Source organism: Ideonella sp. A 288, from assembly GCF_002198735.1.
GTDB lineage: Bacteria > Pseudomonadota > Gammaproteobacteria > Burkholderiales > Burkholderiaceae_C > Pseudaquabacterium.
Map to the genome: position 1 here is coordinate 1 of NZ_MWLO01000107.1, position 44,268 is coordinate 44,268.

A 44,268-nucleotide genomic window follows, 5' to 3' on the forward strand; every position below is an offset into this window, starting at 1 on the left:
GCTGCGGCTGCTGCGCCGGTGCACCAGCACCGTGTACTGGTCGTAGACCTGCACCACCTCGTCGCCGGTCTTGCCCTGCTGGCCGATGCCGCAGACGCGGCAGCCCTTCTCGCGCAGGCGCAGCACCAGCGGCGCGAAGTCCGAGTCGGACGAGGCGATGACCACCACGTCGGGCCGCTCGGCGATGGCCAGGTCGATGGCGTCGACGGCCATCGCGATGTCGGTGGAATTCTTGCCGGCCGAGATGTTGACGATCGGCCGGATCGAATGCGCCTTGAACAGCGCGCGGTGCTGCAGCGCCGCCTCGGCGGTGCAGTAGGCCCGCCGCACATGCACCGCACCGTGCACCTCGCGCACATGCTCCACGGCCTGGGCCATCACGTCGGGCGACAGGTTGTCCGCGTCGATGAGCAGCATCACCTTCTTCACGTCGTTCATGCCAGTCTCCAGGCCAGGGTCTCGCCGCCGCGCAGCGGCTTGAGCTGCGCGTCGCCGAAGGGCACGCTGTCGGGCGGCGTCCAGGCCTCGCGCTTCAGGGTGACCGTGCCGCGGTTGCGCGGCAGGCCGTAGAAGGCGGGGCCGTGCACGCTGGCAAAGCCCTCGAGCTTGTCCAGCGCGCCCGCGGCCTCGAAGGCCTCGGCATACAGCTCGAGCGCGCTCATCGCGGTGAAGCAGCCGGCGCCGCAGACCGAGGCCTCCTTCATCACCGATGCGTGCGGCGCGCTGTCGGTGCCGAGGAAGAACTTCGCGCTGCCCGAGGTGGCCGCGACGACCAGCGCCTGGCGGTGCACCTCGCGCTTGAGCACCGGCAGGCAGTAGTAGTGCGGCCGCAGCCCGCCCTGGAAGAGGGCGTTGCGGTTGTACAGCAGGTGGTGCGCGGTGACGGTGGCCGCGGTGTGTGCGTCGGCCTCGGCCACGTACTGCGCGGCCTCCTTCGTCGTGATGTGCTCGAACACCACCTTCAACTCGGGGAAGTCGCGCCGCAACGGCTGCATCACCTGGTCGATGAAGACCGCCTCGCGGTCGAACAGGTCGACCGCCGGGTCGGTGACCTCGCCATGCACCAGCAGCAGCAGGCCCTCGCGCTGCATGGCCTCGAGCGCCGGGTAGGTCTTGCGCAGGTCGGTGACGCCGGCGTCGCTGTGGGTGGTGGCGCCGGCCGGGTAGAGCTTGAGCGCCACCACGCCGGCCGCCTTGGCGCGGGCGATCTCGTCGGGCGCGGTGTGGTCGGTGAGGTACAGCGTCATCAGCGGCGTGAAATCGGCGCGCGCCGGCAGCGCGTCGAGGATGCGCTGGCGATAGGCCACGGCGGCCGCGGCGGTGGTGACCGGCGGCCGCAGGTTGGGCATGACGATCGCGCGGGCGAACTGCCGCGCGGTGTGCGGCAGCACGGCGGCCATCGCGGCGCCATCGCGCAGGTGCAGGTGCCAGTCGTCGGGGCGGGTGATCGTGAGCGTGGAGACCATGGGGCGATTCTGGCATCCGAGGGGAAAGCCCCCCGCTCCGATCCCGGCGGCCCGCGCTCAGTGTTCCTTGCTCAGTGGTCCAAGCTCAGCGCCCGCCGCTCACGCCAGGCGCTGCCACAGGCGCCGCGCCAGCGACACCAGCGCGCGGTCGCTGCCCGCCGGCCCCAGCAGCGACAGGCCGATCGGCGCCTCACTGGCGCCCGGCCACGGCAGGCTCACCTGCGGCAGCCCGGCCAGGCCCGCCACGCAGGTGATGGCCATGGTGCGCAGCCGCACCGCATCGACCTGCGCGGGGTCGGCGTCGCGCCGGGGCGCCAGGCTGGCCGCCGAGGGCAACAGCGCCACGCCGTCGGCACCCAGCCAGGCGCGCACGCGGCCTCGGATGGCCCGGACCTCGGCGTCGGCGCGCGCCGACGTTTCGGCGTCGATGCCGCTGGCGATGGCAAAGCGCCCGGCGATCGCCGGCCCGAAGGTGGGCCGGTGCCGCGTGATCCAGTCGCCGTGGGCGAGCCAGGCCTCGCGGGCACTGTGGGTCGCGTACACCGTGCGCCAGCGCTCCAGCGCATCGCCGGCCGCCACCTCGCTGCGTTGGGGCGACGTGCCGACCAGGGCCGAAAGGTGGGCCAGGGCCGCCGCCAGCGGCGCCTGGAACGGCGCCTCGGCCAGCTGCCACGCATCGGCAGGGCACAGCAGGTGCACCGGCTGCCAGCCGCTGGGCGGCAGCAGCACGTCGGCGACGCGCTCGAAGACCTCGCCGTCATCGGCCAGCCAGGTGACCGTGTCGTACGACGGGCTCAGCGGCACCAGGCCGGCCCGCGGCAGCAAGTCGTGCGTGGTGCGCAGTCCCCACAGACCGCAGTAGCTGGCCGGCACACGCGTGGAGCCGCCGGTGTCGGTGCCCAGGGCGAAGTCGACCAGCCGCGCCGCCGCCGCGGCCGCCGAGCCGCTGGACGAGCCGCCGGTGACGCGGTCGATGGCACGCCGATTGAGCGGCGCGCCGTGGTGGTGGTTGTCGCCGTGCAGGCTGTAGGCCAGCTCGTCGGTGATCACCTTGCCGGCCAGCGTGGCCCCGGCGTCGAGCAGGGTCTGCACGGTGGGATTCGTGGCCGCGGCCGGGCCATGAGTGGCCTGCCAGGTGGGGTTGCCGGCGCCGGTGACATGGCCGGCGACATCGAACAGGTCCTTGGCCGCGAAGCGCAGGCCGGCCAGCGGGCCGGACGGTGCCCCGGGCACGATGAAGCGGCCATGTGGCACCCAGGCGCCGACGCGGTCGTCGATGTCGAAGGCCGGCGCCTCCGCGCGGGCCACATCGATGGGCGCCGCGCTCATGCGAACCACGCTGGGTGGTCCTGCGCCAGTGCGGCGACATGGTCGCAGATGGCCCCGGGGGTGGTGGCCCACACCTGCCCGCCGTCGCGCGCCGCGGCCACGCGCTGCAGCGCGCGGCGCAGGTGGCGCAGGCGGTAGGGCTGGCCGACGATGTAGGGGTGCAGCGCGATGCCCATCACCAGCGGCTGGGTGCGCGACTGCTCGAGCATCTCGTCGAGCTGGTCGACGATGAGCTGCGCGAAATCCTTGCAGTCCATCTGGCGGGTCACGATCATCGGGATGTCGTTGAGCTCCTGCGGGTAGGGCACGGCCCACAGCGGGGCGCCGCTGCGCGTGCGCATCGGCATCGGCTGGTCGTCGTGGCACCAGTTCAGTGTGTAGCGGTAGCCGGTCTCGGCCAGCAGGTCGGGCGTGACGCGGCTCTCCGAGATCCACGGCGACAGCCAGCCGGCCGGCGCCTGGCCGCCCGCGGCCTGCAGGCGCTCGCGGCAGCCCAGCAGCAGCGCGCGCTCGTCGGCCTCGGCCATGTCGCCCTGGCGCTCGGCGTTGGTGTGGCCGTGACCGACCAGTTCGTCGCCGCGCGCGATGCAGGCGGCCACCAGTTCGGGGGCGTGGTCGCAGAGCACGGTGTTGATGAGCGCGGCGGCCGGCAGGCCCAGCTGATCGAAGAGCTCGAGGCAGCGCCAGGCACCGACCCGGTTGCCGTACTCGCGCCACGCGTGGTTCAGCACGTCGGGCTCGGGCGAGGCCGGGCCGAGGCGCGCGCCCAGGCCCTCGCCGAAGGCGAAGTGCTCGAGGTTGAAGCCCAGGTACACCGCCAGCCCGGCGCCGCCGGGCCAGCGGTAGTCGGGCCGCCGGGTGATGGGCCGGTAGTCGAACCGGCCATGGTCGGGCAGCGCACCGCGGTAGGGCGTGGTCATCGTCGCGCCTTCACAGGGTGGCCAGTCCGGCGCGCACCATCAGCCATTCGGCGCTGTCGTTCCAAACCTCCATGCGGGTGATCAGGCCATGCCGCACCACATAGCGGTCGACGTAGCGGTTGCCTTCGAAGGCCGTGCCGTCGGGCCACTCGCCGTACAGGCTGCCCAGGCTGTAGACCACGGTCTCGTCCTCGGTGCCGCCAGCCACGGTCTCGGTGCGTTCCACACGCTTCTTCACCCAGCGGTAGCGCCCCGCGTTGAAGGCCGCACACTCGGCCGGGTCGCTCATCGCCCGGCCACCGGTGAAGCGGATGCGCAGGTCGGGCGCCACCAGGGTGCGCGCGGCGTCGGGGTCCGGGATCATGAGCAGGCGCAGGTACTCGTCGACCACCGCGGCGGCCTTGCACTCGGGTGGGGCGGCGGTGGCGCGGCGGCTGTCGTCGGGCATCGGGTCTCCTGGGGTCGGCACCGCGCCGGGGCGCCGGCGCATCGTCGACGTGAGCAATCGGCGTGCCGACGTCCGACGCGGGCCGGCCAGGCGGACGCAAGACGGACCACGGCGACCAGCGGCCCGCACACAGTGGTTTCGGCCGAGAACTTTGCGGGCAAACCCTTATCCAGCGCGACGCCTGTTCGGCAGTTCATGTGCCCTGTGCATGACCCCATGCTACGTAGAACCGACAAGCTGCGCATGCTTCTTGCCTCCCTATACTCGCCCACGCTTTGCACCGGCCATCCTGGTGCATCGCGTGCAACAGGCCCCACCCGGCCAGCCTCGATGAACCGATCCACCACCCTGGTTCGTTCGCCGGCAGCGGGCCGAGAGCCATCACAGACCAACCGGAGTTGCTGCTTATGAATCACATCACTGCCAAGGCCCTGCTGACCAGCGTTTGCACCACAGCGGTGCTCGGCCTGGCGGCACTGCCCGCCCAAGCGGGCAAGACCATCGAAGCCATCAAGGCCCGCGGCCAGCTGGTCTGCGGTGTCAACGTCGGTCTGGCGGGCTTCTCCGCCGCCGACAGCCAGGGCAACTGGTCCGGTCTCGACGTCGACGTCTGCAAGGCCATCGCCGCGGCCCTGGTCGGCGACGCCACCAAGGTGAAGTACGTGCCGCTGGGCGCGCAGCAGCGCTTCACCGCACTGCAGTCGGGCGAGATCGACATCCTGTCGCGCAACACCACCTGGACGCTCACCCGCGACGCCTCGCTGGGCATGCACTTCACCAACACCACCTACTACGATGGCCAGGGCTTCATGGTGCCGTCCAAGGGCAAGGTCAAGAGCGCCAAGCAGCTGAAGGGCGCCACCGTCTGCGTGCAGTCGGGCACCACCACCGAGAAGAACCTCACCGACTTCTCGCGCGCCAACAAGCTCGACATCAAGCCCGTGGTGTTCGAGAAGGTCGAGGCCGCCACCGGCGCCTACTTCGCCGGCCGCTGCCAGGCCTACACCACCGACGCGTCGGGCCTGGCCTCGGTGCGCAACAAGGAAGCCAAGAACCCGGCCGACCACCTGATCCTGCCCGAGCTGATCTCGAAGGAGCCGCTCGGCCCGAGCGTGCGCCGCGGCGACGACGAGTTCTATGCCATCGCCAAGTGGGTGATCTTTGCGCTGATCGAGGCCGAGGAGTACGGCATCACGCAGGCCAACGTCGACCAGCAGAAGACCAGCACCGACCCGGTGGTGGGCCGCATCCTGGGCACCGCCGAAGACACCGGCAAGCTGCTCGGCCTGGACAAGGAATGGGCCGCCCGCGCCATCAAGGCCGTGGGCAACTATGGCGAGATCTTCGAGCGCAACGTCGGCCCGAAGTCGCCGCTGGGCCTGCCGCGTGGCGTGAACAACCTCTGGAACAAGGGCGGCATCATGTACGCCCCGCCGGTGCGCTGATCGCACGCCACCCTTCGGCCTGAGCCCGGAGCCGCGCCCTCACCCCGATGGTGCGGCTCCAGACTCCCCTCCCCCTGATTCCTCTGCAGCCGCCACCGTGGCAGGTTGAAGGAGCGAAGCCATGACGGCACGAGCCGCCCCCCCCAAGAGACGCGACTGGTCGCTGCGCAGCCGTGCCGTGCGCGGCGTGCTGTACCAGGTGCTGGCCCTCGGCCTGATCGTGATGGCCGTCTGGTTCCTCGCGCACAACACGCTCGAGAACATGCGCGTGCGCGGCATCCAGAGCGGCTTCGACTTCCTGACCAGCCCGGCCGGCTTCGACATCGGCGAGCTGATGATCCCGTACGAGTCGGTCGACCCGTACTGGCGGGCCTTCCTGGTCGGCATCGTCAACACGCTGCGCGTGGCCATCATCGGCATCGTGCTCACCACGGTGCTGGGCACGCTGCTGGGCATCGGCCGCTTCTCCAACAACGCGCTGGTGCGCGGGCTGTGCTATGCCTACGTCGAGCTGTTCCGCAACATCCCGGTGCTGCTGCAACTGCTGGTGTGGTACCTGCTGCTCACCGAGTGGCTGCCCGATCCGGGCGAGCCGCTGTCGCTGTTCGGCCTGTTCTACCTGAGCAAGGGCGGCCTCAACTACCCGGTGCCGGTGTGGGGCCTGGGCCAGGGGCTGGCGGCCATCGGCATGCTGGTGGGCGCGGGCCTCGCATGGGGCTGGGCCTGGCAGGCGCGCAAGCTGTTCGAGCAGACCGGCCAGGTGCGGCCGGTGCTGCTGCCGGCCATCGCGCTGATCCTGGTCTGTGGCGTCGCCGGCTGGGCCCTCGGCGGCGCGCCAGCGGCCTGGAACATCCCCAAGCCGGCCGATGTGTCGGTGGAGGGCGGCAGCGCGCTGACGCCCGAGTTCATCTCGGTGCTGATGGGGCTGGTGTTCTACACCTCCGCCTTCGTGGCCGAGGTGGTGCGCGCGGGCATCCAGTCGGTGCCCCGCGGGCAGTCCGAGGCCTCGGGCGCGCTGGGCCTGTCCAAGGGCAACCAGATGCGCCTGGTGGTGCTGCCGCAGGCACTGCGCGTGATCATCCCGCCGATCACCAATCAGTACCTCAACCTGACCAAGAATTCGTCGCTGGCGGTGGCCATCGGCTACCCCGACCTGGTGTCCATCTCCAACACCGCGATCAACCAGACCGGGCGCGCGGTGGAGTGCATCGCGATCATCATGCTGGTGTACCTGACCACCTCGCTGGCCACCTCGGGCCTGATGAACTGGTACAACCAGCGCGCGGCGATCAAGGAGCGGTGAGTGGCCACGACCCAATCGACCTTCCAGCCGATCGCTCCGCGACCGGCCCCCATCCGCACCGAGGGCCTGGTGCCCTGGGTGCGCCACAATCTGTTCGGCAACCTGCCCAGCGCCGTCGTCACGCTGGCCCTGCTGGCCCTGGCCTTGTGGGTGCTGCCCGGCCTGGTGAACTGGGGCATCACCAAGGCGGTGTTCGCCGCCAACGCCGACCAGTGCCAGGCCGCTCGCGGCATCGGCGCCTGCTGGGGTGTCGTGAACGAGAAGTTCCGCATCATCATCTTCGGCCGCTACCCCTTCGACCAGCAATGGCGCCCCGAAGTGGCCACGATCGCGCTGGTGGCGCTGCTGGTGGCGAGCTGCGTTCGCAGCTTCTGGAAGCCCTGGCTGGTGCTGCTGTGGGTGGCCGTGCTGGCGCTGTTCTTCGTGCTGATGAAGGGCGGCGTGATGGGCCTGTCGCCGGTCGAGACCGACCGCTGGGGCGGCCTGCCGCTGACCATCATGCTGGCCACGCTGTCGATCGTCTTCGCCTTCCCGCTGTCGGTGGCGGTGGCGCTGGGCCGGCGCAGCAAGATGCCGGCGATCAAGACCATCTGCGTGATCTACGTCGAGCTGATCCGCGGCGTGCCGCTGATCAGCGTGCTGTTCATGGCCAGCTTCATGTTCCCGCTGTTCATGCCGCCGGGCACCAGCATCGACGTGCTGCTGCGCGTGCTGGTGGGCATCACGCTGTTCGCTGCGGCCTACATGGCCGAGATCGTGCGCGGCGGCCTGCAGGCCATCCCCAAGGGCCAGCAGGAAGCGGCCGACACGCTGGGACTCACCTACTGGCAGGCCCAGCGCAAGATCATCCTGCCGCAGGCGCTGGCGCTGGTGGTGCCGGGCGTCATGAACAACTTCATCTCGATCTTCAAGGACACCTCGCTGGTGACCATCGTCAGCCTCTACGAGCTGACCGGCGCGATGGGCCTGGCGCTCAACTCCGACAGCAACTGGCGGCCGTTCAAGATCGAGGCCTACCTGTTCATCGCGGCCATCTACTTTGCGTTCTGCTTCTCGATGTCCCGCTACAGCCTGTGGATCGAGAAGCGGCTGTCGTTGAGCAAAAACCGTTGACCGTCGAAGGAATCGAACACATGTCTGACGCCATCATCACCTTCGACAAGGTCAACAAGTGGTACGGCAACAACTTCCACGTGTTGCGCGACATCGACCTGTCGGTCGCCAAGGGCGAGCGCATCGTCATCTGCGGGCCTTCGGGCTCGGGCAAGTCCACGCTGATCCGCTGCATCAACCGGCTCGAAGAGCATCAACAGGGCACGCTGAAGGTCGACGGCGTCGAGCTCACCGATGACGTGAAGGCCATCGAGGCCATCCGCAAGAACGTCGGCATGGTGTTCCAGCAGTTCAACCTGTTCCCTCACCTCACGGTGCTGGAGAACCTGACGCTGGCGCCGATGTGGGTGGGCAAGATGCCCAAGAAAGACGCCGAGGAGCGCGCGATGCAGCAGCTCAAGCGGGTGCGCATCGCCGAGCAGGCGAGCAAGTACCCGCTGCAGTTGTCGGGCGGCCAGCAGCAGCGCGTGGCCATCGCCCGGGCGCTGTGCCTCACGCCCAAGATCATGCTGTTCGACGAGCCCACCTCGGCACTCGACCCCGAGATGATCAAGGAAGTGCTCGACGTGATGATCGAACTGGCCAACGGCGGCATCACCATGCTGTGCGTCACCCACGAGATGGGCTTCGCCAAGGCGGTGGCCAACCGCGTGATCTTCATGGACCAGGGCCAGATCGTAGAGCAGAACGAGCCGCACGCGTTCTTCGACAACCCGCAGAGCGACCGCACCAAGGACTTCCTGTCGAAGATCCTGGGGCACTGACGGTCCTGCCGTCGGGGTGAGCCTCCCGGCCCGGCGGACCGGCGAGCGACCGGGTCGAGTCGCATCGGGCCGCCTCGCACCCCCGGCGGCCCCGACCGCCGGACGACTTTCGACCGCCGGTTGCGACATGACCATCAGTCATGGCCTCGCTGAAGCCGTCGACCTAAGCTCGCGGCCACGGAGGTACCCCTCATGGCTGCGATGACACCCGACGAGATGAAGGCCTTCCAGGCCCTGTTCCAGGAGGCCGCCCAGACACTGCCCCAACGGGTGCTGGGCGGGCGCCAGCTGGTGTGGAAGCAGGGCGCGTTCGCGTCCGCGATTCAGACGCTGCGCGCCGCGAAGCATGCGCTGGAGGACGAGATCGGCCGCGCCCCGCTGGGCGGCGGCAGCGCGCCGGCCTGGCAGCCTGCGAAGCCCTCGCAGCACGGCCGCAGCGGCGTGGTGATGGGTGCCCACCGCCAGACGAACAAGGGCCCGGGCGGCCTGCTGTCGGACCTGGCGACCGCCGCCAAGCGCCAGGGCGTGCACACCGACGGCCTGGCGCTGCTGATCGAAGGCGCCAAGTCCGGTGTCGAACTGCGCTCGCTCGACCCGAGCAAGGTGCTGCCCACCGGCGACGTCGGCTTCTACCCCGACCTCGAGCCGCAGCAGGAGTTCGCGATCAAGGCCTTCGCCGACATCCTGAAATCCAGCGGTGTGTTCGACGAGGCCATGGTGGGCAGCGCGTCCGAGATGGCCACCGAAATCGCCGGCTGCCTGCCGATCCTGGGCGCGGTGACGAACCTCGGCTCGGGCGTGGTCAACGGCATCAAGGCTGCCAGCCGGGCCTGGGACATCCGCAAGCTCGACAAGATGGCGGTGATCGTGACGCCCGGCAACCCGACCGCGGCCCTCGGCGCGGTGCGCGTGCTGTACGAGCGCAAGCGCACCGAGTTCGCGCTGATCGCCGCGATGGACGGCGCCGCTGGCGGGATGCAGCTCACGGGCCTGTTCGTCGACCTGGGCGCGGCCACTGGGCCGGCGCTGGGCATCGCCAAGGCGGCGCTCAAGCTGGCCCATGCGATCTTCCTGTCGCTGCGCAACTTCCACGACTTCCGCAAGGCCAACAAGGTGCTGCTGGCCAACGGGCCGTTCGACGCCAGCCTCGTCGGCGCCTGCCCCATCCTCGGCTGCTACCTGATCACCGAGGCCGAGGACAGCACGCTGATGGCCTTCCTCGGCGCCGGCACCCTGCCCCCCAACTGGATCGACCTGGTGGCGCAGCGCAAGAACGACATCGAGACCCTGGTGCGCTTGGCCAACCTGTGCCAGCGCGAGGCGCCGTTCGCGCTGCGCGGCTACGAGAACCGCTTCGGCGCGCCGGCGCCCAGGCTGAAGGGTGAGCATTTCCTAGACTTCCGCATGCACAAGGGCGCGCAGCGCGCCGCGCACGAGGCCAACATGATTCTGAAGCGCGACCCGCGCGGCCTGCGCTTCTTCAGCAAGCACCTGCTGTCACGCATCGGCCTCTGACGGTATCTGCGCAGCTGCCGGCGCGTGCCGCCGCCGCACCAGCCGCCCGAGCGCGTGCACCGCGTCGTCGACGAAGGTGAAGACCACCGGGATCACCAGCAGGCTGAGGAAGGTGCTGGTGATCAGTCCGCCGATCACGACGATGGCCATCGGCGCGCGAAAGCTCGGGTCGGCGCCGAAGCCCAGCGCGATCGGCAGCATGCCGGCGCCCATGGCCAGCGTGGTCATCACGATCGGGCGCGCGCGCTTCATGCACGCATCGATCAGCGCGTCCCAGCGCGACAGGCCGTGGTCGCGGCGGGCCATCACCACGTAGTCCACCAGCAGGATCGAGTTCTTGGTGGCGATGCCCATCAGCATGATCATGCCGATCATCGACGGCATCGACAGCGCCGTGCCGGTGAGGTAAAGCGCCAGGAACGCGCCCGGCAACGACAGCACCAGCGCGGCCAGGATGGTGACCGGCTGCACGAAGTCCTTGAACAGCAGCACCAGCACCGCGTAGATGCACAGCACGCCGGCGGCCATCGCCAGGCCGAAGCCGCTGAACAGGTCGGCCATGGCCTCGGCATCGCCGACGGCGGCGCGGCTGACGCCCGGCGGCAGGTTGGCGACGGCCGGCAGCGCCAGCGCGCGCTGCTCCACCTCGCCCAGCGGCACGCCGTTGAGCTCGACCTCGAAGCTGACGTTGCGGCGCCGGTCGAAGCGGTCGAGCTGCGCCGGACCGGACTCGAGGCTCAGCGTGGCGACATTGCCCAGGCGCACCGGACCGCGCGCGCCCGGCACCGGCAGGCGCGCCAGCAGGTCGAGGTCGCCGCGCGCCTCGGCCGGCAGCCGCACCACCATCGGCACCTGGCGTAGCGGCAGGTTGAGCTTGGCCAGCCCGGCGTCGAAGTCGCCGGCGGTGGCGATGCGCAGCGTGTCGGCAATGGCCGCCGAGGTGACGCCCTGGTCGGCCATGCGCGCGTCGTCGGGCCGCACGATCAACTCCGGCCGCTGCAGCCCGGCCGAGGACGTGACGGCGCCGATGCCGGGGATGGTGCGCAGCTCACGCTCCACCTGCACGGCGTGGCTGGCCAGCACGCGGCCGTCGTCGCCCGACAGCATCAGCACGAACTTCTCCGACGAGGCGCCCAGCCCCACGCGCAGACGGGCGCCCGGCACCGCGGTCAGGGCCTCGCGAAGCTGGGCCTCGATGGCCTGCTTGGTCAGGCCCGGCCGGTCGCGTCGATGCGTCATGTTGATGGTGAGCACGGCCTTGCGCACGTCGCCCAGGCCCTTGGCCGCGAAGGGGTCGGCGCCCGAGCTGCCGCCGCCGATGGCGGTGTAGACCATCAGCACGTTGGGGTTGGCCTGGACCACCTGGCGGGCGGCCTCGGCCACGCTGCGCGTCTGCGCCAGCGTCGAGCCCGGCGCCAGCGTCACGTGCACCTGGGTCTGCGACAGGTCGTCCGGCGGGATGAAGCCGGTGGACAGCAGCGGCACCAGCGCGAACGAGCCGACGAAGAAGGCCGCGGTGGCCACCACCGTCCACCACCGGTGGCGCAGGCAGGCCGCCGCCCACCGTCCGTACCACTGCAGCCAGCGCGGCACCACCTCGGCCTGCGGCAGCGCATGCAGCAGGTAGGCGGCCATCATCGGCGTGAGCAGTCGCGCCACCGCCAGCGAGGCGAACACCGCGATCGCCGCCGTCCAGCCGAACTGCACGAAGAAGCGGCCGACGATGCCGCTCATGAAGGCTGTGGGCAGGAACACCGCGATCAGCGTGAAGGTGGTGGCGATGACGGCCATGCCGATCTCGTCGGCCGCCTCCATCGCCGCGACGAAGGGCGTCTTGCCGGCGCGCAGGTGGCGCATGATGTTCTCGATCTCGACGATGGCGTCGTCCACCAGGATGCCCACCACCAGCGACAGCGAGATCAGCGTCACGCCGTTGAGTGTGAAGCCCAGCAGCCACATCGCCGCGAAGGTGGGGATGGCCGACAGCGGCAGCGCTGCCGCCGCCACCAGCGTGGCCCGCCAGTCGCGCAGGAACAGCCACACCACCAGCACCGCCAGCACGGCACCCTCGAGCATCAGCATCATCGAGCCGTCGAAGCCCTCCTTCACCGGGTCGATGAAGTTGAAGGCCTCGGTGACGGTGATGTCCGGATGCCTCAACTTCATCGCGGCGATGGCCTCGCGCACCCCTTGCGCCACGTCCAGCTCGCCGGCGCCGCGGCTTCGGGTGATCTCAAAGGCCACCACTGGCTGGCCGTTGAGCTGCGCCAGCGAGCGCGGCTCGGCCACCGTGTCCATCACCGAGGCCACCTGGTCCAGGCGGATGCGGCGGCCGTCGCCCAGCGCGATCTCGAGGTGGCGCAGCTCGTCGGCCGAGGCCACGGTGCCGATCAGGCGCATCGACTGCTCGGCGCCGCCCACGTCGGCGCGGCCGCCCGAGGCGTCTTGCTGCACCTGGCGCAGCTGGCGCGAGATGTCGGCGGCGCTGGCGTTGAGCGCCAGCAGCCGGGCCGGGTCGAGCTCGATGCGCACCTCGCGCGTGACGCCGCCCACCCGCGTGACCGCGCCCACGCCGCGCACCGCCAGCAGCGCACGCGAGACTTCCTGGTCGACGAACCAGCTCAGGCCTTCGTCGTCCATGCGCGACGAGGCCACGGTGTACGTGAGGATCGGCGAGCCGGCCAGGTCGGACCGGTCGACCACCGGGTCGCGCAGGTCGCCCGGCAGGTCGCTGCGCACGCGCGAGACGGCCGAACGCACGTCGTCCATCGCCTCCTGCACCGGCTTCTCGAGCTGGAACTCGGCGGTGATCAGCACCATGCCGTCGGTGATGGTGGTGTACAGGTGCTTGAGGCCCTGCACGGTGGCGATCGAGTTCTCGATCTTGCGCGCCACCTCGGTCTCGAGCTGGCCCGGCGCAGCGCCCGGCAGCGAGGCCGTGACGATGACCATCGGCAGGTCGACGTCGGGGAAGTTCTGCACCTTCATCGCGCGGAAGGCCAGCAGGCCCGCCAGCGTGAGCAGCATGAACAGCAGGATCGCCGGGATCGGGTTGCGGATCGACCAGGCGGAGACGTTCATGGCGCCGCCTTGCCCGCGGCGACGACCTTGACCAGGTCACCGTCGGCCAGGAAGGCCGCGCCCGAGGCCACCACGCGGGCGTCGGCGGCCAGCCCGGCCGTCAGCTCCACCTGGTCGCCGTTGCGGCGTCCGACGGTCACCTTGGTCAGCGTGACGCGCTGGTCGGCGCCCACGCGCATGACGCTGGCGTAGCCGTCGCGCAGCACCACCGCGGTCTGCGGCAGCGTGAGGCCCGAAGCCCGGCCGACGTCGATCTCGCCGCGCGCGAACATGCCCGGCCGCGCATCGCTGCCGGGCTGCAGGTCGACCAGCACCTGGCCGTTGCGCGTCTGCGCGTCCACCGTGGGCGCCACCACGCGCACCGTGCCCTTGCCCACCTGGCCCGAGGGCGTGGTCAGCGTGGCCGGCATGCCGGGCTTCACCCGCGCCAGGTCGGCGGCCGGCACCTCGGCGCGCCATTCGAGCCGGCCGCGGCGGATCAGCCGGAACAGCTCCTGCCCCGGCTGCGCCACGGCGCCTTCGAGCGCGGTGCGGGCCGAGACGATGCCGTCGTCGGGGGCGACGATGCGGGCCTGCGCCAGCCGCAACCGGTCAGCGGCCAGGCGCGCCTCGAACGAGGCCACGCGGGCCTTCGCGGTCTGTTCGGCGGTGAGGATCTGGGCCGTCTGCTGCAGGCTCAGCACCCCGGTGGGGGCCAGCTCGCGCGCGCGATCGGCGTTGCCCGTGGCCTCGGCCAGCACGGCCTTGGCCTCGACCAGCCCGGCGCGGGTCTGCGCCATGTCGGCCTCGAGCATGTCGGTGGACAGGCGCGCGAGCAACTGGCCGCGCCTGACCGTGTCGCCCACCTGCGCGGCCACCTCGACCAGCCGCCAGCCGCTGGCCTCGGCGCCGACCACCACCTCCTGCCAGGCCGCGATGCTGCCCGAGGCCGACAGGCGCAGCGGCCACTCGACCCGCTGCGGCGAGACGACGGTGACGGTGAGCGCAGGCCGGACCGCCGCGGCCGACGCCGCCTGGCCGTGGGCCAGGGGCCATGCCGCCAACAGGCCGCCGAGGGCCAGCAGGGTGCGCGCGATCCGCGGGGGCCACGTTCGCGCCGCGCCGGGGGTCAGACTCGTCATCGGGATTCCTGAACTCAAACAGGCCCGGCACGCCGCACGACCTGCCGGGCCATCGCGCCAGCCCGGGAGGGCAGGCGCACGGCGCGACCCGTCGCCCGCGCACCGCGCCGACCGGGGAGCGGCGATCTTGCCATGCCGTGGCAGCCAGGGCGCCCGCGCCACCATGTCCCGCGCGCCTGCCGGCGGGTGGCGCCCGGCCATTCCCCTCTTCTACGCAGGGTGGCGAATCGACAGGCCTGGGCAGACGGACGTCATCCTGCGAAAGTTGCGCGTTCGCCGACGCCACACCCACCCCCGAGGAGATCGATCATGAAGCACCTGCTTGCCGCCGTCGCCACCGCCGCCACCCTGCTGGCCGCACCCGCAGCGCATGCCGACCTGGTGCGGTATGCCGCCCTGCTGGCGCCCGAAGTGGCCGGCGCCACCGGCAGCGGGTTCGTGACGGTCGACTACGACACCGTCGCCAACACCCTGCTGATCCAGGCCAGCTGGAGCGGGCTGACCGGCGTCACCACGGTGTCGCACATCCACTGCTGCACTGCGGTCGCCGAGACCGCCACGGTGGGCGTGGCCGTGACGCCGGGCACCTTGCCCGGATTCCCCGGCGTGGGCAGCAGCACCCCGGGCGTCTCTGAGGGCAGCTACACCTCGCCCCTGATCGACCTCAACCTCGCCTCGTCGTTCACGGCCGCGTTCGTCAACAACTTCGCCGGCGGTGTCCTGGGCAATGCCGACGACGCACTGATCGCCGGCTTCAACTCCGGCAAGGCCTACTTCAACATCCACAGCGACCGTTTCCCGGCGGGCGAGATCCGCGGCTTCCTGCAGGTCCCCGAGCCCTCGAGCCTGGCCCTGGTGCTGATGCCACTGCTGGCGCTCGGCGCGACGGCCCGCCGCCGCAAGCAGGCCTGAGGCCGCGCGCCCCCGGGGCCGGCGCGGGCGCCGGCCCTATTCGCGCCCCAGTTCCATCAGCAGGCGGCTGACAAGGTAAAGGCGCGGCACGATGGTGTCGAGTTCGATGTACTCGTCGCGGGCGTGGTAGCCCGCCCCGGGCAGGCCCAGGCTCTCGAGCACGGCCGCCTTGCCCGATCGCCCGGCAAAGCCGGCATCGGTGCCGCCGCCGGTGATCGGGTGCAGTGCCAGCTTGCGGCCATCGAGTTCGGCGTAGATGGCCTGCGCCCGCTTGGCGATGGCGGTGGTGCGTGCGTCCCCCACGAACGGCGGACGGCCGATGTCGAGCTTCAGGCTCACCTCGGTGTCGGGCACGCGCTTGGACTCGGCCACCTTGGCGCGCAGCGCGTCGAGCAGCTTGTCCGCCGCATCGCCGCGGGTCAGGCGCACGTCGGCGCCGGCGGTGGCCAGCTCGGGGATCTGGTTGCGGGTCTTGCCGGTGTCGAAGGTGGTCCAGTTGAGCTGGGCGCCGGGCACTCCCTTGGCCACGTCCTGCGTCTGCAGCACCTGGTGGGCCAGCTCGACCAGCGCGTTGCGCCCGAGCTGCGGCGCGGCGCCGGCGTGCGCGGCGCGGCCCTTCACCTGCATCGTCGCGGTGGCGGTGCCGGCGGCATTGAGCAGCACGCCTTCGCCCTGCGGCGTGGTGGTGGCCGCGGTCGGCTCGAACGACAGCACGGTGTCGTGCTCGGCGCCCAGCGCCGCGATCATCTCGCCCGAGCCGGGTGAGCCCGATTCCTCGTCGCCGTTGAACATCAGCGTGAGCTGGGCATAGTCGCGCCAGCCCGACCGGTGCAGCAGCTCCACCGCATGCAGGATGAGGGCCACGCCGGCCTTGTCGTCGGCGATGCCGGGCCCGTAGAGCCGATTGCCGTCCTGCTTGATCGGCTGGCTGGTGATCGTGCCCGGCCAGTACACGGTGTCGAGGTGGCCGATGAGCATGAAGCGGCGCTTGCCGCTGCCGCTGAAGCGCGCCACCAGCACGTCGCTGTTGCCGGCCGTGGTCTTGCGACGCTCGACCGTGGCCCCCAGGGCCTTCAGGCGGCGCTCGACGTCGTCGGCCATCAGCGCCAGGCCCTTCGCGTCCATCGTGCCGGACTCGATGGCCACCATCTCGCGCAGGGTGGCCACCAGGGCCGGCTGGGCCGCGCGGGCGGCGGCCAGCAGCGTGTCGTCGGCCGCCACGGCCGGTGCGGGCAAGGCCGCCAGGGCCGACAGGGTCAGGGCGAGGCAGGCGGTGCGTGGGCTCATCGAGGGGGGTGCTCCGGGTCGGCGAAAGGGCCAACCCGCAGTCTGCGCCGACGGCGATCGGCGGGCCAGCGGGGCTTCCCGAACCGCTTGCTCAGGCCACCACCGAGCCCATGCCTTGCGAAGTTCCCGAGGACCGCTCGCTGTCGAGCAGGCGCTGCACCTGCTCGATCGGCAGGGGCCTGCCGAACAGGAAGCCCTGCATCTCGCCGCAGTGGATGCCGCGGAAGAAGTCGGCCTGGGCCTCGGTCTCCACGCCCTCGGCCACCACGATGATGCCCAGCGCCCGGGCCAGCTCGGTGATGGAGCGTGCCACGGCGCGGTCGCGCGCATTGGTGGCGATGTCGGTGACGAAGCTGCGGTCGATCTTCAGGTAGTCCACCGCGAAATGGCGCAGGTAGTTGAGCGCCGAGTAGCCGGTGCCGAAGTCGTCGATGGCGATGCGCACGCCGAGCGCCTTGAGCGCCTCGATGGTGGCACGGGCCGGGTCGGGCTGGCCGATCAGCAGCGATTCGGTCAGCTCGAGCTCGACCAGCGCTGGCGGCACGCCGCTGTCGGACAGCACGCGCTCGACCATCGGCACGAAGCCCGGGGACTGGAACTGCACCGACGACACGTTGACCGACACCCGCAGCGCCGGCACGCCCGCATCCAGCCAGCGGCGGATCTGCGTGCAGGCGCTGCGCAGCACCCACTCGCCGACGATGGTCATCATGCCGGTGTCTTCCATCACGCCGATGAACTCGCCCGGCAGCACCAGGCCGCGCGAGGGGCTGTGCCAGCGCATCAGCGCCTCCAGCGCCACCACGCGCTGGGTGGCCGTGTCGAGCCGCGGCTGGTAGTGCAGGCTGAACTCGCCCTCGCGGAAGCCCTTCTGCAGGTCGGTCTCGAGCGTCAGCCGCTGCATGGCGCGGCGGTTCATCTCGGCGCGATAGAAGGCATGCGTGCCGCGGCCGGCATCCTTGGCGCTGTACATCGCGGCGTCGGCGTTCTTCAGCACCGTGTCGGCGTCTTCTCCGTCGCCGGGGTAGACGGCAATGCCGATGGTCGCGCCGACGACGAGTTCGTGCTCGTGCACACGCACCGGCCGGGCCACCGCCTCGAGGATGCGCCGCGCCACGTGGGTGGCGTCCTCTGGTGCCTCGATGTGCGCGAGGATGGCGGTGAACTCGTCACCGCCCATGCGGAACAGCAGGTCGCTGTCCCGCAGGCAACCGCGGATGCGGGCGGACACCGCCTTGAGCAGCGCATCGCCGGCATCGTGGCCTAGGCTGTCGTTGACGATCTTGAAGCGGTCGAGGTCGATGAACATCAGCGCGCCGGTGTGGCCGTGCCGGGTCGAGGCCGAGATGGCCTCGCTCAGGCGTTCGGCGAAGTAGGCGCGGTTGGGCAGGCCGGTGAGGGCGTCGTGGTAGGCCTGGTGCCGCACCTCTTCCTCGCGCGCAGCGCGCTCGCGCTCCTGCCGGGAGATGATGCCATCGGCCTTGCGCACGACCATGAACAGGAACAGGTAGAGCGTCGACAGCGCGCCCACCACTGCCGCGGCCACCTGCCACTGCGCGGTGGACTGGCGTTGCAGCAGGTCGGTCACGTCGGAGTACACCTCGACGACGCCTTCGGCGGCACCGCCCGGCGTCGGCCGCAGCGGCACGTAGGAGGCGATCAGGTTGCGCTTGTTGAGCACGCCCTCGAAGGCATCGAACCGTTCGCGGTAGGTGATGTGGCTGGCCACGGTGCCCGACAGTGCAGCGCGGAAGCCGTCGTTGTCGCGCTTGTTCTCGCCGATCTGGCCTTCGTCGGACGAGAACACCGTGAGGCCGTCGACGTTGTAGACCTTGATCTTGGCCACGCTCAGGCCACTGACCCGGGTCAGCACGTCGGTGCGCAGGGCCGCCAGGCGGGGGTCGGCCAGCAGATCGGCGCGGGTGCGCCCGACCGAACCGATGACAAAGTCCCCGTACTGGCCCCACAGCGTGTTGGCCAGGGCGCGAGTGAGGTCGGCATTGGCCCGGCCCTCATGGTCGACCAGGTGCCGCTCGGTGAGCGTCCGGTAGACCCCGATCAGGACGATGGTCACCAGCACCAGGCCCACCAAGCTGGTGATCGAGAAATACCGTGTGAGCCGGAACGGCGGGCTTCGCCGCATCGGGCCAGGCGACAACCCCGGATGTGCAGCCATGGGCGCTTCCATAGGGAACGATCCAGGTGTATCGGACAGTTCGCAGGCTATCTGAAGGCCCCACCTGCACTTCTAGACATAGGTCAAGCCCACGCCACGGGCAGCGTGCTGGATTGCCGCCGCGGGCGTGAAATCGGCGGATTGCTTATGCTCCGCATCCCATCCCCCAAAACACCCGAGGAGACCCGATGAAGCGTTCCACCACCGCACTCGCCGCCGTCCTGAGCCTGGCGGCTCTGGCCGCCGGCTGCACGTCGATGGGCCAGTCGTCCACGATGTCGTTCTTCGTCACCAGTGTCGGCTCGGGCAAGGGCGCCGACCTGGGGGGCCTGGAAGGCGCCGACGCGCACTGCAACACGCTGGCCAAGTCCGCTGGATCGCCGCTGGCGAACTGGCGCGCCTACCTCAGCACCACCGCCCCCGGCGGCGACGCCGGCGTCAATGCCCGCGACCGCATCGGCAAGGGCCCGTGGGTCAACGCCAAGGGCGAGGTCATCGCCCGCAACCCGGACGACCTGCACTCGGCATCGGCCAACCTCACCAAGCAGACCGCGCTGACCGAGAAGGGCGCCGTGGTCAGCGGTCGGGGCGACACGGTCAACACGCACGACATCCTCACCGGCTCCGACCCGTCGGGCAACTACTCCACCGCCGGCGGCGACACCACCTGCGGCAACTGGACCAAGAGCGGCGAGGGCTCGGCCATCGTCGGCCACCACGACCGCATCGGCCTGAAGGACAGCTGGCACATGAAGTCGTGGAACTCCTCGCACGGCTCGCGCGGGTGCAGCCAGGACGCGCTGAAGTCCTCGGGCGGCGCCGGCCTGTTCTACTGCTTCGCCGCCAACTGACGCCCACGCCGGCCGCTGCCCGGCGGCCGGCTCTGCCGGCAGTGGGCGCGGCGGTCGGTCAATGGCGCGAGAACAAGTCGCGCAGCTTGCACAGCGTGGTCGTGATGTCGAAGCGCGTGTCGGGCAAGGCCTCGCCGGCCAGGACGGCCGACAGCGCGCGCTGCGGGTCGGTCTCGCCGGTGAGCAGCACCTGGGCGCCCCAGCCCGCCATGTGGCGCTTGAAGCCGTCGCCCGCGCTGGCCGCCACCATCACCTCGACACCGTGCAGCGGGTGCGGCCCGTCGTCCCTGAAGTGATGCGGCAGTTGCTGCTCGCTGAGCATCAACGGCGTGGCCGGCGGCACCGGGGTGCCCGGCTGGCAGTCGAACAGCAGCCAGTGCCGGGCCTGGCCCGCATGGCCGCTGACCTGGGTGGCGTCGGCGTTGACAGCGATGGCGATCTTCATGGCGGCTCGATGGACTGGGTGGGGCCACCACCGCGGTGATGGCCGTGTCGGGGCGATCGTCCGGCACGAAGCAACAAGCGGTCCATGGGCCATGCGACGCGGGCCGCAGGGCCACATAGAACACTGAGCGCGGCGGGCGGCTTACGGGGGGCGAACCCGACGCGCGCGGCGCCGAGGTGGGTCTGGCGAGCGCCCACAGACCGTCCGTGGCCGGGCCGATTGTTCGGAAGACGACAAGGTTTGGCGGCCGCGGGGCGCCGGGCGGAGTGCCGAGCCCGATGACGGCAGACCGGGCCGCCAGCGTCCGCCCGCCCTCTGCCGGCGCCGCCGCAGCGGCATCGGTCCGCGGTGGCACTTGTCGGGTACGGCGATTGCATTCCACCGGCCATGGCCACGATCCACTTCTACGAAAAGCCCGGCTGCGCCGGCAACGCCCGCCAGCGCGCGCTGCTGCAGGCCGCCGGCCACACGCTGGTCCGCCGCGACCTGCTCAGCGAACCCTGGACGGCCGAGTCGCTGCTCGGCTTCCTGGCACCGCTGCCGGTGCCGCGCTGGTTCAACCTGGCGGCGCCGCGCATCAAGAACGGCGAGGTGGTGCCGGATCGGCTGGACGCCGCTCAGGCACTGTCGGCGCTGCTCGCCGAACCGCTGCTGATCCGCCGACCGCTGATGCAGCGCGAGGACGGCGCGCGGCTGGTCGGCTTCGACGTGGCGGAGGTCGAGCGCTTCGTCGGCCTGCAGGCCCCGGCGGGCACGGCGGCGTCGCTGGAGGGCTGCGCCGCGGCGCCGGGCACCACCTGCGGCACCGAAGCCCCCGGCCAGGCGTGAGCGCCGTCAGCGGACGCGACAGCCCGCTGCTGGCCTCACGGACCCGAACGACGCGAGAGCCGCCAGGTGGTGGCCACGCCGGCCGCCACCGACGACAGGAAGGTCAGCAGGAAGCTGCTGCCCACGGCGACGAGTACCCAGGTCACCCAGGCCGCGCCCAATGCGCAGGCCGCGGCGGCGACGCGCCGCTGGTGCGCGGGCGCCGTCCACCAGGGCAGCGCGACGAACAGCGCCGCCCCCAGCGCGCCGGCCACGGCGAACGCGGCCTGCTCTGCCGGGCGGTACCACGCGGCCCCGCACTGGCCCGACACCATCAGCTCGGGCGGGCACAGCCGATCCAGCAGTGACAGCAGCAGCACGACGAACAGCACCGCCGCCAGGTACCCGATGCCCGCCACCGGCGCGGTGAGCACCCAGCGCAGCGCGGTCAACGCGGACCGAGGTGGTGCCTGCCACCGACGATGGGCACCCACGCCAGACCGGGCTGCGGCAGCGGTCGGCTGCTAGCCGCACTGCCCCACGAACCCGCACGCGGTGCAGAACTCGCAACCGTCCTTGTGGATCAGCGTGGAGTTGCCGCACTCGGGGCAGGGCTTGCCGGCCATCGGGGCGATGCTGCCGCCACCGTTGCCGGCCTTCAGCGCCGGCGAGGCCAGGATGCCCATCTCGCGCAGCGGCAGGCCCTGTTCGTCGAGCACGCCGAGCATCGCGTAGCGGTGGATCACCAGCCGTGCGATGTAGGCCACGGTGCTGGGCCACACCTGCTGGCGCCGCTCGCCGGGCACCGGCGCCATGAAGTGGCCCAGCGGCTCGCCGACGTTGAGCAGCTTGCGCAGCTTCATGCCGATCCAGGCCGGGTCGAGCACACGCATGTCGAGCGACAGCAGCCGCGCCAGGCCATCGAGCGCACGCGGGTAGTTGCCCGAGAAGCCGATGGCGCACGGACGCGTCACATGGCTGCCATCGGGCGCCGGCAGCGACACCTCCTTCAGCGTGACGGTGAAGGATTCGCCGGTGGCGGCGTTGTCCACGTCCACCGCCCAGGCCAGCGTGCCCGAGGTGCCGGTGCGCGGCTCCTCGCGGCTGAACATGGCGTCGATCACCGGCGCCGGGCCGCCTTCCTGCAGCGCGCCCAGCTGCTCGCAGCGCCAGCGGATGACGGCCGCGGTGGCGGCCACCACGCCGGGGAAGAGCCGGCGTTCGCCGTGCGGCGGCATCGGCATCTCGAAGGCGCGCTCCTCGGCCACGGTGGCCAGCGCGTCGAGCTTGAGCTTCAGCCATGAAGCGTCGTTGGTGCGCATGTCCATCGACAGCGTCTTGGCCAGCGCGCCCAGGCCGCGCGGCTGCTCGGCGCCGTTGACCCACACCTCGAAGGGCAGCGTCTTCGAGAACAGGCCCAGGCCCGGCCCGGCCTCGGCCGGCATCTCGCCGACGAACAGCGAGAAATCGCCGTGCGGGTGCTGGATCATGAAGCTCCAGGCCGAGTTGCCGCCGGGCATCTCGGGCCGGCTGGGCCAGCGCAGCGAGGCCAGCACCGGCGCGGGCAGGCGGTCGACCCGCAGGCGCTGGTTGGCGCCGTCGGCGGTCAGCGGCGAGGGCTGCACCACCACTGCCGGCGCGGCGTCGACGCTGAGCACCGAGCCCAGCACGCTGTTGGGCCGGTAGGTGGCCAGGCCCTTCAGCCCCGCGGCCCAGGCCTGGTGGTACAGGCCCTGGAACTCGGCGTAGGGGTAGTCGGCCGGCACGTTGACGGTCTTGCTGATCGAGGTGTCGATGAAGGGCGCCACGGCGGCCACCATCGCCGCGTGCGCTTCGGCGCTCATCTCGAGCGCGGTGACGAAGGCGTCGGTGAGCGGGGCCTGCTCGCCCTTCAGGTGGCGATAAAGGCGCCAGGCGCGGTCTTCGACGGCATAGTGCTTGAAGCTGCCGTCGGCCTCGCGCTTCTTGCGGGTGTAGGTCCAGCTGAAGGCGGGCTCGATGCCGTTGCTGGCGTTGTCGGCGAAGGCCAGGCTGATGGTGCCGGTGGGCGCGATCGACAGCAGGTGCGAGTTGCGCAGGCCCTGCGTGCGGATCTTGTCCTTCAGCGGCTGCGGCAGGCGCGTGGCGAAGCTGCCGAAAGCGGCCGACCCATTGCCCTTGGCTTCCGCGCCGGTACCGGGCCGGCGCGAGCGCCCCGACAGGTACAGGTCGGCATTGAACAGCGGGAACGAGCCGCGCTCTCGCGCCAGGTCGGCCGACGCGTCGTAGGCGGCGTCGCGCATCACCGCGGAGATGTGCCGCGCCATGGCGCGCGCCTCTTCGGTGTCGTAGCGCAGGCCCAGCATCACCAGGGCATCGCCCAGGCCGGTGAAGCCCAGGCCGATGCGGCGCTTGGTGCGCGCCTCTTCCTGCTGCTGCGGCAGCGGCCAGACGGTGACGTCGAGCACGTTGTCCAGCATGCGCACCGCCACCTTGGCCACCTCGGCGAAGCCGGCCTCGTCGAACGCGGCATCGCCTTCGAAAGGCCGCTGCACGAAGTGCGTGAGGTCGATGCTGCCGAGGCAGCAGCAGCCGTAGGGGGGCAGCGGCTGTTCGGCACACGGGTTGGTGGCCGTGATGGTCTCGCAGTAGCCGAGGTTGTTGTCGTTGTTGATGCGGTCGAGGAAGAGCACGCCGGGCTCGGCATGGTCGTAGGTGCTGCGCATGATCTGGTCCCACAGCTCGCGCGCGCGCAGCTTGCGGTAGACCCACAGGCCGTCGCCGCGGCGCCAGGCGCCGTCGGCCTTTTGCGACGGGCCGGGCTCGGCCTTGTGCACGAGTTCGACCTCGCCGTCGGCTTCGACCGCGCGCATGAACTCGTCGGTGACGCCGACCGAGATGTTGAAGTTCTTCAGGTCGCCCTGGTCCTTGGCGCGGATGAAGGCTTCGACGTCGGGGTGGTCGCAGCGCAGCACGCCCATCTGCGCGCCGCGCCGGCTGCCGGCGGATTCAACCGTCTCGCAGCTGCGGTCGAACACGCGCATGTAACTCACCGGGCCGGAGGCGTGGCTTTGCGTGGCGCCCACCCAGGCGCCCTGCGGCCGGATGCGCGAGAAGTCGTAGCCCACCCCGCCGCCGCGGCGCATGGTCTCGGCGGCCTCGGTGAGCGCGGTGTAGATGCCGGGGAAGCCGTCGTCGGGCACCGAGATGGAATCGCCCACCGGCTGCACGAAGCAGTTGATCAGCGTGGCCGCCAGGCCCGTGCCGGCGGCCGAGTTGATGCGGCCGGCGGGCACGAAGCCGCGGCGCTGGGCGTCGAGGAAGCGGGCCTCCCAGGCGGCGCGCTGGTCGTCGGCCTCGGCCTCGGCCAGCGCCCGGGCGACGCGGCGGCGCACGTCGTCGAGCGTGAGCTCGTCGCCCTTGGCGTACTTTTCGGCCAGCACCTCGGCGCTGATGGGTTGCTCGGCCAGATCGGCCAGCTGGCGGGACACGGGATCGGCGATGGGTTCGTTGCTCATGGGCGGCAAGGCGCGCTGCGCCGGAAAAATGGGGGTGGAAATCGGGGCGTGCGGACCGGTCGGATCAGGGGCCAAGGGATGGCCCCATCGCAGGCTGAGGGTTTATACAGTATCCTTGGCGATCTGGGGCAATCCCCCTCTTTGATTCGGAACAGGGAAATTTGCAATGGCCAAAGACGAGGTCAAGACCCGCATCGAAGCCGACGGCCTGCGCTACCGCAGCAAGGCCCCGGGGTCGCCCTTCGCGCCCGCGGGCGCCTTCGGAGGCTCGACCATGTCGTGCTTCCTGTGCGGCAAGCATCGCCCGCGCTCGCTGCTGAAGACACGCAAGTTGCTGGGCAAGGCCCAGACCGTGTGCGCGCCCTCGTGCAAGGAAGCCGGGCAGTCCGTCGGCCCTTGACGGCACAGGCCCCGGTCGACCTGCCCTGAGCAGCCTGCCGTGACCCCAACGGCGGTCGACACGCCCCCCGGCGTGGGTCATCCGGCGCCTGCCGCCGATCCGTTCTCCTCCCTCAACGCCGCCCAGCGCCAGGCCGTCGGCCACGGCCACGGGCCCCTGCTCGTGATCGCCGGTGCGGGCACCGGCAAGACCATGACGCTGGCCGCCCGCGTGGCGCAACTGGTGCTGGATGGTGCCGACCCGCAGCGCCTGCTGCTGATCACCTTCTCGCGCCGCGCGGCGCACGACATGCAGCGCCGCGCCGGCCGCCTGCTGCACCAGGCGCTGGGCCTGCGCGCCACGCAGTCGCCACCGGTGCTGCCCTGGGCCGGCACCTTCCACGCCATCGGTGCGCGCCTGCTGCGCGAGTACGCGGCGCCACTGGGCCTGTCGCCGCAGTTCACCGTGCTCGACCGCGCCGATGCCGAAGACCTGATGGGCCTGGCCAGGCAGGCCCAGGGCCTGGCCGCCACCACGCGGCGCTTCCCGCTCAAGGGCACCTGCCTGGGCATCTACTCGCGCTGCGTGAACAGCCAGTCGCCGCTGGACGAGGTGCTGCGCCAGCAGTACCCCTGGTGCGCCGACTGGTCGCGCGAGCTGCAGGGGCTGTTCCGCGCCTACGTGGCCGACAAGCTGGCCCAGCACTGCCTCGACTTCGACGACCTGCTGCTGGGCTGGGCCGGTATGCTGGCCGACCCGGCGCTGGCCGCGCACGTGGGCGCGCGCTTCGACCATGTGCTGGTCGACGAGTACCAGGACACCAACCGCGTGCAGGCCGCCATCCTGCACGCCCTCAAGCCCGACGGCCGAGGCCTCACGGTGGTGGGCGACGATGCGCAGTCGATCTACAGCTTCCGGGCCGCCGAGGTGCGCAACATCCTCGACTTCGCCGGCCGCTTCAACCCACCGGCGCGGGTGGTGGCCCTGGAGCAGAACTACCGCTCCACCGCGCCGATCCTGGCGGCCAGCAACGCCGTCATCGCCCTCAGCGCCGAGCGCCACGCCAAAACGCTGTGGTCGGCGCGCGAGTCGTCGGCAAGGCCGCGCCTGGTCAGCGTGGTCGACGAGATGGCCCAGGCCGCCTGGGTGGCCGATGAGGTGCTGGCCCAGCGCGAAGAGGGCGTGCCGCTGCGGCAGCAGGCGGTGCTGTTCCGCACCGGCCACCATGCAGCGGCGCTGGAGCTCGAGCTGGTGCGGCGGCGCATCCCGTTCGTCAAGTACGGCGGCCTCAAGTTCCTCGAGGCCGCGCATGTGAAGGACGTGCTGTCGGTGCTGCGCTGGGCCGAGAACCCGCGCAGCCGGCTGGCGGGCTTCCGCGTCTCGCAACTGGTGCCGGGCATGGGCCCGGCGGCCGCGCGGCGCCTGCTCGACGCGATGGACGCGGCCGCCGACCCGGCCGCGGCGCTGCAGGCCTTCGCGCCGCCCGCCGCGGCGGCGGCGGACTGGTCGGCGCTCACCGCGCTGATGCGAACCTTGACTGGCGCGCTCGCCCTCTGGCCGGCCGACCTGGACGCGGCGCTGGGCTGGTACCGGCCACACCTGCAGCGGCTGCACGAGGACGACGCCGCCGTGCGCCAGGCCGATCTCGACCAGCTGCTGCGCCTGGCGACCGGCCAATCGTCGCGCGAGCGCTTCCTGACCGAGCTGACGCTCGACCCGCCCGAGGCCACCAGCGACGAATCGGGCGTGCCGCACCGCGACGAAGACTACCTGATCCTGTCGACCATCCACTCGGCCAAGGGCCAGGAATGGTCGGCCGTCACCGTGCTGAACGTGATCGACGGCTGCCTGCCGGCCGACCTGTCCACCGGCAGCGCGGCCGAGATCGAGGAGGAGCGCCGCCTGCTGTACGTGGCCATGACGCGCGCAAAGCACCGGCTGAACCTGATGGTGCCGCAGCGCTTCCATGTCACCCAGCAGCGCAAGCTGGGCGACCGACACCTCTACGGCGGCCTGTCGCGCTTCATCCCGCCCGCGGTGGCCGAGTTGTTCGAGGCGGTGGGGCCGGCGGCCACGCGGCCCGGGCCGGCCGCCGCCGACCTGCCCGTGCCCGCGTTCGACCTGGCCGGGCAACTGCGGGCGGCCTGGGACTGACCGCGCCGCTCTGCGGGCACCAGCCGCAAGCCCCCGGCCCCCACCGGGACGCGAGGGCGATCGCGGTCAGAGTTGCTGGCCGTTGTACTGGCCAGACTTCAGCTCGATGGTCTGGGTACCGCCGTCCTTCACGGCACCGGTCGACTTGACCATCACGCCCTTGCCCACGATCAGCCAGGTGAGCGTGCTGGTGTTGTCGGGCAGGCTCGTCATGCGGTAGCGGCAGGTGTCGAAGCGCTTGCCGTTGGACAGCGTGATCGACTCCTTGGTCTCGAAGGTGTAGCGGTTGGAGCCGGTCGCAGACGTGCTGCCGGGCACCGGCGTGAAGATCGTCGTCGTGAACGCCTCGGTCTTGGTCAGGCTTTCGCCCACCTTCAGGGTGAACTCGGTGTTCAGCGTGGCCGGGTTGTAGACGATCTTGCTCTTCGACGAGCCCAGCGACGGGATGCCCGGCACCGAGAAGGTCTGCGTCGATTCGATGTTGCTGCCCAGCGTGCGGGTCAGGCCGTTGGTGGCCGCCTGCTCGAAGGTGCGGACTTCGGTGGTGGTGGTGACCGGGAAGCCCTCGATCGTGTTCGTGCCCGAGGTGGTGGACTTCACCTCGATGGCCGACTGGCCTTCGAACGTGCCGGGGCCGAGGATCACGCTCTGCACCGTCTGGTCGCCGGTGATGACGCCGGTGTAGGTGTACACGAGCTCGACCCTGAAGCCAGTGGGCAGGCTCGCCGCCGCCGGATCGATGCACTCGTTCAGGCTGCCGTTGACCGGCGGGTCTTCGACACAGAGACTCGGCGACACCTGGCAGGTGTAATCCGACATCTTGCCGAAGCTCTGGATGTTGTTGCTGGTGAAGGCGCCGAGCGCATAGACCGTGCCGTCGGTGGACACGCCGAGGTAGGTTTTGGTGCGGTCGTAGTAGCGCAGCGTGTAGGTCACGCCGCCGGACGTGAGCGACTGGTTGGCCGGCCCAGCCGGGAACAGCGCCGGGTACTGCTGCTCGGCCCAGTTGAGCAACTGGGTCACGTTGATCGTGCCGAGCACCGCCTGCGCGCGCCGACGGGCGTCAGCGCCGGGCAGTGCGGAGGGCTGGGCCGTCGCCGCGGCACTGGCCAGCGGATGGGCGGTGGGGCTGCTGTCGCCTCCGCCACAGCCGCCAAGCAGCACGGCCAGGGCCGAAGCGGCGGCGAGAGAGGTCAAACGGATCGGGTTCATGGGGCTTCCCTGCTGGACTGGTCGATGGATTCGATGCGCCAGCGAACCGCTCGGCGCATCGTCATCGAAGATAGCAGAGCACCCCACCCGATCGGCTGTGCCAGGCCGTCACCATCGCGCCGACGTCATCTGTCCTCGCGATAAATAGTACACATGGTCCTCGATCTGCAGGCTTCGGTCGGTCCACAGGTTGAAGAGGTCGCCTGGCGCGCCCGGGGCCGGCGCGATCGTCGGACGGCTGCGCAGTGTCCGCGCCTGCAGGTCGACTTCGAAGCGGTGCAGCCCGTCCGCCGGGGTGTCCTTCGGTGGCGACAACAGCCACATCGGCAGCGCGATGCGGGCGACGCCGGTGCGGATGAACAGGTTCAGCCCATGGGGCGAGCCACTGAGCGCGGTGAAGCTGCCACGCTCGCCGATCACCAGGCTGTTCAGCTCGCGCGGTCGGGCCGGGTTGGCGACGTCGAACAAGGCCACCTTGATCCCGCCCAGGATGCCTCGGTCGGACGCATCGGAGCCGACGCCCAGCAGCAGCCCGCCCGGCAGAGGGAACAGGTGGGACGAGAAGCCGGGCATCTCCAGTTCGCCGACGGTCTTGGGGTCGGTGGGGTCGGACATGTCCAGCACGTACAGCGGATCGGTCAAGCGGAAGGTGACCACGTAGCCCCGGTCGCCCAGCAGCCTCACGCCGTGCACCTGTTCGCCGGCCTTGCCCAGCAGGGCCGGCCGCTGTGCGTTCGGCAGCTTGCCGACGATCTGCAGGCTGCGATCGGACGCCCGCTCGCGCAGCACGCTGAGCGTGGCCGGCGATGGCGGGCCGGGGTCGGGCGCGGCGGTGGTTCCCGGTGCGCCGCCCCCTCCGAACGCGGCCAGCATGAACCACCCGGTCTCGCCGGTGAAGCTGAGCACGCGCAGGTCACCGTTCCATTCGCTCATGCGATAGGACTTGAGGGAGGGGTCCCAGCCGAGGTGACCCTCGACCTCGCCGGAGCCGCGGTAGTCGATGGCCTGCGGGCCGATGGCGAACTTGTGGATGTCGGTGGTGGTGCGCGGGTCGTAGCGGATCAGCCCGTTCACCGCCACCGGCTGCTCGTACTGGGTGGTGGCCAGGTAGAGCGACTGCGTCGACATGTACACCGCCTCGGTGCCGCCCAGGAAGCATCGGCTGGTGCGCGCCATCGTCGGCGACCGCAGGTCGAACACCGTGACGGTGGTGACGGTGACACCCAGCGAGGCGTTCCTGGGCTGCACCAGGCAGTCGGTCTCGGTCACCAGCGGCTGCGGTGGCGCCGTGCCGATGCGCACTTTCGGCAGCAGGTCGGCGGACCGCAGCGAGTCCAGGGCCGCCTCGCGCTCGGCCGCGGTGGCCGTCAGCGGCAGGACCTCGTAGGGCACCAGCGGGGCATGCTGCGTGACGACCATCAGCGAATCGCCGATCTGGCGGCTGCCGACCAGCCAGCCATCGATCAGCACCCGCTGCGCCAGCGAGGGCCGGGCCGGATCGGCCAGGTCGAACAGGTCGAGCCGGACGCGTGAACTGACTTCGCCCGGTGGCGGCAGGTTCTCGGCCGTCAGCACGCAGTCGGCGGCCGGGTTGCCGTAGCAGCCCAGGGCATAGGCCCGGAACAGGGCGCCGAGCACGACCAGGCGGCGGGCGCCCTCGGCCAGCAGCAGGCCCTGGGTCGTCGAACTGAGGTCGCCCTCCAGCGGCAGGCGCAGGCTGGACACGGCTTCCAGCGATCCGTCGGCACGGCGTCGGTGCACCTTCAGCTGGGTCGGGTCCTGCCCTGCCGGCGCCGGCGTGAAGACGTCGAGCGTGTACAGGTGGGTGCCATCGCTCTTGATGAAGTCGTCTTCCTCGACCCCCTGCTCCTGCAGGGTGGTGCCCGAGCGCTCCGGGGCGGCCGCATCGGCGAGGGGCGCGCCAGCGGGGGGCGCACCGGCGACCGAGGTCACCACGCCCGGCACGCCCGACACGCCAAACAGCAGCGACAGGTCGGCCTGGGGATGCGCCAGCCGGGCATCGCGGCGGGCGCGCAGCTTGGTCTTGACCTGCGCCAGCCATTCACCGGGCTGGGAGGCCTGCAGCGCCTGGGCGGTGGGGACCGTGGGCCCGGGCGCGGGGGTCGACGACTCGCCACCGCCACAGCCCACCAGCCCCCACACGGCGCCGGCCAGCACCAGGCACCGGCCGCGATTGCCTACATTCGGCGTCATGACGCCCTCCTTGTGTTTCGATTCAATGCGTGGGAAAATATCCCACACGTCGACAGACCCGTCAAGCCCCGCCGCATGAGTGCCCATTCCGCCACCGTCCTGCACGCCGTGCTCGGCGTGCTGAAGCCCGCGGTGCGGCTGCTGCTGCGGCACGGCATCACCTACCCTGCATTCGCCACGGCACTGAAGCGCGTGTTCCTCGACGCGGCGCAGGCCGAACTGGCCAGCCGCGGCATGCCGGCCACCGACAGCGCGATCACCCTGCTGTGCGGCGTGCACCGGCGCGACGTGCGCACGCTGACGCGCGGCTCCGAGCGCGCCGCGTCACCGGCGCGCGAGCCGCTGAGCCTGGCCACCCAGGTGGTGGCGCGCTGGTTGCACGAGCCCGGTTTCGTCGAGCCCGACGGCCTGCCCCGGCCGCTGCCACGCAGCGGCGATGGCGCCAGCTTCGACGACCTCGTCGCCGCCCTCAGCCGCGACGTGCGCCCCCGTGCGGTGCTCGACGAACTCAAGCGCCTGGGCGTGGTCACCGAGGACGAGTCCACCGTCACGCTGCGGCCCGGCGGTTTCGCGCCGCGCCAGGGCTTCGACGAGATGGCCACGCTGTTCGCCGACAACCTGCACGACCACCTGGCCGCGGCCGCCGCCAACCTGCAGGGCGATCGCAACTTCCTCGAGCAGTCGGTGTTCGTCGATCAGATCACCGAGGCCTCGGCGGCGCGGCTGCACACGGTGTCGGCGCAGGCCTGGCAGCAGGCCTTCCAGACGCTGATGGGCGAGGCCCAGCGGCGTTTCGACACCGATGCCGCCGAGGCCCCGCCCGACGAGCGACGCCACCGGGCGCGCGTCGGCATCTACTTCTTCAGCGACAGGGAGTCCTGAGCCGTGAACCGTCCCCCGTTCCGCCGTTCCTCCACGCCCAGGCTGGCCCTCGTGATGGCCGCGCTGGCGGCCTGCCTGTCGGGCTGCGGGCCGGGCACCGGCGGCACCGGCACCGGCGAATCGCCTGCAGACCTGGCGGTGTTCGGCGCCAGCTCGGTCAACCTGTGCACCGCCGCGTTCGCGGATCAACTGGCCTGCGGCGCCCTGCAACCCGGCACGGCCGACTCGCCGGTGGGCGACGGCACGCGCACGGTCGTCTACGCCGACACCTCGCGGGCCAACGCGGTCGAGGTCGACCTGCGGGGCCAGACGCTGCGGCTGCGTGAGCGCTGCCAGGGCCTCGACTTCGTCGGCCAGTGGGGTGTGGCCGCCCCCAACGATGCGCGCTTCTTCGGCAGCTACAGCGCCCCCGGCTCGGCCGAGCGGGTGCTCGCCAGCCTGACGGTGCAGGCCGTGCCGGGCGGTGACGGTGCCCAGTTGTCGGTGCTGCTGCGCGACCTGGCCGGACGCACCGTGCTGGGCCCGCTGACGCTGCAGCGCATCACCGGGCCGCTGTCGATGCCGACGGACTGCCCCTGAAGCCCGGGCACGGCCGACGCCGGACGGGACGACCACCCGGCCGGCGTCAGGTGACGGTGCCGCTCAGCCGCGCCGGGTGCCCAGCCAGGTGCCGCCGAGCACGGCCGCCAGGCCCACGCCGTGCCACACGGTGAGGGCCTCGCCCAGCAGCAGCACCGAGAACGCCACCCCGAAGATCGGCACCCAGTACACGTACAGCGAGACGTGCGCCACGCCCAGCACCGACAGTGCCCGGTTCCACACCAGCGCACCTGCCGCCGTGGCCAGCAAGCCCGAGGCCACCAGCATCGCCACCAGGCCGGGCGTCACGGTGGCGCCGGGCAGCACCAGCGGATCGCCCGCCACCAGCACATGCAAGGCCAGCAGCAGCGTGCCGGCCAGGTTGACGGCCCAGCTCACCGTGCCCGAGTCGAGCCCGCCCGCGCGGCGGTCGGCCAGCCGCTGCACCATCACGCCGCCGGCCACCCAGGTGGCCACCGCGCCCAGCACCAGCAGGTCGCCCAGGCCGCCGGAGCCCAGCAGGGCGCCGGGCCGGTTCAGGATCACCAGCGCCACGCCGCCGAAGCCCAGCGCCACGCCGGCCAGGCGCAGCCCGGTCACCGGCACGCGCAGCGTCAGGGCCGCCAGCAGCGACGACAGCAACGGGTTCAGCGCCATGATCAGCGCGGCGTTGGAAGCTGTCGTGCGCCGCATGCCCTGCATCAGGAACACCTGGTTGGCATAGACCATCACCGCCCCGCACAGGGCCAGCATCGCCCACTGCCGCGCCTCGAGCCGCGGCCAACGCCGCGCCGCCGTCCAGGTGACGGCCGACAGCAGCGCGCAGGCCGCGAGCATGCGCCACAGCGACGTGCCCATCGGCCCGAACACCGGCAGCAGCAGCTTCATCACCGGCAGGTTCAGGCCCCAGGCGGCCATGGTGGCCAGCAGCAGGCCGCGCGGGCCCACCGGCCCGACGCGGAAGGACCGTGTGATCACAGGCGGGCCCGACGGCCCGGGCTCGTTCATCGGCACCGCCTCAGGGCGGCCTTGCCGGGCACACGGCGCGCACGGGCGCCAACGGGTGGCTTGTCGGGGCTCATGCGCCGCGCCAGGCCGCGGCCAATCGGCTTGCCCTCGCCCCGACCTCGGCCGGCGCGTCGCCGGGCCGGTACAGCGTGGAGCCGATGCCGGCGCCGGAGGCCCCGGCGGCGCGCCAGGCCGGCAGTTGCTCGGCGCCGACACCCCCCACCGGCAGCAGCGGCACGCCGTCGGGCAGCACCGCGCGCAGCGCCTGCAGCACGGCCGGCGACAGCATCTCGGCCGGGAAGAGCTTGAGCCCGGTGGCCCCGGCGGCCAGCGCCGCAAAGGCTTCGGTGGGCGTGGCCACGCCGGGCAGGCAGACCATGCCCAGGCGCACGGCCTCGGCGATCACCGCGGCATCGGTGTGCGGCGAGACCACCAGCCGGCCACCGGCAGCATGCACCTCGCGCACCTGGGCCGGCTGCAGCACGGTGCCGGCGCCCACCAGCGCGGCCGGATGGGCCTGGGCCAGCGCCGCGATGCTGTCCAGCGGGTGCGGCGAATTGAGCGGCACCTCCAGCATCGACCAGCCGGCCGCCACCAGCGCCCGGCCCACCGGCAGCGCCTCGGGCGGCGTCAGGCCACGCAGGATGGCCACCAGCGGCAGCACCTGCAGGGCGACCTCGAGGCGATCGCGGGGGGTGGTCATCGGGCCATTGTCGCGGCGCCGGTGCGGCGCACGGCGCTCAGGGGGTCATCGCGGCGGCCAGCGCGGACAGCCCCTGCCACGACGCCTCCTGCGCGTCCACCACCGTGGCCTGCACGCCGCGGTGCGCCAGTGCGCGGCCGTAGCGCAGCGCCAGTGCATCGCTGCCCACCAGCACCACGGCCAGGCCGGGCGCGACGGCGCGGGCGCGCAGCTCCTCGCCGATCACCAGGCCCGACAGCAGGCTGGCCAGGGCCTCGGGTGGCCGCCGGTCGAACAGCCCCAGCGTGCGCACGCCGAACAGGTGGTGCAGCAGGCCGCCCGGCTGCTGCGCCCGCGCCACGCCCTCGTCGAAGGCCTCGGGCACGAGCGGCCCGTCGGCCTCGGGCAGGCCGCGCGCCAGGATCGAGTGCTGGCGGAACAGCGCATAGCACTCGCCCGTCATGTGCGTGGCGAAGTCGACCACGTGGCCGTCCCGCACCGTCACCCACTTGCTGTGCGTGCCGGGCAGCAGCACGGTGGCATCGCGCTGCTGCAATCGATGCAGGGCACCGAAGATCTGCACCTCCTCGCCGCGCATCACGTCGGGCCGGCCGTCGCGGTCGACCGACAGCCCCGGCACGATGGCCAGGCGCCCGGGCCGCAGCCAGTGCAGGTGCGCGGCCAGGTCGGGCAGCGCCGCCGGGCAGGCCACGTAGGGCGCCTCGGCCCAGCCCTGGCGGCTGCCGACCATGCCCGCCATCAGGCCGGGCAGGTCGGGCCAGCGCTGCAGCCAGTCGCCGAAGGTCTGGTCGAACACGGCCGGCCAGCCGCCGGCCGGCACGGTGAGCAGGCCGCGCGGCGCGGCGCGCTCGTCGAGCACCCCGCCCTGCGCGTCCAGCAGCGCCCCGCGCAGCGACGAGGTGCCCCAGTCGACGGCGAGCCAGCGGGGGGCAATCGGCAAAGGTGTCATGGCAAGGGAGGGTGCCGGGGCATTGTGGCGGCACACTGCGGCCCATGGCCAGCCACGACCCCCACCGAGCCGACGACGCGCCTGGCGCGCTCCCACCGGACGCCGCCGACGCGGCGGCCGAGCTCGGCCCCACGCTGCGCCCGTTGGGCGCCGACGAGGCCGACGCCGCCTCGGCCCTGGTGCAGGCCGGCTTCGACCACCTGGTGGCGTCCACCTGGTCGGCCGAGGCCTGCGTGCGCTTCCACCACGAGACCTCGCCGGCGGCGCTGCGCGAGGCCCTGGCCACACCGGCCCTGGCCCTGGGCGCGTTCGACGCCGGGGTCTTGCTCGGGGTGTTGCTGATGCGCCAGCCGGTGCGGCTGGACCTGCTCTTCGTCGATCCGACCGCGCTGCGACGCGGCATCGCGCGGCGGATGTGGGAGCAGGCACGGCAGCAACTGGAGGCGCGCTTCCCGCAGGTGACAACGGTCGAGCTCAATGCCACGCGGCCGGCGCTGCCGTTCTACCGCTCGGTGGGCTTCGTGCCGATCTCGCGCGAGTTCGAGCGCGGCGGCTGCCGCGCCACGCGCATGGCCTGCTGGCTGCCCGGCCGCGCACTGGGCGCCGAACTGTGAAGCGGCGTGCCGCCGCGTCGCCCGGCCGCGTGCCCCTGTCGCCGGCCCGCATCGCGCGGCTGGCCTGGGCCGCACCGACCACGCTGATCGGCCTGCTGGCCGCGGTGCCGATGTGGGGGCTGGGCGCGCGCGGGCGCCTCGTCGACGGCGTGCTCGAGCTCAGCGCGCGGCGCCCGGGCGCCGCGCTGCGGGCGCTGGCGCGCCACCTGCCCTTCGAGGCCATCACGCTGGGGCACGTGGTGCTGGCCGTCGATGCGCGGGCCATGCGCCGCTGGCGCATGCACGAACGCGTCCACGTGCGGCAGGCCGAACGCTGGGGCCCGCTGTTCGTGCCGCTGTACCTCGGCGCCAGCGCGCTGTGCTGGCTGCGCGGGCGCGACGCCTACCGCGACAACCCCTTCGAACGCGAGGCCTTTGCCGTCGAGGACCGCCGCAGCATCCGGGAATCCTGAACGGATACCGGCCCTGCGACAACCCGTCGCGGGTGAATCAGCAGGCGCGCACGCACACCGCTCTGCGACACTCGATCGACCCCCTCAACGCACGCGCCGACGATGCCCGCGATCCCCATCCCACGCTTCGATCAGTTCTACCGCTACGCCGAACTGACGCGCCTGCTGCAGGACTACGCCGACGCCCGACCCGACCTGATCGCCCTGAGCTCGCTGGGCAAGAGCCACGAGGGCCGCGAGATCTGGCTGGTCACCGTGACCAACACCGCCACCGGCGCCGACACCGACAAGCCCGGGTTCTGGATCGACGGCAACATCCACGCCGGCGAGCTGACGTCCAGCACCGCCTGCCTGTACTGGCTGCACCAGCTGGTGCTGGGGCACCGTTTCGACGACCGCATCACGCAGTTGCTGGACACCCGCGTCGTCTACATCTGTCCGCGCCTGAACCCCGATGGCGCCGAGCTGGCCATGGCCGACCGGCCCCGCCACATCCGCTCGTCGACCCGGCCCTATCCGTGGGACGAGGACCCGGTGGAAGGCCTCACCGTCGAGGACGTCGACGGCGATGGCCGCGTCCTTTACATGCGAATCCCCGACCCGCACGGCCCCTGGAAGTGCCATGTCGACGAGCCGCGGCTGATGGTGCCGCGCGAGCCCGGCGAGTTCGGCGGCCAGTACTACCGCGTGATGCCCGAGGGCACGCTCACGCAGTACGACGGCCTGCAGATCCAGGTGAACCCGAACCGCGAGGGCCTGGACCTGAACCGCAACTTCCCGGCCTACTGGCGGCAGGAGTTCGAGCAGACCGGCGCCGGGCCCTACCCCACCAGCGAGCCCGAGGTGCGGGCCATGGTCGACTTCATCGTCAGGCACCCGAACATCGGCGCCGGCGTCAGCTTCCACACGCACTCGGGCGTGATCCTGCGGCCCATGGGCACGCAGAGCGACGACGACATGACGCCCGAGGACCTGTGGATCTACAAGCGCCTGTCGGCGCTGGGCGAGAAGCTCACCGGCTACCCCGCCATCAGCATCTACCACGACTTCAAATATCACCCGAAGGAAGTGATCACCGGCACCCAGGACTGGATGTACGAGCACCTGGGCTCGCTGTTCTGGACGGTGGAGATCTGGGCCCCCAACAAGGAGGCCGGCATCACCGACTACGACTGGATCCACTGGTACCGCGAGCACCCGGTCGAGGACGACCTGAAGCTGCTGAAGTGGAGCGACGAGCAGTGCGGCGGCCAGGCCCACGTCGACTGGTACCCTGTGGTGCACCCGCAGCTCGGCCGGGTGGAGTTCGGCGGCTGGGACCGCCTGAACTTCTGGCGCAACCCGCCGGTGCACCTGCGCGAGCGCGAGGTGGCCCGCTTCCCGGCCTGGCTGACGACGCTGGGCCTGAGCCTGCCCAAGCTCGAGGTGCTGCGCACCGAGGTGCGCGCGCTGGGCCCCGACACCTGGCGCGTGCGCTTCGCGGTGGCCAACGCCGGCTACCTGCCCTCGCACATCACGAAGCGCGCGCTCGAGCGCAAGACGGCGCGCGGCGTGGTATTCGAGATGCACCTGCCGCCCGGCGTGAGCCTGGTCAGCGGCACCGCGCGCATCGTCGGCCCGCAGCTCGACGGCCATGCGCCGAAGAGTTCGCTGCAGGCCTTCCTGCCCAACCGCCAGGTGACGGCCGACCGCGCCGTGGCCGAGTGGGTGGTGCGCGCGCCGCACGGCACCCGCATCGCGCTGACCGCCTCGGCCGACCGCGCCGGCACGGTGCGCACCGAGATCAGCCTCGACTGAAGGCCCGTGGGGGTCAGTCGCGCCGCAGCATCCAGCGGCGCCGGGCCACCAGCACCACCAGGCCCAGCGCCAGCAGCCATTCGGCGCGGGGCTCGGGCACCGGCGACGGCGGCGTGACGGGGTCGACGACCAGCGGCCGCACGCCCGTGCCGGGGTCGCCGAAACCGGCACCCAGCGTGGGCACCGCCGAGACCATCGGCCACCAGGGTGCCGGGTCGGCCGCCGCGGCCACCACCGACGGCATGGTCGGCGCCGCCGTCTGGCCGATGAAGCTGGTGGGCGCCTCCACCGCGGGCACCACGGGCGGCGGCGCTGCGGCCACCACGGCCGGGTCGGTCAGCACGCCGCCGGCCGGCGAGACTTCGAGCACCGGCACGCCAGCGCCGCCGGGCGTGCCGCCACCGCCGCCCCGGGCGGCCATGGCCGGCGCCGGGGCCTGCCGCACGATGCGCGAAACATTGCGGCACACCGTGGGCACCAGGATGCAGTGGCCGCTCTCGCAGTAGACCAGGCCGCGCTCCTGCATGGCGTCGGTCCAGCCCGCGCGGCTGACGGTGCGGCAGACCTGGCCGTTGGCGAAGTGCATGTCGCGGATGTCGGCGCCATAGGTGGCCTTGCCGACCAGCGCATCGCGGCGGATCGAGACGATCTCGTCGTAGGCCCTGCGGCCCATGCGCGCCTTGAGCCGCTCGCGCACCGGGCGGGGGATGTCGGTGTAGCGGTCGACCGCCGCCACCACGTCGCCCATGAACGGCCGGTGCCCCGGCCTGTCCCAGGAGCAATCGGGCGTGACCGCGGAGGCGGCCACCAACAGGGAGGCAAAGGCGAGCGACATCGACAGGCAGCTTACTACGGCTACTAACGGTGCCGGACATCCGGCACGCCTCCCGACTGTACCAACCGGCGACCCGCCCCGCGAGGCGCCACCCCCGCGAACGCAGGACGGAGCGACGTGCGCGATGTCACGTGAGGTCTCAGGACAACACCCGCCGCAGCGCCTGCCGCAGCCGGTCGGACTCGATCGGCTTGGTGACGAAGTCGTTCATGCCGATGGCCAGGGCCCGCTCGCGCTCGGACACCAGCGCCGCGGCAGTGAGCGCGATCACCGGCAATCGGCGGGCATCCCAGCGTTCGCGCAATCGGCGCGTGGCCTCGTAGCCGCTCATCCCGGGCATCTGCACGTCCATCAGCACGGCGTCGAAAGGCCGCCCTTCGGCCACGCTGCGCTCGACCGCCTCGATGGCCTGCGCACCGTCCTCGGCCTGGGCCACGACGATGCCCCACTGCTCGAGCAGCGCCACGCCGATCATCATGTTGACGGCGTTGTCCTCGACCAGCAGCACGTGCGCGCCGCGCAGCGCGTCGTGGTCGAGCGCCCCGTGGGTGGAGGCCGCCTCCTCGGCCGAGACCGGTGGCAGCGGCAGCTCGGCGTGGAAGCAGCTGCCGCGGCCGGCCTGGCTGTCCAGGCCCACGGTGCCACCCATCAGGTGGGCCAGCTCGCGGCAGATCGACAGGCCCAGCCCGGTGCCACCGAAGCGCCGGGTGATGGACTCGTCGGCCTGCGTGAAAGGCTTGAACAGCCGCGCCTGGGTGGCCGCATCGATGCCGGGCCCGGTGTCGCAGACCTCGAAGCGGATGCGGTCGCCGTCGAGGCAGCGGGCGCTCAGGCTGACGCGGCCCTGCGGCGTGAACTTCAGTGCGTTGTGCAGGTAGTTGGCCAGGATCTGGCGCACCCGCAACGCGTCGCCCTGCACCAGCTCGGGCAGGTGCGGGTCGAGCGCCATCTCGAAGGCCAGGTCGTGGCTGTGTGCCAGCGAGGCATAGGCGCGGTGCAGCGAATGCAGCAGGGCCGGTAGGTCGAAGGGCGCGCTGTCCACCTCGAGACGGCCGGCCTCGATCTTGGACAGGTCGAGGATGTCGGAGATGATCATCGACAGGGTCTCGGCGCTGTCGCCGATCTGTTCGAGGTACTGGTGCATGCGCTCGGGTTCGACGCCGGGCTGGCGGGCCAGCCGGGCCAGGCCCACCAGGCCGTTGAGCGGCGTGCGGATCTCGTGGCTGGTGTTGGCCAGGAAGGCGCTTTTGGCGCGGTTGGCGGCTTCGGCGGCGTCGCGGGCGCGGGCCAGTTCGGCCTCGGCCTGGCGCTGGGCGGTCACGTCCTCGGCGATCCAGATCGTGCCGCCCGACGACGGGTGCTGCGGATCGATGGCCTTGGCTCGCATGCGCGCCAGGAAGGTGCTGCCGTCGCAGCGGCGCGCGATGCGCTCGATCTCGACCTGCTCGCCGTGGCGCAGCGCCGGGCCCAGTTCGGCGCCCACCGCTTCGTAGTCGGCATCGCTGGACCACACCACCCGCGCCGACTGGCCCACCAGCTGCCCGGGTGGCCAGCCGTACATCTGCTCGAAGCGTGGGTTGACCATCACGAAGCGGCGCTGGCGGGTGTGCGCCAGCCCCACCGACGCGTTGGCCATGATGGCCTCGCGCTCGATGCGGTCGCGGTTGGCCTCGGACATGTCGCGCGCGTTGATCACGAGATAGGGCCGACCCTCGCGGATGAAGCGCGACGCCGACACCAGCATCGGCAGGCGGTGGCCGTCGCGGTGCACGAAGCTCACCGCCACGTCGGTCACCGAATCGCTCTGCGTCAGCGCGGCCACCAGGCGCTCGCGGTCTTCCAGCGAGCCCCAGATGCCCAGCTCGTGGGCGGTGCGGCCGATCACCTGGCCGGCCTCGTAGCCGGCCAGCCGCGTGAAGCTCTCGTTGACCATCTCGTAGCGGCCGGTGTCCAGGTCGGTGAGCGTGATGACATCGGGGCTCATCGACACCACCTGGCGCAGCAGCTGCTCGGACCGCTGCTGCGCGGCCGCTGCGGCGTGCTGGGCCGTCTCGTCGATGAAGATCGACAGCGTGGCCGGCTGGTTGCCGATGTCGGCGCGCACCCCGGTGGCCTTGACCACCAGGGCACGGCCGTCTCGCGTGACCAGGCGATAGGTGGCCAGCGGCAAGGCCTCGCCCAGCGGCAGGTCGGTGAGTGGCGCCATGCGGCGATCGAACTCGGCCTTGTCGCCGGAGGCGTTGAGCATGTGCAGGGGCAGGCCCGCCATGCCGTCGCCCACGTCGAAGCCGAACAAGGTGGCCGCGGCCTCGTTGGCGTCGATGATGGTGCCGCGGTGGTGCAGCACCATGGGCGTGGGGGTGCGGCGGAACAGGTCGCGGTAGCGCAGCTCGGTGTCGATGAGGGCCTCGCGCGCACGGTGCTCTGCGGTGACATCGCGGGCCACGCCCCAATAACCGGTGAACTGGCGGGCAGCATCGAAGCGCGGCTCGCCGCTGATCAGCAGACGCTGCTCCGGCACGCCGGGCCGGCGCCACCACATCGGGGCGTCGCGCACCGGTTCGCGGGCCTGCATCTGGGCGCGCAGGCGATCGCCCACCCCGGGCTCGAACTGCAGATGCGGGCTGTCCCAGGGCGCGACCTGGCTGCGCAGTTCGAGTGGCATGAACTCGGCCGAGACGCTGCGGCGCGAGACATGGCAGATGCGCAACTGCTCGTCGGTTTCCCAGTAGGCCGCGGCGGCGATGCCGAGCAGGTCGCGGAAGCGCTCCTCGCGCTCGCGCGATTCGCGCACATGGGCCCGCACCAGCGCCGCCAGCATCAACCCGGCACCGGCGCCGAACAGGATCGCCGCCCACTGCACCGCCGTGCGCGCCAGCAGCGGCGCATGACCCGGCCCGACGAAGGCCGGCACCAGGCCCGTCGCCTCGGCCAGGCCGAATCCGCCCACCAGGACCAGCGAAGCCAGCGTGGCGACCACGGCATCGCGTCGGCGGGCCACCGTGCAGGTCATGCAGCACAGCACGCCCAGGAAGTACAGGCCCGGCGTGCGCAGGCCCCAACCGGTGGTCAGCCCTGCCGAACCGATGACGGCCAGCGTCAACAGCAGCAGGGGCAGCATCACCGCCTGCGCGCGCGGCAGGCTCAGGCGCATCGCGAGCAGGCTGGCCACGCCGATCACGCCGTACGCCGCCATCAAGGCGCCGCGCACGGCCGGGCTCAGCGTGGCGGTGGCCAGCGCCAGGTTGAAGGCGGCCACCACCGACCCTGCCGCGGCGAACCCGAAGACCGCGCGCAGCGTGGCGGCAATCAGGAGCCGGGGGTTGGACGGGATCGGCGACATGGGCGAAGGCCTGGCGAAGCGGCAGTGTCGCAGCAAGTGCCTGGGCTGTGGGCGGCGGCAAGGCTGGGTCGGCGGCGCCGGGGACCGCCCCTGCCGGGCGCCAGATCAGGTTGGCGGCCGGGCGGCAGCCAGTTCGCGCCGGGTGGCCTGGGCGACAGCGCGCGCCGCGCTGGCGAAATCGTTGCCCGACGAGGCATACAGCACCGCACGTGATGAGTTGACGATGATCGGCCCGGTGGTGCGCCCGCCTTCGGCGCGCCAGCCGCCGCGCACGGTGGACGCCGCATCGCCACCCTGCGCGCCGACGCCGGGGATCAGCAGCGGCAGCGTCGGCGCCAGCGCGCGCACCTGGGCGATCTCCTCGGGGAAGGTGGCACCGACCACCAGGCCCAGCCGCCCGCTGCGGTTCCAGTCGCCCGCGGCCAGCCGGGCGATGCGCTCGAAGACGCGCTCGCCGCCCTCCAGCCGCTGCGCCTGCAGGTCGCTGCCGCCGGGGTTGGACGTGCGGCACAGCAGGATCAGGCCCTTGCCGTCGTGGCGAAGGTAGGGCTCGATCGAGTCGAAGCCCATGAAGGGCGACAGCGTCACCGCATCGGCCTGGTAGCGCACGAAGGCCTCGCGGGCGTACTGCTCGGCGGTGGCGCCGATGTCGCCGCGCTTGGCGTCGAGGATCACCGGCACGCCCGGCGCCACGCGGCGGATGTGGGCCATCAGCTGCTCGAGCTGCGCCTCGGCGCGGTGCGCGGCAAAGTAGGCGATCTGCGGCTTGAAGGCGATCACCAGGTCCTTGGTGGCGTCGACGATGGCGGCGCAAAAATCGAAGATGCGGTCGGCATCGCCCTTCCACGCCCCGGGGAACTTCGACGGCTCGGGGTCGAGCCCCACGCACAGCATCGAGTCGTGCAGGCGCTCGGCATCGGCGAGCATGTCATTGAAGTTCATGATGGGGCGCTCGGGGCTGGGGCGGTGGCGCCATTCTGCCCGCGCACAATGCGGGCTCTCCGGCCGACCACCGCCCGCACCATGACCGTCCAGCTGAAGAAGCCCCCCGCGTCGTCGACCCCGTTGCGCGCGCTCACGGCCGCCGAACTGCCCGATGCCCTGGCCGCAGCCCCACCCGCCACGCGGCGCTGGCTCGAGGCCACCGGCTTTCGCGCCGCGCCGCACACCCATGCGCTGGTGCCCGCCGCCGATGGCGGCCTGGCCGAGGTGTGGGCGGGCCTGGGCCAGGCCGGCGATGTGCACCAGCTGTCGTCGCTGCCGATGGCCCTGCCCCAGGGCAGCTACCGGCTGGCCGCCGACGGCGCTGCGGTCGATGCCGAGGCCGCGGCGCTGTCGTGGCGCCTGGGCAGCTACGCCTTCGACCGCTACCGCCCACGCACGCGCGCCCCGGCCACGCTGGTGCTGAGCCCGTCGGACGGCGCGCGCCGCGGGCTGCAGATGGCCGACGCGGTGGCCCTGACCCGCGACCTGGTCAACACCCCGGCCGAGGCCCTGGGCCCGGCCGAGCTGGCCGAGGCGGTGCAGGCGCTGGCCCGCACGCACGGTGCCAAGCTGCGGCAGGTGCGCGGCGAGGCGCTGCTGAAGGCCGGCTTCCCGTCGGTGCACGCGGTGGGCCGCGCGTCCACGCGCGAGCCGCGCCTGATCGAGCTGAACTGGGGCCGGCCCGGCGACCCGCGGCTGGTGCTGGTCGGCAAGGGCGTGTGCTTCGACACCGGCGGCCTGGACATCAAGACCGCCGACGGCATGCGCCAGATGAAGAAGGACATGGGCGGCGCGGCCCATGCGCTGGCGCTGGCCGGCCTGGTGATGGCGCGCGCGCTGCCGGTGCGTCTGCAACTGCTGATCCCGGCGGTGGACAACGCCATCGCCGGCAACGCCTACCGGCCGGGCGACGTGTTCCGCACCCGCGCCGGGCTGCACATCGAGATCGGCAACACCGATGCCGAGGGCCGCGTGGTGCTGTGCGACGCGCTGGCCTATGGCGCCGAGGGCGGGCCCGACCTGATGGTCGACCTGGCCACGCTCACCGGCGCCGCGCGCGTGGCGCTGGGGCCGCAGCTGCCGGCGCTGTTCTCCAACCGCTTCGAGATGGCGCGCGAGCTGATGGACCTGGGCCTGCGCCTGGGCGACCCGCTGTGGCACCTGCCGCTGTGGCGCGACTACCGGCCCGGCATCGAAAGCAGCATCGGCGACATCGTCAACACCGGCCGCAATGCGCACGGCGGGGCGATCAATGCCGCCCTCTTCCTCGACCACTTCGTGCCCGAAGCCACGCCCTGGCTGCACATCGATCTGTTCGCCTGGAACGACACCGCCCGCCCCGGCCGCCCGGTGGGCGGCGAGGCCCAATCGCTGCGCGCGCTGCTGGCCTTCTTCGAGCGGCGCTACGGCCGGGGCTGAACCGACCTGCCCGTCGACCATTCGAAACCACGGGTCGGGTTTGGGCTCGTAGCAGAGGTTCTGCGTGCAGTGGGGCTGGACAGTGTCCTGACCTTTGGGCGCTGAGGCGGCAAAGCCGCGGCCGGGCAGGCCGCAGCACGCGACCTCCGGCGGTCGGCGCTGCGCGCCGACTTCCCACCGCCGATCGGGCCGTCAGCCCCGGCGTCCACTTTGCTCCGCGCACTGCGTGCGCTGCGCACGGCGCCGCCGAGTCAGTTCACGAGG

General features: G+C 71.8%; 36 protein-coding genes. 16 read left to right on the plus strand and 20 right to left on the minus strand.

Annotated elements, in window-relative coordinates:
- From EOINJALH_RS10535 to EOINJALH_RS10555, 5 genes are all read right to left on the minus strand, one after another.
- On the minus strand, positions 1–438 hold a 438-nt coding region (locus EOINJALH_RS10535; RefSeq protein WP_144289964.1), incomplete at its 3' end, for an NYN domain-containing protein.
- Positions 435–1,466, minus strand: coding sequence for a dihydroorotase (gene pyrC / locus EOINJALH_RS10540; protein WP_088280317.1), 1,032 nt, complete (start codon positions 1,464–1,466; stop codon positions 435–437). The genes pyrC and EOINJALH_RS10535, both read right to left, overlap by 4 nt.
- Before the next feature lie 99 nt (positions 1,467–1,565).
- Positions 1,566–2,795, minus strand: coding sequence for an amidase (locus EOINJALH_RS10545; RefSeq protein ID WP_088280318.1), 1,230 nt, complete (start codon positions 2,793–2,795; stop codon positions 1,566–1,568).
- A complete protein-coding gene (locus tag EOINJALH_RS10550; protein ID WP_088280319.1) occupies positions 2,792–3,715 on the minus strand; it encodes a polysaccharide deacetylase family protein in 924 nt (307 codons plus the stop codon). The genes EOINJALH_RS10545 and EOINJALH_RS10550 overlap by 4 nt, the downstream gene beginning before the upstream one ends.
- Positions 3,716–3,725: 10 nt before the next feature.
- On the minus strand, positions 3,726–4,163 hold the full coding sequence (locus EOINJALH_RS10555) for a nuclear transport factor 2 family protein (protein ID WP_088280320.1): 438 nt from the start codon (positions 4,161–4,163) through the stop codon (positions 3,726–3,728).
- A gap of 407 nt (positions 4,164–4,570) precedes the next feature.
- On the opposite strand from EOINJALH_RS10555, the gene EOINJALH_RS10560 reads away from it, so the two are divergent.
- From EOINJALH_RS10560 to EOINJALH_RS10580, 5 genes are all read left to right on the plus strand, one after another.
- Positions 4,571–5,608, plus strand: a complete 1,038-nt coding sequence (locus EOINJALH_RS10560) for an amino acid ABC transporter substrate-binding protein (RefSeq protein ID WP_088280321.1) — start codon at positions 4,571–4,573, stop codon at positions 5,606–5,608.
- Between the two features lie 121 nt (positions 5,609–5,729).
- Entirely contained in the window at positions 5,730–6,911 is a 1,182-nt protein-coding gene (locus EOINJALH_RS10565) for an amino acid ABC transporter permease (RefSeq protein ID WP_088280322.1), read from the plus strand.
- Positions 6,912–8,024 carry an amino acid ABC transporter permease gene (locus EOINJALH_RS10570; protein ID WP_088280323.1) on the plus strand — a complete coding sequence of 371 codons (1,113 nt, stop codon included), beginning with the start codon at positions 6,912–6,914 and terminating at the stop codon, positions 8,022–8,024. It begins immediately after the preceding gene.
- A gap of 20 nt (positions 8,025–8,044) precedes the next feature.
- Positions 8,045–8,788: an amino acid ABC transporter ATP-binding protein gene (locus tag EOINJALH_RS10575; RefSeq protein ID WP_088280324.1), complete on the plus strand. Its 744-nt coding sequence runs from the start codon at positions 8,045–8,047 to the stop codon at positions 8,786–8,788.
- A 192-nt stretch (positions 8,789–8,980) separates the two neighbouring features.
- Positions 8,981–10,303: a hypothetical protein gene (locus EOINJALH_RS10580; protein ID WP_088280325.1), complete on the plus strand. Its 1,323-nt coding sequence runs from the start codon at positions 8,981–8,983 to the stop codon at positions 10,301–10,303.
- On the opposite strand, the gene EOINJALH_RS10585 is transcribed toward EOINJALH_RS10580, so the two are convergent.
- Both EOINJALH_RS10585 and EOINJALH_RS10590 read right to left on the minus strand, forming a co-directional pair.
- On the minus strand, positions 10,286–13,384 hold the full coding sequence (locus EOINJALH_RS10585; protein WP_088280326.1) for an efflux RND transporter permease subunit: 3,099 nt from the start codon (positions 13,382–13,384) through the stop codon (positions 10,286–10,288). The two genes, EOINJALH_RS10580 and EOINJALH_RS10585, sit on opposite strands and share 18 nt — an antisense overlap.
- A complete protein-coding gene (locus EOINJALH_RS10590; RefSeq protein WP_088280327.1) occupies positions 13,381–14,505 on the minus strand; it encodes an efflux RND transporter periplasmic adaptor subunit in 1,125 nt (374 codons plus the stop codon). The genes EOINJALH_RS10585 and EOINJALH_RS10590 overlap by 4 nt, the downstream gene beginning before the upstream one ends.
- Positions 14,506–14,814: 309 nt before the next feature.
- Between EOINJALH_RS10590 and EOINJALH_RS10595 the strand changes: the two genes are divergently transcribed.
- On the plus strand, positions 14,815–15,417 hold the full coding sequence (locus tag EOINJALH_RS10595) for a CHRD domain-containing protein (protein WP_158219715.1): 603 nt from the start codon (positions 14,815–14,817) through the stop codon (positions 15,415–15,417).
- 36 nt (positions 15,418–15,453) lie between these two features.
- On the opposite strand, the gene EOINJALH_RS10600 is transcribed toward EOINJALH_RS10595, so the two are convergent.
- Both EOINJALH_RS10600 and EOINJALH_RS10605 read right to left on the minus strand, forming a co-directional pair.
- Entirely contained in the window at positions 15,454–16,704 is a 1,251-nt protein-coding gene (locus EOINJALH_RS10600) for a glutamate carboxypeptidase (protein ID WP_088280329.1), read from the minus strand.
- A gap of 91 nt (positions 16,705–16,795) precedes the next feature.
- Positions 16,796–18,880 carry a bifunctional diguanylate cyclase/phosphodiesterase gene (locus EOINJALH_RS10605; RefSeq protein ID WP_158219716.1) on the minus strand — a complete coding sequence of 695 codons (2,085 nt, stop codon included), beginning with the start codon at positions 18,878–18,880 and terminating at the stop codon, positions 16,796–16,798.
- Positions 18,881–19,068: 188 nt separating this feature from the next.
- On the opposite strand from EOINJALH_RS10605, the gene EOINJALH_RS10610 reads away from it, so the two are divergent.
- Entirely contained in the window at positions 19,069–19,731 is a 663-nt protein-coding gene (locus EOINJALH_RS10610; RefSeq protein WP_088280331.1) for a hypothetical protein, read from the plus strand.
- Positions 19,732–19,789: 58 nt separating this feature from the next.
- On the opposite strand, the gene EOINJALH_RS10615 is transcribed toward EOINJALH_RS10610, so the two are convergent.
- The gene (locus tag EOINJALH_RS10615) at positions 19,790–20,176 is read right to left on the minus strand and encodes a hypothetical protein (protein ID WP_088280332.1); all 387 of its coding nucleotides are present in this window, start codon (positions 20,174–20,176) and stop codon (positions 19,790–19,792) included.
- Between the two features lie 387 nt (positions 20,177–20,563).
- Between EOINJALH_RS10615 and EOINJALH_RS10620 the strand changes: the two genes are divergently transcribed.
- Complete coding sequence (locus EOINJALH_RS10620) at positions 20,564–21,004, plus strand: ArsC/Spx/MgsR family protein (protein WP_088280333.1); 441 nt, start codon at positions 20,564–20,566, stop codon at positions 21,002–21,004.
- A 35-nt stretch (positions 21,005–21,039) separates the two neighbouring features.
- Here the strand turns inward: EOINJALH_RS10620 and EOINJALH_RS10625 are convergent, their stop codons facing one another.
- Positions 21,040–21,435, minus strand: coding sequence for a hypothetical protein (locus tag EOINJALH_RS10625; protein WP_088280334.1), 396 nt, complete (start codon positions 21,433–21,435; stop codon positions 21,040–21,042).
- 72 nt (positions 21,436–21,507) lie between these two features.
- On the minus strand, positions 21,508–24,480 hold the full coding sequence (locus EOINJALH_RS10630) for an adenosylcobalamin-dependent ribonucleoside-diphosphate reductase (RefSeq protein WP_088280335.1): 2,973 nt from the start codon (positions 24,478–24,480) through the stop codon (positions 21,508–21,510).
- 166 nt (positions 24,481–24,646) lie between these two features.
- Here EOINJALH_RS10630 and EOINJALH_RS10635 point away from each other — a divergent pair, with 166 nt between their 5' ends.
- Both EOINJALH_RS10635 and EOINJALH_RS10640 read left to right on the plus strand, forming a co-directional pair.
- Entirely contained in the window at positions 24,647–24,880 is a 234-nt protein-coding gene (locus EOINJALH_RS10635) for a hypothetical protein (protein ID WP_088280336.1), read from the plus strand.
- A gap of 39 nt (positions 24,881–24,919) precedes the next feature.
- The gene (locus EOINJALH_RS10640) at positions 24,920–27,013 is read left to right on the plus strand and encodes an ATP-dependent helicase (protein ID WP_234413775.1); all 2,094 of its coding nucleotides are present in this window, start codon (positions 24,920–24,922) and stop codon (positions 27,011–27,013) included.
- Positions 27,014–27,079: 66 nt separating this feature from the next.
- Here EOINJALH_RS10640 and EOINJALH_RS10645 read toward each other — a convergent pair whose 3' ends face one another.
- Positions 27,080–28,225 carry a hypothetical protein gene (locus EOINJALH_RS10645; protein ID WP_088280338.1) on the minus strand — a complete coding sequence of 382 codons (1,146 nt, stop codon included), beginning with the start codon at positions 28,223–28,225 and terminating at the stop codon, positions 27,080–27,082.
- Positions 28,226–28,333: 108 nt separating this feature from the next.
- Entirely contained in the window at positions 28,334–30,439 is a 2,106-nt protein-coding gene (locus tag EOINJALH_RS10650) for a beta-propeller domain-containing protein (protein WP_158219717.1), read from the minus strand.
- A gap of 75 nt (positions 30,440–30,514) precedes the next feature.
- Here EOINJALH_RS10650 and EOINJALH_RS10655 point away from each other — a divergent pair, with 75 nt between their 5' ends.
- Together EOINJALH_RS10655 and EOINJALH_RS10660 are read left to right on the plus strand one after the other, a co-directional pair.
- The gene (locus EOINJALH_RS10655) at positions 30,515–31,321 is read left to right on the plus strand and encodes a DUF6502 family protein (RefSeq protein WP_088280340.1); all 807 of its coding nucleotides are present in this window, start codon (positions 30,515–30,517) and stop codon (positions 31,319–31,321) included.
- Positions 31,322–31,324: 3 nt separating this feature from the next.
- Positions 31,325–31,900, plus strand: a complete 576-nt coding sequence (locus tag EOINJALH_RS10660) for a hypothetical protein (protein ID WP_144289965.1) — start codon at positions 31,325–31,327, stop codon at positions 31,898–31,900.
- Between the two features lie 63 nt (positions 31,901–31,963).
- Here EOINJALH_RS10660 and EOINJALH_RS10665 read toward each other — a convergent pair whose 3' ends face one another.
- The 3 genes from EOINJALH_RS10665 to EOINJALH_RS10675 form a co-directional block, all read right to left on the minus strand.
- Positions 31,964–32,908, minus strand: a complete 945-nt coding sequence (locus EOINJALH_RS10665; RefSeq protein ID WP_088280342.1) for a DMT family transporter — start codon at positions 32,906–32,908, stop codon at positions 31,964–31,966.
- 70 nt (positions 32,909–32,978) lie between these two features.
- Positions 32,979–33,611, minus strand: coding sequence for a 2-dehydro-3-deoxy-6-phosphogalactonate aldolase (locus EOINJALH_RS10670; RefSeq protein ID WP_088280343.1), 633 nt, complete (start codon positions 33,609–33,611; stop codon positions 32,979–32,981).
- A gap of 37 nt (positions 33,612–33,648) precedes the next feature.
- A complete protein-coding gene (locus EOINJALH_RS10675) occupies positions 33,649–34,560 on the minus strand; it encodes a 2-dehydro-3-deoxygalactonokinase (protein WP_088280344.1) in 912 nt (303 codons plus the stop codon).
- A gap of 44 nt (positions 34,561–34,604) precedes the next feature.
- On the opposite strand from EOINJALH_RS10675, the gene EOINJALH_RS10680 reads away from it, so the two are divergent.
- From EOINJALH_RS10680 to EOINJALH_RS10690, 3 genes are all read left to right on the plus strand, one after another.
- Positions 34,605–35,174 (plus strand): GNAT family N-acetyltransferase, encoded by a 570-nt coding sequence (locus tag EOINJALH_RS10680; protein WP_088280345.1) that lies wholly within the window; start codon positions 34,605–34,607, stop codon positions 35,172–35,174.
- Positions 35,171–35,626 (plus strand): signal peptide prediction, encoded by a 456-nt coding sequence (locus EOINJALH_RS10685; RefSeq protein WP_234413776.1) that lies wholly within the window; start codon positions 35,171–35,173, stop codon positions 35,624–35,626. Before EOINJALH_RS10680 ends, EOINJALH_RS10685 begins: the two co-directional genes overlap by 4 nt.
- Positions 35,627–35,728: 102 nt before the next feature.
- Entirely contained in the window at positions 35,729–37,423 is a 1,695-nt protein-coding gene (locus EOINJALH_RS10690) for a M14 family metallopeptidase (RefSeq protein WP_088280346.1), read from the plus strand.
- A gap of 13 nt (positions 37,424–37,436) precedes the next feature.
- Here the strand turns inward: EOINJALH_RS10690 and EOINJALH_RS10695 are convergent, their stop codons facing one another.
- The 3 genes from EOINJALH_RS10695 to pyrF all read right to left on the minus strand — a co-directional run bounded on the left by EOINJALH_RS10695 (position 37,437) and on the right by pyrF (position 42,543).
- Complete coding sequence (locus EOINJALH_RS10695; protein ID WP_144289966.1) at positions 37,437–38,258, minus strand: MHFG family PEP-CTERM protein; 822 nt, start codon at positions 38,256–38,258, stop codon at positions 37,437–37,439.
- 139 nt (positions 38,259–38,397) lie between these two features.
- Positions 38,398–41,601 carry a PAS domain S-box protein gene (locus EOINJALH_RS10700; RefSeq protein WP_088280348.1) on the minus strand — a complete coding sequence of 1,068 codons (3,204 nt, stop codon included), beginning with the start codon at positions 41,599–41,601 and terminating at the stop codon, positions 38,398–38,400.
- A 105-nt stretch (positions 41,602–41,706) separates the two neighbouring features.
- A complete protein-coding gene (pyrF, locus tag EOINJALH_RS10705) occupies positions 41,707–42,543 on the minus strand; it encodes an orotidine-5'-phosphate decarboxylase (protein ID WP_088280349.1) in 837 nt (278 codons plus the stop codon).
- An 81-nt stretch (positions 42,544–42,624) separates the two neighbouring features.
- Here pyrF and EOINJALH_RS10710 point away from each other — a divergent pair, with 81 nt between their 5' ends.
- The gene (locus EOINJALH_RS10710) at positions 42,625–44,004 is read left to right on the plus strand and encodes a M17 family metallopeptidase (protein WP_088280350.1); all 1,380 of its coding nucleotides are present in this window, start codon (positions 42,625–42,627) and stop codon (positions 44,002–44,004) included.
- Positions 44,005–44,268: the final 264 nt, after the last annotated feature.

Coding starts and splice junctions, on each gene's coding strand:
- EOINJALH_RS10560 (WP_088280321.1), top strand. CDS start 4,571: ATGAATCACATCACTGCCAAGGCCCTGCTGACCAGCGTTTGCACCACA.
- EOINJALH_RS10635 (WP_088280336.1), top strand. CDS start 24,647: ATGGCCAAAGACGAGGTCAAGACCCGCATCGAAGCCGACGGCCTGCGC.
- EOINJALH_RS10580 (WP_088280325.1), top strand. CDS start 8,981: ATGGCTGCGATGACACCCGACGAGATGAAGGCCTTCCAGGCCCTGTTC.
- EOINJALH_RS10605 (WP_158219716.1), bottom strand. CDS start 18,880: ATGGCTGCACATCCGGGGTTGTCGCCTGGCCCGATGCGGCGAAGCCCG.
- EOINJALH_RS10585 (WP_088280326.1), bottom strand. CDS start 13,384: ATGAACGTCTCCGCCTGGTCGATCCGCAACCCGATCCCGGCGATCCTG.
- EOINJALH_RS10545 (WP_088280318.1), bottom strand. CDS start 2,795: ATGAGCGCGGCGCCCATCGATGTGGCCCGCGCGGAGGCGCCGGCCTTC.
- EOINJALH_RS10650 (WP_158219717.1), bottom strand. CDS start 30,439: ATGACGCCGAATGTAGGCAATCGCGGCCGGTGCCTGGTGCTGGCCGGC.
- EOINJALH_RS10655 (WP_088280340.1), top strand. CDS start 30,515: ATGAGTGCCCATTCCGCCACCGTCCTGCACGCCGTGCTCGGCGTGCTG.
- pyrC (WP_088280317.1), bottom strand. CDS start 1,466: ATGGTCTCCACGCTCACGATCACCCGCCCCGACGACTGGCACCTGCAC.
- EOINJALH_RS10590 (WP_088280327.1), bottom strand. CDS start 14,505: ATGACGAGTCTGACCCCCGGCGCGGCGCGAACGTGGCCCCCGCGGATC.
- EOINJALH_RS10700 (WP_088280348.1), bottom strand. CDS start 41,601: ATGTCGCCGATCCCGTCCAACCCCCGGCTCCTGATTGCCGCCACGCTG.
- EOINJALH_RS10620 (WP_088280333.1), top strand. CDS start 20,564: ATGGCCACGATCCACTTCTACGAAAAGCCCGGCTGCGCCGGCAACGCC.
- EOINJALH_RS10610 (WP_088280331.1), top strand. CDS start 19,069: ATGAAGCGTTCCACCACCGCACTCGCCGCCGTCCTGAGCCTGGCGGCT.
- EOINJALH_RS10680 (WP_088280345.1), top strand. CDS start 34,605: ATGGCCAGCCACGACCCCCACCGAGCCGACGACGCGCCTGGCGCGCTC.
- EOINJALH_RS10645 (WP_088280338.1), bottom strand. CDS start 28,225: ATGAACCCGATCCGTTTGACCTCTCTCGCCGCCGCTTCGGCCCTGGCC.
- EOINJALH_RS10575 (WP_088280324.1), top strand. CDS start 8,045: ATGTCTGACGCCATCATCACCTTCGACAAGGTCAACAAGTGGTACGGC.
- pyrF (WP_088280349.1), bottom strand. CDS start 42,543: ATGAACTTCAATGACATGCTCGCCGATGCCGAGCGCCTGCACGACTCG.
- EOINJALH_RS10600 (WP_088280329.1), bottom strand. CDS start 16,704: ATGAGCCCACGCACCGCCTGCCTCGCCCTGACCCTGTCGGCCCTGGCG.
- EOINJALH_RS10630 (WP_088280335.1), bottom strand. CDS start 24,480: ATGAGCAACGAACCCATCGCCGATCCCGTGTCCCGCCAGCTGGCCGAT.
- EOINJALH_RS10565 (WP_088280322.1), top strand. CDS start 5,730: ATGACGGCACGAGCCGCCCCCCCCAAGAGACGCGACTGGTCGCTGCGC.
- EOINJALH_RS10690 (WP_088280346.1), top strand. CDS start 35,729: ATGCCCGCGATCCCCATCCCACGCTTCGATCAGTTCTACCGCTACGCC.
- EOINJALH_RS10595 (WP_158219715.1), top strand. CDS start 14,815: ATGAAGCACCTGCTTGCCGCCGTCGCCACCGCCGCCACCCTGCTGGCC.
- EOINJALH_RS10675 (WP_088280344.1), bottom strand. CDS start 34,560: ATGACACCTTTGCCGATTGCCCCCCGCTGGCTCGCCGTCGACTGGGGC.
- EOINJALH_RS10550 (WP_088280319.1), bottom strand. CDS start 3,715: ATGACCACGCCCTACCGCGGTGCGCTGCCCGACCATGGCCGGTTCGAC.
- EOINJALH_RS10615 (WP_088280332.1), bottom strand. CDS start 20,176: ATGAAGATCGCCATCGCTGTCAACGCCGACGCCACCCAGGTCAGCGGC.
- EOINJALH_RS10695 (WP_144289966.1), bottom strand. CDS start 38,258: ATGTCGCTCGCCTTTGCCTCCCTGTTGGTGGCCGCCTCCGCGGTCACG.
- EOINJALH_RS10665 (WP_088280342.1), bottom strand. CDS start 32,908: ATGAACGAGCCCGGGCCGTCGGGCCCGCCTGTGATCACACGGTCCTTC.
- EOINJALH_RS10555 (WP_088280320.1), bottom strand. CDS start 4,163: ATGCCCGACGACAGCCGCCGCGCCACCGCCGCCCCACCCGAGTGCAAG.
- EOINJALH_RS10670 (WP_088280343.1), bottom strand. CDS start 33,611: ATGACCACCCCCCGCGATCGCCTCGAGGTCGCCCTGCAGGTGCTGCCG.
- EOINJALH_RS10710 (WP_088280350.1), top strand. CDS start 42,625: ATGACCGTCCAGCTGAAGAAGCCCCCCGCGTCGTCGACCCCGTTGCGC.